General features: G+C 66.9%; 55 protein-coding genes and 2 riboswitches (1 of these 57 only partly in view). Of the genes, 21 read left to right on the top strand and 34 right to left on the bottom strand.

The window, feature by feature from the left end:
- The 3 genes from KZZ07_RS18520 to KZZ07_RS18510 all read right to left on the bottom strand — a co-directional run.
- Positions 1-2,278: the 5' portion of a sarcosine oxidase subunit alpha family protein gene (locus KZZ07_RS18520; protein ID WP_219516351.1), read on the bottom strand. It extends 743 nt beyond the left edge of the window; only the first 2,278 of its 3,021 coding nucleotides appear in the window; the start codon lies at positions 2,276-2,278; its stop codon lies off the left edge, out of view.
- A gap of 62 nt (positions 2,279-2,340) precedes the next feature.
- Positions 2,341-2,670 (bottom strand): sarcosine oxidase subunit delta, encoded by a 330-nt coding sequence (locus KZZ07_RS18515; RefSeq protein ID WP_219516349.1) that lies wholly within the window; start codon positions 2,668-2,670, stop codon positions 2,341-2,343.
- A 364-nt stretch (positions 2,671-3,034) separates the two neighbouring features.
- On the bottom strand, positions 3,035-4,279 hold the full coding sequence (locus KZZ07_RS18510) for a sarcosine oxidase subunit beta family protein (RefSeq protein ID WP_219516348.1): 1,245 nt from the start codon (positions 4,277-4,279) through the stop codon (positions 3,035-3,037).
- Between the two features lie 170 nt (positions 4,280-4,449).
- Between KZZ07_RS18510 and ccmI the strand changes: the two genes are divergently transcribed.
- From ccmI to KZZ07_RS18495, 3 genes are all read left to right on the top strand, one after another.
- Positions 4,450-5,685 carry a c-type cytochrome biogenesis protein CcmI gene (ccmI, locus tag KZZ07_RS18505; protein ID WP_219516347.1) on the top strand — a complete coding sequence of 412 codons (1,236 nt, stop codon included), beginning with the start codon at positions 4,450-4,452 and terminating at the stop codon, positions 5,683-5,685.
- A 200-nt stretch (positions 5,686-5,885) separates the two neighbouring features.
- Positions 5,886-6,383 (top strand): Holliday junction resolvase RuvX, encoded by a 498-nt coding sequence (ruvX, locus tag KZZ07_RS18500; RefSeq protein WP_219516346.1) that lies wholly within the window; start codon positions 5,886-5,888, stop codon positions 6,381-6,383.
- A gap of 16 nt (positions 6,384-6,399) precedes the next feature.
- Positions 6,400-6,636, top strand: coding sequence for a DUF1289 domain-containing protein (locus tag KZZ07_RS18495; RefSeq protein ID WP_219516345.1), 237 nt, complete (start codon positions 6,400-6,402; stop codon positions 6,634-6,636).
- A 121-nt stretch (positions 6,637-6,757) separates the two neighbouring features.
- On the opposite strand, the gene KZZ07_RS18490 is transcribed toward KZZ07_RS18495, so the two are convergent.
- Genes KZZ07_RS18490 through dusA form a run of 3 tightly spaced genes read right to left on the bottom strand, consistent with a single transcriptional unit; the run spans position 6,758 to position 9,341 of the window.
- Positions 6,758-7,528, bottom strand: coding sequence for a hypothetical protein (locus KZZ07_RS18490; RefSeq protein WP_219516411.1), 771 nt, complete (start codon positions 7,526-7,528; stop codon positions 6,758-6,760).
- Positions 7,525-8,340 carry a sulfite exporter TauE/SafE family protein gene (locus tag KZZ07_RS18485; protein ID WP_219516344.1) on the bottom strand — a complete coding sequence of 272 codons (816 nt, stop codon included), beginning with the start codon at positions 8,338-8,340 and terminating at the stop codon, positions 7,525-7,527. Before KZZ07_RS18485 ends, KZZ07_RS18490 begins: the two co-directional genes overlap by 4 nt.
- Positions 8,341-8,345: 5 nt before the next feature.
- Positions 8,346-9,341, bottom strand: a complete 996-nt coding sequence (gene dusA, locus KZZ07_RS18480; protein ID WP_255564443.1) for a tRNA dihydrouridine(20/20a) synthase DusA — start codon at positions 9,339-9,341, stop codon at positions 8,346-8,348.
- 217 nt (positions 9,342-9,558) lie between these two features.
- Here dusA and KZZ07_RS18475 point away from each other — a divergent pair, with 217 nt between their 5' ends.
- Both KZZ07_RS18475 and hemN read left to right on the top strand, forming a co-directional pair.
- Positions 9,559-9,732: a hypothetical protein gene (locus KZZ07_RS18475; RefSeq protein WP_219516341.1), complete on the top strand. Its 174-nt coding sequence runs from the start codon at positions 9,559-9,561 to the stop codon at positions 9,730-9,732.
- 51 nt (positions 9,733-9,783) lie between these two features.
- Positions 9,784-11,139: an oxygen-independent coproporphyrinogen III oxidase gene (gene hemN, locus KZZ07_RS18470; RefSeq protein WP_219516340.1), complete on the top strand. Its 1,356-nt coding sequence runs from the start codon at positions 9,784-9,786 to the stop codon at positions 11,137-11,139.
- A 221-nt stretch (positions 11,140-11,360) separates the two neighbouring features.
- Here the strand turns inward: hemN and KZZ07_RS18465 are convergent, their stop codons facing one another.
- From KZZ07_RS18465 to KZZ07_RS18455, 3 genes are all read right to left on the bottom strand, one after another.
- Entirely contained in the window at positions 11,361-12,056 is a 696-nt protein-coding gene (locus KZZ07_RS18465; protein WP_219516339.1) for a fumarylacetoacetate hydrolase family protein, read from the bottom strand.
- Positions 12,057-12,088: 32 nt separating this feature from the next.
- Complete coding sequence (locus KZZ07_RS18460; RefSeq protein ID WP_219516338.1) at positions 12,089-13,093, bottom strand: aldo/keto reductase; 1,005 nt, start codon at positions 13,091-13,093, stop codon at positions 12,089-12,091.
- A gap of 63 nt (positions 13,094-13,156) precedes the next feature.
- Positions 13,157-13,846, bottom strand: a complete 690-nt coding sequence (locus tag KZZ07_RS18455) for a D-lyxose/D-mannose family sugar isomerase (RefSeq protein ID WP_219516337.1) — start codon at positions 13,844-13,846, stop codon at positions 13,157-13,159.
- Between the two features lie 130 nt (positions 13,847-13,976).
- Positions 13,977-14,179, top strand: a riboswitch (cobalamin riboswitch).
- Positions 14,180-14,352: 173 nt separating this feature from the next.
- Between KZZ07_RS18455 and KZZ07_RS18450 the strand changes: the two genes are divergently transcribed.
- The 5 genes from KZZ07_RS18450 to KZZ07_RS18430 are packed head-to-tail and all read left to right on the top strand — an operon-like array spanning position 14,353 to position 17,730.
- Complete coding sequence (locus tag KZZ07_RS18450) at positions 14,353-15,105, top strand: DUF4198 domain-containing protein (RefSeq protein ID WP_219516410.1); 753 nt, start codon at positions 14,353-14,355, stop codon at positions 15,103-15,105.
- Positions 15,106-15,111: 6 nt separating this feature from the next.
- Positions 15,112-15,729 (top strand): cobalt transporter CbiM, encoded by a 618-nt coding sequence (cbiM, locus tag KZZ07_RS18445; protein ID WP_219516336.1) that lies wholly within the window; start codon positions 15,112-15,114, stop codon positions 15,727-15,729.
- Positions 15,726-16,304 carry a NikL family nickel/cobalt ECF transporter subunit gene (locus KZZ07_RS18440; protein ID WP_219516335.1) on the top strand — a complete coding sequence of 193 codons (579 nt, stop codon included), beginning with the start codon at positions 15,726-15,728 and terminating at the stop codon, positions 16,302-16,304. Before cbiM ends, KZZ07_RS18440 begins: the two co-directional genes overlap by 4 nt.
- Positions 16,301-17,089, top strand: a complete 789-nt coding sequence (cbiQ, locus tag KZZ07_RS18435; protein WP_370631204.1) for a cobalt ECF transporter T component CbiQ — start codon at positions 16,301-16,303, stop codon at positions 17,087-17,089. The genes KZZ07_RS18440 and cbiQ overlap by 4 nt, the downstream gene beginning before the upstream one ends.
- On the top strand, positions 17,086-17,730 hold the full coding sequence (locus tag KZZ07_RS18430) for an energy-coupling factor ABC transporter ATP-binding protein (RefSeq protein ID WP_219516334.1): 645 nt from the start codon (positions 17,086-17,088) through the stop codon (positions 17,728-17,730). The genes cbiQ and KZZ07_RS18430 overlap by 4 nt, the downstream gene beginning before the upstream one ends.
- Positions 17,731-17,754: 24 nt before the next feature.
- On the opposite strand, the gene KZZ07_RS18425 is transcribed toward KZZ07_RS18430, so the two are convergent.
- From KZZ07_RS18425 to cbiE, 7 genes are all read right to left on the bottom strand, one after another.
- Complete coding sequence (locus KZZ07_RS18425; RefSeq protein WP_219516332.1) at positions 17,755-19,746, bottom strand: trypsin-like peptidase domain-containing protein; 1,992 nt, start codon at positions 19,744-19,746, stop codon at positions 17,755-17,757.
- A 186-nt stretch (positions 19,747-19,932) separates the two neighbouring features.
- Positions 19,933-20,670, bottom strand: coding sequence for a precorrin-6A synthase (deacetylating) (gene cobF, locus KZZ07_RS18420; protein ID WP_219516331.1), 738 nt, complete (start codon positions 20,668-20,670; stop codon positions 19,933-19,935).
- Positions 20,663-21,397 carry a uroporphyrinogen-III C-methyltransferase gene (gene cobA / locus KZZ07_RS18415; protein WP_219516330.1) on the bottom strand — a complete coding sequence of 245 codons (735 nt, stop codon included), beginning with the start codon at positions 21,395-21,397 and terminating at the stop codon, positions 20,663-20,665. The genes cobF and cobA overlap by 8 nt, the downstream gene beginning before the upstream one ends.
- Positions 21,394-22,752, bottom strand: coding sequence for a cobyrinic acid a,c-diamide synthase CobB (locus tag KZZ07_RS18410; protein WP_219516329.1), 1,359 nt, complete (start codon positions 22,750-22,752; stop codon positions 21,394-21,396). Before KZZ07_RS18410 ends, cobA begins: the two co-directional genes overlap by 4 nt.
- Positions 22,745-23,539: a precorrin-4 C(11)-methyltransferase gene (gene cobM / locus KZZ07_RS18405; protein WP_219516328.1), complete on the bottom strand. Its 795-nt coding sequence runs from the start codon at positions 23,537-23,539 to the stop codon at positions 22,745-22,747. Before cobM ends, KZZ07_RS18410 begins: the two co-directional genes overlap by 8 nt.
- Entirely contained in the window at positions 23,536-23,904 is a 369-nt protein-coding gene (locus tag KZZ07_RS18400; RefSeq protein ID WP_219516408.1) for a cobalamin biosynthesis protein, read from the bottom strand. The genes cobM and KZZ07_RS18400 overlap by 4 nt, the downstream gene beginning before the upstream one ends.
- Positions 23,901-25,100, bottom strand: coding sequence for a precorrin-6y C5,15-methyltransferase (decarboxylating) subunit CbiE (gene cbiE / locus KZZ07_RS18395; protein ID WP_219516326.1), 1,200 nt, complete (start codon positions 25,098-25,100; stop codon positions 23,901-23,903). Before cbiE ends, KZZ07_RS18400 begins: the two co-directional genes overlap by 4 nt.
- On the opposite strand from cbiE, the gene KZZ07_RS18390 reads away from it, so the two are divergent.
- Positions 25,099-25,854 (top strand): cobalt-precorrin-6A reductase, encoded by a 756-nt coding sequence (locus KZZ07_RS18390; RefSeq protein ID WP_219516324.1) that lies wholly within the window; start codon positions 25,099-25,101, stop codon positions 25,852-25,854. The two genes, cbiE and KZZ07_RS18390, sit on opposite strands and share 2 nt — an antisense overlap.
- On the opposite strand, the gene cobJ is transcribed toward KZZ07_RS18390, so the two are convergent.
- The 7 genes from cobJ to KZZ07_RS18355 are packed head-to-tail and all read right to left on the bottom strand — an operon-like array spanning position 25,827 to position 33,948.
- Positions 25,827-26,582, bottom strand: a complete 756-nt coding sequence (gene cobJ / locus KZZ07_RS18385; RefSeq protein WP_219516322.1) for a precorrin-3B C(17)-methyltransferase — start codon at positions 26,580-26,582, stop codon at positions 25,827-25,829. The genes KZZ07_RS18390 and cobJ overlap by 28 nt on opposite strands.
- Positions 26,579-27,307, bottom strand: a complete 729-nt coding sequence (locus KZZ07_RS18380) for a precorrin-2 C(20)-methyltransferase (protein ID WP_219516320.1) — start codon at positions 27,305-27,307, stop codon at positions 26,579-26,581. The genes cobJ and KZZ07_RS18380 overlap by 4 nt, the downstream gene beginning before the upstream one ends.
- Positions 27,304-27,933: a precorrin-8X methylmutase gene (locus tag KZZ07_RS18375; protein ID WP_219516318.1), complete on the bottom strand. Its 630-nt coding sequence runs from the start codon at positions 27,931-27,933 to the stop codon at positions 27,304-27,306. The genes KZZ07_RS18380 and KZZ07_RS18375 overlap by 4 nt, the downstream gene beginning before the upstream one ends.
- A 5-nt stretch (positions 27,934-27,938) precedes the next feature.
- Positions 27,939-29,084, bottom strand: a complete 1,146-nt coding sequence (cobG, locus tag KZZ07_RS18370) for a precorrin-3B synthase (protein WP_219516317.1) — start codon at positions 29,082-29,084, stop codon at positions 27,939-27,941.
- A complete protein-coding gene (gene cobN, locus KZZ07_RS18365; protein WP_219516316.1) occupies positions 29,081-32,443 on the bottom strand; it encodes a cobaltochelatase subunit CobN in 3,363 nt (1,120 codons plus the stop codon). Before cobN ends, cobG begins: the two co-directional genes overlap by 4 nt.
- A gap of 33 nt (positions 32,444-32,476) precedes the next feature.
- Positions 32,477-33,532: a cobalamin biosynthesis protein CobW gene (cobW, locus tag KZZ07_RS18360; RefSeq protein ID WP_219516315.1), complete on the bottom strand. Its 1,056-nt coding sequence runs from the start codon at positions 33,530-33,532 to the stop codon at positions 32,477-32,479.
- Positions 33,529-33,948: a DUF1636 family protein gene (locus KZZ07_RS18355; RefSeq protein ID WP_219516314.1), complete on the bottom strand. Its 420-nt coding sequence runs from the start codon at positions 33,946-33,948 to the stop codon at positions 33,529-33,531. Before KZZ07_RS18355 ends, cobW begins: the two co-directional genes overlap by 4 nt.
- 35 nt (positions 33,949-33,983) lie before the next feature.
- Positions 33,984-34,175: riboswitch (cobalamin riboswitch) on the bottom strand.
- Between the two features lie 91 nt (positions 34,176-34,266).
- On the opposite strand from KZZ07_RS18355, the gene cobO reads away from it, so the two are divergent.
- From cobO to KZZ07_RS18335, 4 genes are read left to right on the top strand one after another with little or no spacing between them, the layout of a single operon-like run.
- A complete protein-coding gene (gene cobO / locus KZZ07_RS18350) occupies positions 34,267-34,875 on the top strand; it encodes a cob(I)yrinic acid a,c-diamide adenosyltransferase (protein WP_219516313.1) in 609 nt (202 codons plus the stop codon).
- A 4-nt stretch (positions 34,876-34,879) separates the two neighbouring features.
- Positions 34,880-35,767 carry a DUF1289 domain-containing protein gene (locus KZZ07_RS28115; RefSeq protein ID WP_219516312.1) on the top strand — a complete coding sequence of 296 codons (888 nt, stop codon included), beginning with the start codon at positions 34,880-34,882 and terminating at the stop codon, positions 35,765-35,767.
- Complete coding sequence (locus KZZ07_RS18340) at positions 35,764-36,372, top strand: HAD family hydrolase (protein WP_219516311.1); 609 nt, start codon at positions 35,764-35,766, stop codon at positions 36,370-36,372. Before KZZ07_RS28115 ends, KZZ07_RS18340 begins: the two co-directional genes overlap by 4 nt.
- Positions 36,369-37,814, top strand: coding sequence for a cobyric acid synthase (locus KZZ07_RS18335; RefSeq protein WP_219516310.1), 1,446 nt, complete (start codon positions 36,369-36,371; stop codon positions 37,812-37,814). The genes KZZ07_RS18340 and KZZ07_RS18335 overlap by 4 nt, the downstream gene beginning before the upstream one ends.
- Positions 37,815-37,820: 6 nt before the next feature.
- On the opposite strand, the gene cobD is transcribed toward KZZ07_RS18335, so the two are convergent.
- The 4 genes from cobD to KZZ07_RS18315 are packed head-to-tail and all read right to left on the bottom strand — an operon-like array spanning position 37,821 to position 41,116.
- Entirely contained in the window at positions 37,821-38,798 is a 978-nt protein-coding gene (gene cobD, locus KZZ07_RS18330) for a threonine-phosphate decarboxylase CobD (RefSeq protein WP_219516309.1), read from the bottom strand.
- Between the two features lie 8 nt (positions 38,799-38,806).
- Positions 38,807-39,742 carry an adenosylcobinamide-phosphate synthase CbiB gene (gene cbiB / locus KZZ07_RS18325; protein WP_219516308.1) on the bottom strand — a complete coding sequence of 312 codons (936 nt, stop codon included), beginning with the start codon at positions 39,740-39,742 and terminating at the stop codon, positions 38,807-38,809.
- Positions 39,739-40,527: a propanediol utilization protein gene (locus tag KZZ07_RS18320; protein ID WP_219516307.1), complete on the bottom strand. Its 789-nt coding sequence runs from the start codon at positions 40,525-40,527 to the stop codon at positions 39,739-39,741. Before KZZ07_RS18320 ends, cbiB begins: the two co-directional genes overlap by 4 nt.
- A 4-nt stretch (positions 40,528-40,531) precedes the next feature.
- Complete coding sequence (locus tag KZZ07_RS18315; protein WP_219516305.1) at positions 40,532-41,116, bottom strand: histidine phosphatase family protein; 585 nt, start codon at positions 41,114-41,116, stop codon at positions 40,532-40,534.
- Positions 41,117-41,161: 45 nt separating this feature from the next.
- Between KZZ07_RS18315 and cobU the strand changes: the two genes are divergently transcribed.
- The 5 genes from cobU (at position 41,162) to KZZ07_RS18290 (ending at position 44,972) form a co-directional block, all read left to right on the top strand.
- Positions 41,162-41,674 carry a bifunctional adenosylcobinamide kinase/adenosylcobinamide-phosphate guanylyltransferase gene (gene cobU / locus KZZ07_RS18310; protein WP_219516407.1) on the top strand — a complete coding sequence of 171 codons (513 nt, stop codon included), beginning with the start codon at positions 41,162-41,164 and terminating at the stop codon, positions 41,672-41,674.
- Positions 41,671-42,678, top strand: a complete 1,008-nt coding sequence (gene cobT, locus KZZ07_RS18305) for a nicotinate-nucleotide--dimethylbenzimidazole phosphoribosyltransferase (protein WP_219516302.1) — start codon at positions 41,671-41,673, stop codon at positions 42,676-42,678. The genes cobU and cobT overlap by 4 nt, the downstream gene beginning before the upstream one ends.
- Positions 42,675-43,427, top strand: coding sequence for an adenosylcobinamide-GDP ribazoletransferase (locus tag KZZ07_RS18300; protein WP_219516300.1), 753 nt, complete (start codon positions 42,675-42,677; stop codon positions 43,425-43,427). Before cobT ends, KZZ07_RS18300 begins: the two co-directional genes overlap by 4 nt.
- A 91-nt stretch (positions 43,428-43,518) precedes the next feature.
- Positions 43,519-43,980, top strand: coding sequence for a MarR family winged helix-turn-helix transcriptional regulator (locus KZZ07_RS18295; RefSeq protein WP_219516298.1), 462 nt, complete (start codon positions 43,519-43,521; stop codon positions 43,978-43,980).
- Positions 43,981-44,282: 302 nt separating this feature from the next.
- Complete coding sequence (locus tag KZZ07_RS18290) at positions 44,283-44,972, top strand: Hint domain-containing protein (RefSeq protein ID WP_219516295.1); 690 nt, start codon at positions 44,283-44,285, stop codon at positions 44,970-44,972.
- Between the two features lie 111 nt (positions 44,973-45,083).
- Here KZZ07_RS18290 and arsJ read toward each other — a convergent pair whose 3' ends face one another.
- The 4 genes from arsJ to KZZ07_RS18270 are packed head-to-tail and all read right to left on the bottom strand — an operon-like array spanning position 45,084 to position 48,944.
- Complete coding sequence (gene arsJ, locus KZZ07_RS18285) at positions 45,084-46,343, bottom strand: organoarsenical effux MFS transporter ArsJ (RefSeq protein WP_219516293.1); 1,260 nt, start codon at positions 46,341-46,343, stop codon at positions 45,084-45,086.
- A gap of 4 nt (positions 46,344-46,347) precedes the next feature.
- Complete coding sequence (locus KZZ07_RS18280) at positions 46,348-47,103, bottom strand: hypothetical protein (protein ID WP_219516291.1); 756 nt, start codon at positions 47,101-47,103, stop codon at positions 46,348-46,350.
- An 18-nt stretch (positions 47,104-47,121) separates the two neighbouring features.
- Positions 47,122-48,120, bottom strand: a complete 999-nt coding sequence (locus KZZ07_RS18275) for an ArsJ-associated glyceraldehyde-3-phosphate dehydrogenase (RefSeq protein WP_219516290.1) — start codon at positions 48,118-48,120, stop codon at positions 47,122-47,124.
- Positions 48,117-48,944, bottom strand: a complete 828-nt coding sequence (locus tag KZZ07_RS18270; RefSeq protein ID WP_219516289.1) for an arsenate reductase/protein-tyrosine-phosphatase family protein — start codon at positions 48,942-48,944, stop codon at positions 48,117-48,119. Before KZZ07_RS18270 ends, KZZ07_RS18275 begins: the two co-directional genes overlap by 4 nt.
- A 156-nt stretch (positions 48,945-49,100) precedes the next feature.
- Here KZZ07_RS18270 and KZZ07_RS18265 point away from each other — a divergent pair, with 156 nt between their 5' ends.
- Positions 49,101-50,300, top strand: a complete 1,200-nt coding sequence (locus tag KZZ07_RS18265) for an aminotransferase-like domain-containing protein (protein ID WP_219516288.1) — start codon at positions 49,101-49,103, stop codon at positions 50,298-50,300.
- Positions 50,301-50,361: 61 nt separating this feature from the next.
- Here the strand turns inward: KZZ07_RS18265 and KZZ07_RS18260 are convergent, their stop codons facing one another.
- From KZZ07_RS18260 to KZZ07_RS18250, 3 genes are all read right to left on the bottom strand, one after another.
- Positions 50,362-51,765: a TRAP transporter large permease gene (locus KZZ07_RS18260; protein WP_219516287.1), complete on the bottom strand. Its 1,404-nt coding sequence runs from the start codon at positions 51,763-51,765 to the stop codon at positions 50,362-50,364.
- Complete coding sequence (locus KZZ07_RS18255) at positions 51,762-52,394, bottom strand: TRAP transporter small permease subunit (protein WP_219516286.1); 633 nt, start codon at positions 52,392-52,394, stop codon at positions 51,762-51,764. The genes KZZ07_RS18260 and KZZ07_RS18255 overlap by 4 nt, the downstream gene beginning before the upstream one ends.
- Positions 52,395-52,510: 116 nt before the next feature.
- Positions 52,511-53,527 (bottom strand): C4-dicarboxylate TRAP transporter substrate-binding protein, encoded by a 1,017-nt coding sequence (locus KZZ07_RS18250; RefSeq protein ID WP_219516285.1) that lies wholly within the window; start codon positions 53,525-53,527, stop codon positions 52,511-52,513.
- Between the last annotated feature and the right edge of the window lie 572 nt (positions 53,528-54,099).

Genomic DNA, 54,099 nt, shown 5'->3' with positions numbered 1-54,099 from the left:
AGACCTTCCAGTCCCACCATTCGGTTTGCAGCCATTCCTCCATATGGGCATGGATGCGGTCCGCGCCGCCGGTGGTGGTGTGGCAGAGGAACGTGTCCTCGTCGATCCGCGCCACCACACCGTCGTCGGTCAGAAAGCCGTTTTCCGTGCACATCAGGCCATAGCGGCAGCGCCCCGGTTTCAGCGTGCTCATCATGTTGGTGTAGAGCATGTCGAGGAAACGGCCCGCATCCGGTCCCTTGACGATGATCTTGCCAAGGGTGGAGGCGTCGAGCAGGCCAAGGCTATTGCGGGTGGCCAACACCTCGCGGTGGACCGCGTCGTGCTTGCTCTCCCCCTGTTGCGGATAGCAGTAGGGACGGCGCCAGTGGCCGACCGGCTCCCAGGCGGCGCCGTGTTTTTCGTGCCAGGCGTGGATCGGTGTCTTGCGGATCGGCTGGAATATCTCGCCCCGCGCCTCGCCGGCAATGGCCCCCATGCTGATCGGTGTGTAGGGCGGGCGAAAGGTGGTGGTGCCCACCTGCGGGATCTCTTCACCCAGTGACGCAGCAAGGGTCGCCAGACCGTTGATGTTGCTGAGTTTTCCCTGATCCGTGGCCATGCCCAGCGTGGTATAGCGCTTGGTATGTTCGACGCTTTCATAGCCTTCGCGCGCGGCCAGTTGCACGTCCGAAACCTTGACGTCGTTCTGGTAGTCCAGCCAGGCCTTCATGCGCAGATCGTCCCAGGCGTTTTCCGGCATCAGCCAGACCGGACGCAGCGGCACTTCCTCTACGCTCTCACCCTTGGGCGGGGCAAAGCGGCGGGGTTTTCCACCGGCGGCCTTTCTGGAGGATTTCCCAGCCTTGTCAGCATCTTCCAGAACGCTCTTGAGGTCCATTTCGCCATTGGCACTGCCCGTCACGGTGACAAAAGGCAGACCGTCGTGGCTGGTCGGCGCGCGTTCGGGATCGGGGCGGAAAAAGGCGTGGTCCTCGTCCCAGGTCAGCTTGCCACCGCAATGGGACCAGAGGTGCACCACCGGCGACCAGCCACCCGACATGGCCACGGCATCGCACTTGATCTCTTCCAGCATGGCACCGCCGCCGGCCATCGCGCAGATCGCCACGCCGGTGACACGCTTGCCGCCCTTGACCTTGGCGATGGCCCGGCCGGTCTCGACACGGATGCCCAGCGATTTCGCCTCTTCCATCAGAGCGCCGCCGCCCATCTGGCGCGCGTCGATCACTGCCGGCACCTGCAGCCCCGCCTGTTTCAGGGCGATGGCCGTGCGGTAAGCGTCGTCGTTGTTGGTCACGACCACCGTCCGCTGACCCGCGATAACTCCATAGTTCACCAGGTAATCGCGCACGGCAGAGGCCAGCATGACGCCGGGAATGTCGTTGCCCGCAAAACTCAGGGGTCGTTCGATTGCGCCGGTGGCGGTCACGATCTGCCTGGCACGGATGCGCCACAGCCTGTGACGCGGTCCTTTCAGGAAAGGCGCGTGATCGGTCAGACGCTCATAGCCCAGCACATAGCCGTGGTCATAGACCCCCGCCCCCATGCTGCGGGTCCGCAGCGCGACATTCTCCATTCCTTCAAGGGCTTCGACGGTCTTGTTCACCCAGCCCCCGGGCGCCATGCCGTCGATCGTGCCGCCGTCCACCGGCGCCCGGCCGCCCCAATGGGCGGTCTGTTCCATGACCAGCACCTTGGCACCGGAGTCCGCCGCCGCCTTGGCCGCCTGCAGCCCCGCCACGCCGCCGCCGATCACCACGACATCGACGAAAGCATAGAAATGCTCGTAGGTGTCGGGATCGCGCGTCTCCGGGTCCGGCGCACGGCCCAGCCCCGCCGACTGGCGGATGAAAGGTTCGTAGATGTGTTTCCAGAAGGGACGCGGGTGGATGAAGGTCTTGTAGTAGAAGCCCGCCGTCAGGAAACGCCCGAACAGCCAGTTCAGCGCGCCGATGTCATAGTCGAGCGACGGCCAGTGGTTCTGCGAGGTCGCCTGCAACCCGTTGAACAGCTCCGTCGTGGTGGCGCGCTGGTTCGGCTCATGCGTGGTGTCGCGCCCGAGGTTCACCAGCGCGTTGGGTTCCTCGGCGCCAGAGGCGACCACACCACGCGGACGGTGGTACTTGAAGCTGCGGCCCACCAGCATCTGGTCATTGGCCAGGAGCGCCGAGGCCAGCGTATCGCCCTCGTGGCCACGAAAGCTCTTGCCGTTGAAGGTGAACCGGATGTCGCTGCTGCGGTCGACCAGGCGGCCGCCTGTGGCGAGACGGGTGCTCATGTCTCAGGCCTCCCCGCTGTGTTGGCGGTTGGAAAGGTGAGTATTTTCAGAGAGAAGAAACATCAGGACAGCTCTCTCCACGTCCAGCCGGGGCGCTTGGCGGTGATCGCGTCGCGGATCTTTTTCGGCGGTTCGGCGGTCTGGGCGGGATAGGTGCCGAAGACCTCCAGCGTCATGGTGCAGCGCGCGGCGTGGAACCACTTGCCGCAGCCGTTGACGTGGCGCCAGCGTTCGAAATGCACGCCCTTGGGGTTTTCGCGCATGAAGAGGTAGGCCTCGAAGTCCGCGTCCGAGGAACCGGGGCCGAAGCGCGTCAGATGCGCCTCGCCGCCCGCGTGCAGTTCGGTTTCATCGGCCTGGACGCCGCAATAGGGGCATTCGAGGGTCAGCATTTCCATTCACCACAATGTAGAATCTTGTTCGACAGTAGATCGCCCCAACCCCATTGAAGAGTACCTACAATTGCTACCAAAGCATCCAACCGGAAAATTCGCTTCAACCTGCGTTTATGATATGGCGTATTTTCCGAGTTATTGTGACCACCGAAAGGTGTCCGCTGACCTCTTTCCATGAGATGCGTCGTAACTGTTCCAAAAGACAGCAAAGAACAAATTACCACAATACTTCCGGACCGGGCGAACGGTGATACTTGTTGAAACCAAAGTTCAGCAAAGAACGGTACGACTGTAAAAAGGAACAATATGCCAACTGCAAACCAAATAGGTGCGCGTAGCAATATCGGGGCATCTTCATTCATCAATGCGCCACCCCCGCCGCCACTGACTCATCAATGAATTTCCCCTCACCGAAGCGCCACATGGAGAACTCTTCGCACAAAGACGACTCTCCCCGCGCCATCAGTTCCGCAAAGCCCCAGCCGGAACCGGGGATCGCCTTGAACCCGCCCGTGCCCCAGCCGGCATTGATGAAACAGCCCTCCAGCGGGGTTTTCGACAGGATCGGAGAGCGGTCGCCGGTGACATCCACGATCCCGCCCCACTGCCGCAGCATCTTGAGCCGCGAGACCATCGGAAAAGTCTCGACCAGGGCGCGCACGGTTTCCTCGATGTGGTGGAAACTGCCGCGCTGGGTATAGGCGTTGTGCCCGTCGGTGCCGCCGCCGATCACCATCTCGCCCTTGTCGGACTGGCTCATGTAGCCATGCACGGTGTTGGCCATGACGACGCAATCCATGACCGGCTTGATCGGCTCTGACACCAGCGCCTGCAGCGGCACGGATTCGATCGGCAGGCGAAAGCCCGCCTTGGCGGCGAAGTCGCCTGAATGCCCGGCCACGACGATTCCCAGCTTCTCGCAGGAGATGTCGCCCTTGGTGGTCTGCACGCCACTGACGCGGCCCGCCTCCTGCAGAACGCCGGTGACCTCGCATTTCTGGATGATATCCATGCCCATCGCCGAACAGGCGCGGGCATAGCCCCAGGCCACGGCGTCGTGGCGCGCGGTGCCGGCGCGTTCCTGCCAGAGCGCGCCCAGCACGGGATAGCGCGGCCCGTCGAGGTTGATGATCGGCACGATCTCCTTGACCTCGCGCGGGGTGATAAAGCGCGTCTCGACCCCCTGCAGGGCATTGGCATGGGCGGTGCGCAAATAGCCGCGCACCTCGTGCTCGGTCTGGGCCAGCATCATGACGCCGCGCGGGCTGAACATGACGTTATAGTTCAACTCCTGGCTCAGCGTCTCGTAGAGGCTGCGCGCCTTTTCATAGATCGCGGCGGACGGATCCTGCAGGTAGTTCGAGCGGATGATCGTGGTGTTGCGCCCGGTGTTGCCGCCGCCCAGCCAGCCCTTCTCGATCACCGCGACATTGGTGATGCCAAAGTTCTTGCCCAGGTAATAGGCCGTCGCCAACCCGTGCCCGCCGGCGCCCACGATAACCACGTCATAGTGGCTTTTGGGCTGCGCATTGCGCCAGGCCCGCTCCCAGGTCTTGTGTCCGGACAGGGCTTCTCGGGCAATGGCAAAGGCGGAATAACGTTTCATGGGCTCGAATCCGGTTGGTCCGTTTCGGGTATGATGCACACAGACGTCATAGCTCAGGCGCAAGCAACCGTCACTAGGCCCCGTGGTTGCGACATCGCGCGCCACAGCGGGTTTTTGCCCTTTTTTCCGGCCCGGCAGCGCCTTAAGTGAGACAGGAGAAAGGGAGGCCGATGACCGTATTCTGGATAGTGACCGCCGCCTTGGCCCTGCTCTGCGCAGGGGCTTTGGTTCTGGCCCTCTTGCGCGGACGGCGCGCCACCGGCCCGGCAGAGGCCTATGATCTTGAGGTCTACCGCGACCAGCTGAAAGAGATCGAGGCGGACGCCGCCCGTGGCAAGATCCCCGCCGAGGAGGCCGAGCGCCTGCGGGTCGAGATCTCGCGCCGCTTGCTGTCGGCGGACGCCAAGCTGCAGGCGCCCGGCAGCGGCAGCGACCAGCCTCGGGTTCTGGGGTTCGCCCTGGCGGCGGTCATCGCGCTTTTGGTGGTGGGCGGTGGCTTTGGTCTCTATACGCAGATGGGGGCTCCGGGCTATGGCGACGTGCCGCTCAAGGCGCGGCTGGCCCGCGCCGAGGAAGCGCTGAAAAGCCGCCCCTCTCAGGCCACGATCGAGGCCCGCATTCCGCCGCAGGCCGCGCCCGATGCCACGCCGCAGTACCAGGCGCTGGTCGAACGGCTGCGCAAGGCGGTGGAAACCCGCCCCGACGATATCCAGGGCCATGTCCTGCTGACCCGGTCCGAGGCGGCACTGGGGAACTTCTCGGCGGCCTACAAGGCCCAGAGCCAGGTCATCCGGCTCAAGGGGGACGCGGCCACGGCCAAGGATTTCACCGATCTCGCCGACATGATGATCCTCGCCGCCGGCGGCTATGTCTCGCCCGAGGCCCAGGCGGTGCTGGAACAGGCCCTCTCGCGCGATCCCGACAACGGCGTGGCGCGGTATTACGGCGGGTTGATGATGGCCCAGGTGGGCCGCCCCGACGTCGGTTTCCGCATGTGGAACAAGCTGTTGCGCGAAAGCAGCGCGCAGGACCCTTGGGTTCAGCCGATCAGCGACCAGATCCAGGACTTGGCCTTCATGGCCGGGGTGCAGAACTTCCAGATGCCGCAACTTGCCGGTGGCACGGCACGCGGACCCAGCGCCGCCGACATCGACGCGGCGCGGGACATGACCCCCGAGGAACGCCAGCAGATGATCCGCGGCATGGTGGGCCAGCTTTCCAGCCGCCTCGCCGAAGAAGGCGGCCCGGTCGAAGACTGGGCGCGGCTGATCTCGTCTCTGGGCGTCCTGGGTGAGACGGACCGCGCCAGCGCGATCTACGCAGAGGCACAGACCGTCTTTGCCGAAAGCCCCGAGGCACTGGACATGCTCAGGGGCGCCGCCGAACGCGCCGGGGTTGCTGATTGACCTCCATGCCGGATGCAGCCTCTCCCTTGCCTTCTTTGGGCAGACAAATACCTCCGGGGGAGTCGCGCCATGCGCGACGGGGGCAGCGCCCCCCACCCCGAGCCGGAGGCCACAGGCCGCAGGCGAGACACCCAGCGCGCCGCAAGGCGCTCATCCGGATCGCGGGTCCGGATCGCGGGCTGCCGCAAGGAGCGCACTGAATGATCCACAACAGCATCGACACCTTCACAGCCGAGCTGCCGCCGATGGTCGCCCTGGCCGGACTGGACCTGGGGACGCGGACCATCGGGGTTGCGGTCAGCGACAGTTTCCGATCGGTCGCGACACCGCTGGAAACCGTCAAACGCAAGAAATTCGGTGTCGACGCGGCAGCGCTGGTCAAGATCCTGCAGGCCCGCGGCATCGGCGGGCTGGTGCTTGGCCTGCCGCGCAACATGGACGGCAGCGAGGGGCCGCGCTGCCAGTCGACCCGCGCTTTCGCCCGTAATTTCGCCGCCCTATGGGAGGGGCCGATCACCTTCTGGGACGAGCGCCTGTCGACCGTGGCGGCGGAAAAGGCCCTGCTGGAGGCGGATACGACCCGAAAACGTCGCTCCGAGGTCATCGACCACGTCGCCGCCGCCTATATCCTGCAAGGAGCACTGGACCGGATGCGGTATCTGAACGCACAGCCCGGCGCAGCGGACGCGCCAGAGTAGGCCGGAGTAGATGGGTATGAAAGACGACATCTGGTCCCGCAACGAGGTCCAAAGCCCCTGCATCAAGGTCTGCGTGATCCATCCGCAAGAAAGGCTCTGCACTGGCTGCCTGCGCACCGCGCGCGAAATCACCATGTGGTCCAGCATGAGCCAGGACGAACGCCGCGAGGTGCTCGAGGAATTGCCCGATCGCGCCGGCCGGCTGCGCAAGCGGCGCGGCGGGCGCGCGGCGCGGGTGAAGTCCCGGGACTGAGCGTGCCAGCGGCCCGCCGTCGGTTGGTTTCGGAAAAAAGGGGGCGCTGCCCCCATCTCCCTGCGGTCGATCCCCCCGGAGTATTTTTGCAGAGAAGAAGCCCGGGGGCTTGGCGCGGAACTCACCCGGCGAGCCAGGCTTCCGCGCCGCCCGTGACCTGGGGGCGGAAATAGGCCACCATGCGGCCTTCCGGTGGCGCCTTGGCGCCCTCGGCCCAGGGGGCAATTCCGTGCAAGGTCAGCCGGTGCAGCAAGAGCGCCTCGCCCGGCGCGGCGGGCAGTTCGACCCGGCGGCAGGTTTCGAAACAGCGGCGACGCGCGGCCTGATAGGCATCCGTGATATCCACCTCGCCCCAGGTCTCCGGCGGATGACCTGCCAGCGCCGCGCGCAGGGCGGTGCGCATGATCTGGTGGCTGCCCTCCCAGGCAACCAGCGGACTGGCCCCCGCCTCCGCCTCTGTCAGCGGCAGGCCGAGGATCCAGGCATGGGGCTCGCGGATGCGGCGGCGGCGGGCCTCGCCTTCGGCCAGCACCCCGTCCACATGGGCCGCGTCGCGCTTCAGGCGATAGCGAAACCCGGCCTCGCTTTCGCCCGAGCGGGGGCGCGGATAGCCGGGAAAGGTGATCGACAGCTGCGCCGGGTGCAGATCCGGCAGCGGCGCCAGCGCCGCGGGCGCGGGTCCGGCAAGGGGCACGCCCCCGATGCTGCCGTCAGGCGCCGTGGGCAGGGCATCGACGCCCACGAACCAGGTCCCCTCGCATTGCAGCCAGGTCTCGCGCTGTACCGGATCGGCCAGCGCGGCGCAGCCCGCCTCATGCGCCGCCGCCGCCCAGTCCAGCGTTGCGCAATCTGCGGCAAAGCGGGTCCAGCCGCGCGTTTCCAGCGCGCTCAGCCCCACAGCGCCTCGCGCATCATGTTGGCCGCGACGAGCAGGATAAAGACCGCAAAGATGCGCCGCAGCACCATCGCGTCCAGCGCATGCGCCAGCTTTGCCCCCAGCGGGGCCGTCAGGACGGTCATGCAGATGGTGATCAGGAAGGCCGGCCCGTTGACCGCGCCCAGCGTCCAGGGCGGCGCGCCATCGACCTGCACGAAGATGAAACCCAGCACCGAGGGCACCGCGATCAAGAGACCAAAGCCCGCCGCCGTCGCCACCGCGCGGTGCATGGGCACGCTGTAGAGGGTCATCAGCGGCACGCCGAAACTGCCGCCGCCGATCCCCATCAGGACCGACAGGAACCCCAGCACCGGCGACAGGATCGAGCGGGTCACCGTGCCCGGCATCTGCGGCGCGATGCGCCAGTCCTTGCGCCCGAAGGCCAGGTAGATCCCCACGATCGTCGCCAGCACCGCAAAGATGACCGCCAGCGCGTCCGACCGCAGCCCGGCGGCGATCAGCACGCCCACAACCGCACCCAGCGCAATCCCCGGCGCCCAGGATTTCAGGATTCCCCAGTCCACCGCGCCACGCTTGTTATGCGCCATCACCGAGCGGGTCGAGGTCACGATGATCGAGGCCAGCGAGGTCGCCAGGCAGATCTGCATCAGCTGCGGCCCGTCAAACCCCGTTGCCGAGAAAACGTAGAAATAGGCCGGGACCAGGATGATCCCGCCCCCCACGCCAAAAAGTCCCGCCAGGATACCGGCGAAACCCGCCGCCACCACGAGAATGCCCACGAGGGGCAGAAGTACCGAAAGATCCATGTTGTTCAGGCCGCCTTTGCTGGTCCGATATGTGAAAGCGCCGCTTCGACCAGTTCCGGCCCCGCGCCCTCGCGCGTGGCCCCGGTCGAGAGTATCTGCCGCCAGCGCCGCGCGCCCGGACGACCGGAAAAGAGGCCAAGCATGTGCCGTGTGACCTGGTGCAGCTTGCCGCCCGCGGCCAGATGCGCCTCGATGTAGGGCAGCATGGCGCGGGCCACGTCCTCGGCGCTCTGGTCCCGGGCGTCGCCCCAGATCCGCGCATCCGCCTCGCCCAGGATGTCCCAGGGCTGGTGATAGGCGGCGCGGCCCACCATGACCCCGTCCAGCCCGTTTTCAAGAAAGGCCGCGGCCTGGTCGAGATCGGTGATGCCGCCGTTGACCGAAAGATGCAGATGCGGGAACAGGCCCCGCATGCGCTGCACCAGGTCATAGTCCAGCGGGGGAATGTCGCGGTTTTCCTTGGGGCTCAGCCCCTGCAGCCAGGCCTTGCGCGCGTGAATGATGATGCGCGAACAGCCCACGGCGCCCAGCCGGGCAAGAAACTCGGGCAGGACCTCTTCGGGGTCCTGATCGTCGACGCCGATACGGCATTTCACCGTCACCTCGACATCCACCGCGTCCTGCATGGCGCTGACACAGTCGACCACGGTCTGCGGGTGTTTCATCAGCACCGCGCCGAAGGTGCCCGATTGCACCCGGTCGGACGGGCAGCCGCAGTTCAGGTTGATCTCGTCATAGCCCGCCGCCTGCCCCAGCTTTGCCGCCTGCGCCAGTTCCTGCGGGTCCGACCCGCCCAGTTGCAGCGCCACGGGATGTTCCGAGGCGTCGAAGTCCAGAAGATGCAGCGCCCCGCCGCGCACCAGCGCGGGCGCTGTCACCATCTCTGTGTACAGCAGCGCGCGGCCGGAGATCAGCCTGTGGAAATAACGGCAATGCCGGTCGGTCCAGTCCATCATCGGCGCCACGGACAGGCGGGCGGCCGAAACAACCTCTGCTCTCATCTCTCCACCTGCTCCTCTGGCCCTGTGCATCCTTGTGCCCCGCGCGGCTCATCCGCGATGACCGCTTTTCCCTAGCAGCTTCCGAAAGGGTTTTCAGCCCCATCCCGCCACGCGAATCCGCGGCCCGCACGGGGTATCCTGTCGCGCCCGCCCGGGCCAGATCCGAACGGCAAGGCCGCGCCTGGGGTTGGCCTTCCGTCGCCTCAGGTCATAGGCCGTGGCACCTGTCGCGGCCACCGCGATTCTCTCACCCGCCCCGCTGCTGCGCCGCGACTGGCTGCGCGCCAATGGCCGCCGCATGGGCCTGCGGGCGCCGGTCGGACTGGCGCTCTGGCTGGGCAGCCTGCACTTGCACAGCCTCTTGAGCGGCGTCTCGCCCTTTCCTGCCTGAACCTTGATCTTGCGCAAAGTGCGCGGGCCGCAAAAGGCGCAAGGGAAAGGCATGATACAGATCGACCGCCTCAGATCCCTCGGCCTCTTCGACGCCCGGGTGCCCCGCTACACTTCCTATCCCACCGCCCCGGTCTTTACGCCGCAGGTCGGCGCTTTGGACCAGGCGCAGGCGCTGGCCGCGCTGGATCCTGCCGTGCCGGTCTCTGTCTACATCCACATCCCCTTTTGCGAGCGGCTGTGCTGGTTCTGTGCCTGCCGCACGCAGGGCACGCAGACGCTGGCCCCGGTCGAAAGCTACATCGGCACGCTGGAACAGGAACTGGCGCTGGTGCGGGACACCCTGCCCAAGGGCCTGCGCATGGGCCGCATGCACTGGGGCGGCGGCACGCCCACCATCCTGCCCCCGGCCCTGATTCACAGGCTGGCGCAGGCGGTCAAGGCGGTGATCCCGCCCACCGAGGATTGCGAATTCTCGGTCGAGATCGACCCGACGATGGTGGACCGCGCCAAGATCGCCGCGCTGGCCGCCGAAGGCATGAATCGCGCCAGCATCGGCATCCAGGACTTTGACCCCGTGGTACAAGAGGCCATCGGGCGGCTGCAACCCTTCGACGTGACCCGCGCCTGTGTCGACGATCTGCGCGCGGCGGGCATCCGGTCCCTGAACGCCGACCTGGTCTATGGCCTGCCCCACCAGGACGCGGCTCGGCTGAACGACACCGTGGCCAAGGTGCTGGATCTGGCGCCGGATCGCATCGCGCTGTTCGGCTATGCCCATGTCCCCTGGATGTCCAAGCGGCAAAAGCTGATCGACGAGGCCACGCTGCCGCATGAGGTGGAACGCTTCCAGCTGGCGGAACTGGCCGCGCGCCGCTTTGCCGAGGCAGGCTTCGACAGCATCGGCATCGACCATTTCGCCCGCCCGGATGACGGGCTGGCCGTCGCCGCGCGCACCGGCCACCTGCGGCGCAATTTCCAAGGCTATGTCGACGACAGCTGTGCCACGCTGATCGGCCTCGGCGCCTCGTCTATCTCGCGCCTGCCCACGGGCTATGTCCAGAACGCCCCCGCCACGCCCGCCTATGTCCAGCGGATCGAGGCCGGAGAACTCGCAGGCGCGCGCGGCCACGTCATGACGGGCGACGACCTGCTGCGCGCCCGCGCGATCGAGATGGTCATGTGCGATTTCCGGCTGGACCTGGACGCGCTACGAGCCGAGTTCGGCCCCGATGCCGACAGCCTGCGGACCGAAATGATCCTGGCCGCCGAGCGGTTCGGCGATCTCGTCGAGCTTGGCGACACCGCCCTTGCCATCCACCCCGAGGGCCGCGCCCTGACCCGGATGGTGGCCCGGCTCTTCGACGGCTACACGCCCGAGGGCGCCCGCTACAGCCAGGCGTCCTGACCCCGGCGCCCGGTGGCCCGTCACGGGCCGCCGGGACCCGGCACATCTTTCGACTGCGCTTGAAACCCGTGGCGGACAGCCTTCTCCGGGACGGTCCCGCTGTTTCCGGGAGAGGCCATGCGCCTTCTGGACCGGCCAGCCAACAGGGCAGATCCCCTGGTCGGCTCTTTGGCGCGCGGTGTCGTCACGTCACCCTGAGAGTCCTGAAACCGGGCCTCTCACTAGCCGCGCGGGCCGATCACCGTCTCGATCCGGCCCAACCCCTCGATCTCGACCGCGCAGGTATCGCCGGGCACCAGCGCGCCCACGCCCGCCGGCGTGCCCGTCATGATCAGGTCGCCCGGTTCCAGCTTCATCGAATGGGACAGGATCGAGATCACCTCTGGCACGGTCCAGATCATCTCGGCCAGGTCACCGTTCTGGCGCGTCTCACCATTGACCGACAGCCGGATGAAACCCTTGTCCGGATGGCCGACCGAGGCCAGGGGATGCACCGGGCCGACAACGGCCGACGCGTCGAAATCCTTGGCCCAGTCCCAGGGGCGCCCGTGTTCCTTGGCCTCGGCCTGCAGGTCGCGCCGGGTCAGATCGTTACCGACGGCATATCCCCAGACATGGGACAGCGCGTCCTTCACGGCGATGTCGCGCCCGCCCGTGCCGATGGCCACAACCAGCTCCGCTTCGTGGTGCAAGTCCTGCGTCTCGGGCGGATAGGCCACCTCTGCCCCGGCGGCGACCACCGCACCTGCGTGTTTGGTGAAGAAGAAGGGCGGATCGCGATCCGGGTCCTTGCCCATCTCGCGCGCATGGGCGGCATAGTTGCGCCCGACGCAAAAGATCCGGCGCACCGGGAACCGCGCCGCGCTGCCTTCGACGGCGGTGCTGGCCTGCGGTGCGGGCGGGAAAACGTAATCCATGTCAACTGTCCTTGTGATTGTGTGGGCCGGGCTCAACCGTAGGATTCCGGGCCGATCCACTGGTCCGCCGAATAGCGCGACCCATGCGCCCAGCCAAGCGGCAGGCGGCGCTCGATCTCGGCCTTGAGCTCGTCGCCCAGCATCATCGAGGCGCCGCGCACCAGTTCATGCAGGTGCCCCGGGCTGCGGGTGCCGGGAATCGCGTGCACGGTGCGGCCCTGCGACAGCACCCAGGCGATCGCCAGCGTCGCCGTGGCATAGCCCGCCTCGGCGGCAAGATCGCGGAACGGCTGGCTGGCGGCGATGTTACGTTCCAGGTTGCCGCCGATAAAGCGCGGATTGACCTTGAGAAACGCCGCCGCCGCGACCCGTTCCGGCGTTGGCGGCGTGTCGGACAGCAGCGCCCGCCCCACCGGCGAAAAGGCGACCAGCGCGGTGCCCAGCTCCTCGCAGGCCTGCACCAGCCCCAGTTCCGGCAGGCGCGTCTGTAACGAGTATTCCGACTGCACGGCGGCCACCGGATGCACGGCGGCGGCGCGCCGCAGGCTGGTGGGGGCGATCTCGGAGTAGCCGAAAGAGGCGATCTTGCCCTTGCGGATCAGCGCCGCCAGCGAGTCCGTCACCTCCTCGATCTCGATCCGGGGATCGCGGCGGTGGACATAGAACAGGTCGACCTGTTCCAGCCCCAGCCGTTTCAGGCTCTTGTCCAGCTCTGCCTCCAGGTGGGCGGCGGAATTGTCGAAACAGCGCGCGCCCGTGTCCGGGTCACGGGTGATCCCGGCCTTGGTGGCGATGCGAAAGGGGCTGCCCCCCTTGCCCGCGTAGCGTTTCAGAAAGGCGCCGATGATCTCTTCGGAGGTGCCCATGCCGTAGACGTTGGAGGTGTCGATGTGATCGACCCCGGCGTCCAGTGCCGTGTCCAGGACCGCATGGCTCTCTTCCTTGCTCACCGCGCCGTAAAAGCCCGCAAAGGACATCGCCCCGATGCCCAGCGCCGACACCTCCGGCCCGCCCGGTCCAAGTGCACGTCTCAGCATGTCCTGCTCCCCTCGACTGACAGGCGGAGAGTGGCGTCCGCCTTGCGCCTTGGCAAGCCCTGCTCAGGCCTCCAGCCAGGCCGTGTAGTCGCTGACCAGCAGGTGCAGCGGCGCCTCGTCCTCCTCGACCTCGGAAAACCGCCCGATCGGCTCGCGAAAGATGTTGTCGGTCTCGTCGTCGTTCACCGTGCTGACCTCGCCGATCAGAACGTCGCCGCCCTCGCCCCAGAAGGCGTGCCAGTCGCCCGGCCGCAGGGTGACGCTCTCGCCCGGCGCCAGTTGCAGCTTTTCGCCCGGGGCATAGTCATGCACGATCCCGTCGCACATGACGCGCCCGCCGCGATCCTCGGCGAAATTGCCCTGGTCGTCAGACCCGTAAAGCTCCACCACCAGCGTTGCACCGCCCCGGTTGATGATGTCCTCGGCCTTGATGACATGGGTGTGCATGGGCGACAGCTGATCCTGTTTCGAGATCAACAGCTTTTCCGCGTAACACATCCCCCGCCCCGAGGTCAGGTCATCCAGCAGCCCGTTGCGCAGGGTGAACAGGAACAGCCCCATCTCGTCATAGCGCCCGGCGCCGTAGTCGGTGATGTCCCAGCCACAGCGCGAGTCGATCACATGCCGCGCCGCACCCGCCTGGGCGACAAAGGCCTCTGGCGACCACTGCGCAAAGGGTGGCAGGGTGAACCCGTGACGGCGGATCATCTCGTCCGCCTCCGTCATGATGGCGTTGATGCGCGAGCGTTTCATGCCCTGCCCTCCGTTAGCGATAGCGGTGTTGCTACAGCTATCCGCCTCCCGCCCGGCCCCGTCAACCGTCAAACCGAGCCAGCCCGCGCCCCGATCACATTGCCCATTGCCCCCTCCCCGTGCATCTGTCACACACGTTCCCGTGACCGGTCCCGGACAGGCGACTGTCCGGGGGAAAGAGGGAATGCCGTGCGGCGCATCCGCGCCAATCCGGCAACTGCCCCCGCAACTGTAAGCGGAGAGCCGGGCCAATACGCCACTGGAGCAATCCGGGAAGGCAGGCCCAGGCACCGACCCGCGAGTCAGGAGACCTGCCGGACACCCGTGGCCCAGAAGGCCGCGGTTCCACCGGACGTCGGGGTGAGCGTCTGGCCTGTGTCCTGTCCGGACCCCGGCCACCTTGTCCCACGTTTCCACCGCATTGCGCCGGGGATGGCGCAAACTGGACAAGGACGTTGACAGTGACTCTTTTTACCCTTGGAAAACAGGTCCTTGCTGCGGCCATCATGGCGCTGCCCACGGCGGCGCCCGCGCATTTCCTGCTGGAATACACCACCGACACGCTGATCCAGCGCCCGGGGGACGTGCCGGTCAAGCTGATCTTCTGGCACCCCTTCGATAACGGCCATGTCATGGACATGCAGCGCCCGCTGGAATTCTTCATGATCCACCGCGGCGAAAAGACCGATCTGATCGACAGGCTGGAGCCGATCACCTTTACCGGCGCAAGCAACTCCGCCGCCGCCTTCCTGGGCTCGGTCCCGGTGAAACGCTCGGGCGATTACGTGCTGGTGACGGTGCCCACGCCCTACTACGAGGAATCCGAGGACATCTACATCCAGCAGATCACCAAGACCTTCCTCAACCGCAGCACGCTGCCGACAGACTGGGACAAACCCGTGGGCCTGCCGGTGGAGATCCTGCCGCTGAACAAGCCCTACAACATCATCGCCGGCTCCACCTTCACCGGGCAGGTGCTGGCCAACGGTGAACCCGTTGCCGGTGCCGAGATCGAGATCGAGTACATGGCCGCCGAGCCCGACATGGACAGCGCCCGTGCCACCGATCCCGTCACCACCCCGCCCCCCGGCGGCGCCGTCGTGGCGATTTCCGACGCAAACGGCTATTTCACCTTCGGCGTGCCCAAGGCGGGGTACTGGGGCTTTGCCGCCCTTGGCGCCGGCCCCGTCACCGAACATGAGGGCAAGGAACTGAGCCAGGACGCGGTGATCTGGATCCGCGCCTGGGACCTGGAGTAAGCCAAGATGCACATCGTCGACGGAGCGCTTTCGAACCCGGTCGTCATCGGCGGCGCCGTGGCGGCGGTGGGGGGCATTGCCCTCGGCCTGCGCGCCCTGCCGCTGGACCGCATCCCGGCGGCCGGCGTGCTCTCGGCCAGTTTCTTCGTGACCTCGCTGATCCATGTGCCCGTGGGGCCGTCGTCGGTGCACCTTATCCTCAACGGTCTGGCCGGGTTGATCCTCGGCTGGGCCGCCTTTCCGGCGCTCTTTGTCGGGCTGGTGCTGCAGGCGGTCTTCTTCGGTTTTGGCGGGCTGACCGTGCTGGGCGTGAACACCGTCAACATCGCCCTTGCGGCGGTGATCGTCGGGCTGGTCTTCCGTCCGCTGATCCTGCGCGGCGGCCCGGTCTGGGCGGGGATCTGGGGCGGCATCGGCGGGGCCTGCGCAACCGCGTTGACGACGCTTTTCGTCGCCCTGTCGCTGATGTTCTCCGGCGACGAATTCCTTGCCGTCGCGCATCTGGTCTTTGTCGCCCATCTGCCGATCATGGTGATCGAGGGCCTGCTGACGGGTTTTGCCGTGCTGCTGGCGCGCAAGGTCAAACCCGATCTCTTCCTCTCGATGAAGGAGGTCGAGGCATGATCCGGCTTGCTCTTGTCCTGACCCTGCTGGCCCTGCCCGTCCCGGCGCTGGCACACAAGGTTATCGCCGCCGTCTTCCCCTCGGGCAGCGCCATCGAGGGCGAAGTCGGCTTTTCCAACGGCGACATGGCCACCGACCAGCCGGTCCAGGTCTTCGGCCCCGACGGCGCGCTACTGGGCGAGACCGTGACCGACGAAGACGGCTTCTTTCTTTTCGAGCCGACCGAACCCGTCGCCCATACCTTCCGCGCCGACCTGGGCGCGGGCCATGTGGCCGATGTCACCATGTCCGCCGCCGACGTGGCCAGGATCCTGGGCGTCGCTGCGCCCGAACCCGTCGCCCCGGCTGCCACCACTGCCGCCGCTCCGGGTGTCGCGCTGTCCGACGCCGACCGCGCCGAGATCGCCCGCATCGTCCGCGACGAGATGCGCCCCCTGCGCCGTGAAATCGCCGCCTACCGCGAAAAGAACGACCTGCAGACGATCCTGGGCGGCATGGGGTATATCCTCGGGCTCTTCGGGCTGGGCTTCTACATCGCGGCCCGCCGCCAGCTGAAGACGCAGGGCAGCGCGTGACGCATATCCTGTCGAACACCACCGCCGCCCTGCCCGGCGACGGCACCCGGCGCGGCCCCGGCCCCATCGCCGCACTGGACCCGCGCGTGCGCGTCGTGTCCTCCGTGGCCTACGGCATCTTCGTCGTGGCGCTCGACAACCTTGTCGCGCTGACCGCCGCGCTGGCACTCTCGCTCACGCTCCTGGCCCTGTCGCGCCTGCCCCCGGGCAGGACGCTGAAACGTGTCGCGATGGTCGACGGTTTCATCCTCTTCATGCTGGCGCTCTTGCCCTTCACCGTGCCCGGCGACCCGATCTTCACCCTCTGGGGCTATCCCGCCTCCTGGCAGGGCCTGGCCCGCGCGGTGCAGATCGGCCTGACCGCCAATGCGGTGGTCCTCGCGCTCATCACCCTTGTCGGCACGATGGAGCCGGTGACGCTGGGCCATGCGCTTTACCGCCTGCGCACCCCCGAGACCCTGGTGCACCTGCTGATGTTCACCATCCGCTACGTCGAGGTGCTGCGGCAGGAATACCTGCGCCTGCGCGCCGCCATGAAGGTGCGCGGCTTTCGCCCCTCGACCTCCTGGCACAGCTACCGCAGCTTCGGCTACCTGGTCGGCATGATGATGGTGCGCGCCATCGAACGCTCCGAACGCCTGCTGGGCGCCATGAAATGCCGTGGATTCTCGGGCCGGATCGTGCTTTTGCAGGACTTCCGGACCACCCGGGCCGACGCGCTCTTTGCGCTTGTCCTCACTGGCGCCTTCGCGGCGCTGCTGACATTGGAACTGATGCTGCGATGATCGAACTGGACGATCTGCACTTTGCCTATCCCGGCCAGCCCCCGGTGCTTGCGGGCGCCTCGATGCGCCTCGGCCCCGGAGAGCGCCTGTCCCTCACCGGCCCCAACGGCGCGGGCAAGTCGACGCTTCTGCGGATGATCCTCGGGCTGCAACGGCCTACCTCGGGCACCGTGACCATCTTTGATCAGGCCCGCAGCCGCGAAAAGGATTTCCACGAGGTCCGCCGCCGCATCGGCCTTGTCTTCCAGGACCCCGACGACCAGCTTTTCTGCCCCACGGTGGCCGAGGACGTGGCCTTTGGCCCGCTGAACCTCGGCAAGACCCGGGACGAGGCGCTGGCCGTGGTCGAACAGACGCTGATGGTGCTCGACCTGCTGCACCTGCGCGACCGCGTCACGCATAAACTGTCGGGCGGCGAAAAGCGCCTGGTGACGCTGGCCACGGTCCTTGCCATGTCGCCCGAGGTGCTGCTGCTGGACGAGCCGACCAATGCGCTCGACCCCAAAAATGCCGCCCGCCTGACAGAGATCATCGACGCCCTGCCCCTGCCGATCCTGCTGGTCAGCCACGATCCGGCGTTCCGCGAAAAGATCGCGCCCTGTGCGCTGGAACTGACGGAAGGCAGGCTGGTGCCGGTCTAGGACATTCCACGGCCGCCGGACCCGTCACTTCAGACGCTGCATCCAGATATGAACACGAAAGGCGGGATCATACATGCCGCCCTCGAAGGTGACCGCCCGGTTGACCGTCCAGCGTTCAGGCAAGTCCGCACTGACCGAAACTTGCCGCGTCCGCGATTTTCGGAACAGGTAATTGACAGTGGTTTGCACGCTGAAATCACCGTCATCCGACAACGATAGCCGGATGTCCTCGTACGCGTCGTTGCGCGTCAGAAGTGTCTGGTCGGTCACTCTCAGGACGGTCAATCGGCCATTCTCACGCTTGACGAGCAGCTTGGCCAAGGTCTCTGTCCGGCCCGGAGAATAATCGCGAGCAGGATTTTTGGTGAACCAATCGTCGTCCCACCTGCGCTTGAAATAGATCATGTATTCCCCGTCCAGGTCGGCTGGCGCCGCCTCGTGTCGCTCGGCGATCAAGGCCACGAGACCGGCGTTCAAATAGCCGGTTTCTTCTAGACCCCGGTCCTTTTGAAAGGCGCGCGTCGCGCGCCTTGAGGCGGGACCAAAAACGCCGTCCGGGGTACCAAGGCCAAAACCCAAGGCGTCAAGTTGGCGCTGGATTTCCAGGTAGTCGTCCGCGCCCAGGTCAAGCCCCGCCTCGGCCTCTGCGTCCGACAGTGGTTTCACCTCGGGGGCCGGTACCGCCAAAGCGGCCAAGCGCGTCGCACCTGCAGGGTCTGCTGTCACGGTTTTTGGCGCTCCGGGCGTCGGGGCCGGAGGGTCAAGGCTGGACAGTCGCGCCAAGGCCAGGTCCGCAGCTTGTGCCGCCATCGTCGCAGCGTGGTCCTTGGTCACGGCCAGCAAGGCCTCCCGTCGCGCGGCCACCTCCATCACTTTCAAGGCCGCCAAAAGCGCCGAGTTCGCCTTGCGCTCCCGTTCGGCAGATGTCCGTTCCTGATCTTTCAGCGTCTGTCGGGCTGCCGCCTCCTTGACCAGCCTTTCGCGTTCCGCTTCGGCCTCCGCCAGTTTCCGTTTCTCCTCCTCGGCCGCAACACGCGCCAGCCGTTCCGCCTCTGCTTTGCCCAAGGCAAGCCGCTCGGCCTCCTCGGCCAACCGCTTGCGTTCTGCCTCTGCCTTCGCCCGCTCCGCCTTGCGCTCGGCCCGCAGTCGCGCCAGTTCCGCCTGCAGCGCTGACAGGTCGGCATCCCCGCCCCCGACACTGGCCTTCAACACCTTGCTCTGCGCCAGAATCTCCGCCATGGGCACCGCGTAATTCACCTCGCCCGCCCGGCTCCCCGCATGGTGCAGCCCGATCACCTTCTGGCTGCCCGCGTCGATCACCGGCGAGCCCGAGTTGCCCGGCAAGGTATCGCAGGTGTGCCGCAGCCTGTGCGAGGCCACCGCCGGGCTGTCGGCCTGGCATTTCTCGCGGCTGATGCGCTGCGCCTCGCCCATCGGGTGGCCGATCACCCAGAACGGATCGCGGTCGTTGGGCAGTGCCGCTGTCAACTCCAGCGCGCCGAACTCGGCATTGGCGTCGCCCAGAACCTGAAGCACCGTGTAGTCCAGAGCCTCGCTGGTCTCCAAGGGCACCGGGTTGACGTGAAAGCTCTTGACCCCTTCGGTCAGACCATCGCGCAGGAACCCGGCATGGAACTGCACCGCCGCGATGCTGGTCGCGCCTTTCTCCTTCATGCGCGGGTGGTCGAGGATGCCCGGAACGCAGTGGTGGTTGGTCACCAGCATGTTGCCATCGACAAGAAAGCCGGTGCAGGGCGCGTGGCCGACATTGGTCAGGATCTGCAGCATCCCCACGGCGCGCCCCGTGCGGGCAAAGATCGACCTGTCGCCGTAGTTGGACACGAACTCGTTGTTGTAAGCCCCCACCTGCGCCTCGAGCTGCACGTCCAGCATCGACTCGTTCCGGGGCGCGACGACCTGGCCAAAGGTTTCGGGCGGGAAAAGCATCAGGTCCTGCGCGTGAAGCGGGCCAGCAAAAGCAAGGATAGAGGCGGCGGTCAAACGGGCAATGGACATTTGAAATCGGGTTCCGGGCAACAGGATTCGCGTGCCAGTCTAGCAACGAAACTGCGTTCGCCGAGTCCGGATTTCCTGCCCGTTCCCCGGCCAGCCGGAGAAAAAGGTTAACGATCCCTTGTCGCTTTGTACAAAATGCTGATTTCGACGTACGTTTTGTACAAAACGTCCAAGGGGCCGCGCCGCCTATACGCCCTCTTTGCGCATCAGGTAGGTGTCCATGATCCAGCCATGCCGGGCGCGCGCCTCGGCCCGCGTGGCCACGATCCGGGGGCCGGTTTCGTCCAGCGGCCCGGCCTCCAGCACCTGTTCCGGCATCCCGAGGAACCCGCCCCACCAGATCGAAACCCCTTTTGGATCAAGGGATTGGAACGAGCATTCCCCGTCCAGCATGACGATGATCGTCTCTGCCCCTGCGGGCCAGCCGTGATCGCGCAGCCGCCGCCCGGTGGTGACAACCACGGCGCCATTCACCGTGTTGAACGGGATGGCATGTGCGGCCGTCAGCGCCTGAAGCGCCGTAACCCCCGGAAAAACCATGATTTTTTTCTCACCGTCCAGCCGCTCCGCGATCCGCAACGTGCTGTCGTACAGCCCCGGATCGCCCCAGACCAACAACGCCACGGGGCCCTCTGCCGCGCCCTCCAGCGCCGCAAGCCAGCGGTCGGCAATGGCATCGTGCCAGCGCGCCACCCGCTCCTGGTAGGGCAGGCTCTCGTCCCTGACCGGCATTTCAAAGGGCACAACCTGTGCCTCTGCGCCCGCCCGCCGCAAGATCTCGTGGCGGACCTCGGCCAGATCCTCTTTCGCCGCGCCCTTTCTCGGGATCAGAACCGTTGCCGCCTCGCGCAGCGCACGCTGGCCCTGCAGGGTCAGATGGTCCGGGTTGCCGGTCCCGATCCCGACCAGCCAGAGCTCAGTCAAATCCCACCCCCAATTCGGCCATCGGCCCATACAGGATCAGCGCGGGCTTGGTCCCGACCTCGCCCGCCAGCCGCGCCGACAGCCCCGCCACCGTGTCCCGGTGCAGGCTCTGCTCGGCGGTACAGACCGCCTCGGCCAGAATGGCCGGGGTCGTCCCGGGCAGCCCTGCGCCGATCAGCGCCTCGGCCAGTTTCGGAAAAGTCCGCTTGCCCATGAAGACCACGGTCATCGCGCCAGGATCGGCCAGCGCCCGCAGGTCCAGGTCCGGCGGCAACTCGCCGCTGGCATCATGCCCCGTGACGAACTGCACCCGCCGCGCCGTCAGCCGCCGGGTCAGGGGAATGCCACAGGCCGCCGCCGCCGCCACGGCAGAGGGAATACCGGGGATGATCTCATAGTCGATCCCCGCCGCGCGCAGCGCCACCTGTTCCTCCTCCAGCCGCCCGAACAACCCGGAATCCCCTGATTTCAAACGGACAATCCATCCGCCCTCCTGCGCGTAGTCGACCAGCAACTGGCTGACGTGGTTCTGCTTGGGTGAGGGCCGCCCGGCGCGTTTTCCCACGCCGATCAGATCGGCACCGGGGCGCACATGGCTCAGGATCGGCCCCGAGGACAGATCGTCGAACAGCACCGCGTCGGCGCGCTTGAGCCGGTCCACGGCCTTGAGCGTCAGAAGCTCGGGATCGCCTGGGCCGCTGCCCACGAAACTGACGAAACCGCTCATGCCGGGGCCTCCGCCGTGATGAGGTGAAAGAAGGTGCCGGTGACATGCCCCTTGCAAGAGCCGGTCTCGGGCACCGGGTTGCCATCCGCATCCGCCACCGCCGCCAGCGGCGCGTCGGGCTGGTCGAGGATGGTGGAATAGTGGAATTCATGCCCACGCAGCGCAGTCCCCGGTGCCATTGCCGGCATCCCCGCCTTCAGCACCGCGCGGCGGTACCCAAGGTGAAACTTGCGCTTCTCGTAGGAGGTCACCAGCCCAAGAAGGCCCGCCATCTGATGCGAAACGCCCTCCTTGTCCACCAATGCCGCGCCAAGCGCCATGTACCCGCCGCATTCACCATGCACCGGCCGCGTCTCGGCAAAGGCGCGCAGGCCGGCCCGGAAACGGTCCGCCGCGGCCAGCCGCCCCGCGTGCAACTCGGGATAGCCTCCGGGCAGCCAGACAAGATCCGCGCTGTCGTCCGGGGCCTCGTCCGCAAGCGGCGAAAACGGCAGAATCTCCGCCCCTGCCGCCCGCCAGCCTTCCAGAAGATGCGGATAGGTAAAGGAAAACGCGGCGTCGCGCGCCAGCGCAATGCGCTGCGCCGGGGGACGGGGCAGATCGGATGTGGCAGGCGGGCGGGCCGCCGACGGGCGCAGCCCGGTGGCCGGGGCGTCCGACAGCCCATCCGCCACCGCGCGGATCGCCGCAAGGTCCACGTGGTTGCGCAGGAAATCAGCATAGCCGGCGATTGCCGCCTCCAGGTCCGGGTGCTCGACCGCCTGGATCAGGCCCAGGTGGCGTTCCGGCAGGGTCAGGTCGCCGCGCCGGGGCAGCACGCCCAGCACCTCGATCCCCGCCTTCTCCATGCCCAGCCGCGTCAGCCGCTCGTGCCGGGGAGAGGCGCAGCGGTTCAGGATCACCCCCGCAAAGGGCAGATCGGGCATGTAATCACGGAACCCCATCGCCGTGGCCGCCGCCGATTGCGCCTGTCCGCCCACGTCCACCACCAGCACCACGGGCCAGCCCATGCGCCGCGCGGTCTCTGCCGAGGATCCGAACCCGCTCTGCCCGCGCGTCGCCACCCCGTCATAAAGGCCCATCGAGCCTTCGCCGATACAGATGTCCGCGCCGCAGGCCTGCGTCGCGACCGCGTCCAGCAAGCCGCCGTCCATCGCCCAGGTGTCAAGGTTGAAAGAGGCGCGCCCACTGGCCGCGAGGTGAAAGGCCGGGTCGATGTAATCGGGGCCGGACTTGAAGGGTTGCACCGTCAGCCCCTCGTCGCGCAGCGCCCGCAAAAGGCCCAGCATGACCGTGGTCTTGCCGGTCCCCGAGGCGGGGGCCGAGATCATCAGGCCGGAGGGAAGTTCAGTCATCGCCATGGTGCCACTCCGCCCAGGGGCTTTCGGCGCTCTGGGGTCGGTAGCGCCTGTCATAATCCGCCGCGTAGAGCCGGCTTTCGGCGCGCGGCCCCTCGCCCAATGCCGGGCCGACAAGGATCAGCGCGGTGCGCGCGATGCCCTCGTCCACCGCCTCTGTCAATGTTCCCAGGGAGCAACGGATCACCCGTTGATCGGGCCAGCTCGCCCGGTAGACGATGGCCACGGGGCAGTCGGCACCATAGCCGGGCAGCAGCTCGGCCTGCACCTTTTCCAGTTGCCCCACCGACAGATGCAGCGCCAGCGTCGCGCCCGTGCGGGCGAAATTCGCCAGGCTCTCACCCTCGGGCATGGGCGAGGCGCGCCCTTGCGTGCGGGTCAGCACCACGGATTGCGCCAGTTCCGGAACCGTCAGTTCCACCGCCAGCGCGGCAGCAGCGGCTGAGAACGAAGGCACGCCCGGCGTCACGTCATAGGGAATGCACAGCGCGTCCAGCCGCCGCAATTGCTCGCCCATGGCCGACCAGACCGACAGGTCGCCGGAGTGCAGCCGCGCCACGTCCTGTCCTGCCTCATGGGCCAAGGCGATTTCCGCGATGATCGCATCGAGATCCATCGGCGCCGTGTTCACGATCTTCGCCCCCGGCGGGCAATGCGCCAGAACCGCCTCGGGCACCAGAGACCCGGCATAAAGGCAGACCGGGCAGGCAGCGATCAGGTCGCGCCCGCGCAGGGTAAGCAGGTCGGCCGCGCCCGGCCCCGCCCCGATGAAATGAACTGTCATGCGCCCTCTCCTTCTGCCAGCGCGCAGGTGGCCATACGGTCGGACGAGACCACCCGGGGCACGATCAGCCGCGCCCCACGCCCCGCCGCCGCCAGCGCCGCCGCCTCTGCCACGCTGCCGGTCTGGCGCGCCGCCGCGCTGGCCTCCGATTGCGTTTGCACCTCCTGCGCCGAGAGCGTGGCGGCGTCAATCCCGATCACCGGCAGCCCCAGCTGGCGCGCAAAGGCGGCAAATGCGGGCCTGTCCGCCTTGTCCGCCGCAGTGGCAAGCGCCGAGACGGTTTGCCCCGATCCCGCCACCTCCAGCGCGTCGGCAAGGCTCTGAACCGAAACCGCGTCCCGAAATCCGAACCCCGCGACAATCACAGAACGACGCTCCATTGCACAACCGGGTAGGCAGCTTTCCACCCCCGGCGCGGTCCCAGCGGCGCCGCCTGTGCCAGTTCGATCCGCAAGAGGTCGCCGCCCCGTGCCGCATGTGCGGCGATCAGCTGCGCCTCGCTTTCCAGCGTCACCGCGTTGGCCACCAACCGCGTTCCGCCGGGCAGATGCGAAAACAGCCAGTCCAGCAGCTCCGCGACCAGCCCTCCGCCGACAAAGACCACATCCGGCGCGTCCAGCCCCGCCAGGGCCTCCGGCGCCCGGCCTTCGACCACCTGCAACCGGTCGACACCCAGCGCCGCTGCATTTGCACGGATCAGCGCGATCCGGTCCGCGCGCGGCTCGATGGCAAGGGCTTCGGTCGTCGGATGGCTCAACAGCCACTCGATCCCGATGCTGCCCGACCCGCCGCCAATGTCCCAAAGGCGCTCCCCCGGTTTCGGCGCCAAGGCCGACAGCGTCAGCGCCCGAACCGGGCGCTTTGTCATCACGCCGTCACTGTCGAAAAACGCGTCTTCGATGCCAGAGGCACAGGGCAACGCGGCACCCTCGCCCACGACCTCGACAGCCACGACAACCGGATGCGAAAACGTCCCGGACACCGCCCTGGCCTGTACCTCGGTCACCCGTTCGCGCGGACCGCCCAGCGCCTCCATCACCCAGAACGTCGAGGCGCCGAAACCAAGCCCGGCAAGATACCCGCCAAGGTCCGCCACGGCCCCGCCATCGCGCAGGGTGAGGATCATGCGGACACCGCGCGCCAAGTAAGGACGCAACCGCGTCAAAGGCGCCGCGTGCTGTCCAAGGCACAGCGTCCTGTCCAGGGCCCAGCCCAGCCGCGCCGCCGCCAGCGAGAAACAGGAGACACCCGGCAGCGCCCGCCATTCACCGGGCGCAAAGCGCCGCGCAATCACGCTGCCCGCGCCGAACCAGAACGGATCGCCCGAGGCCAGCACCGCCACCTGCCGCCCGCGAAAGCCCTGCAAAAGGTCCAGCCCGTCGGCAAAAGGCACCGGCCAGTCCACCCGCTCAGCATCCAGATCCGGCAGCAAGGCCAGGTGACGCGGTGGCCCCATGACGATTTCGGCCCGCTCCAGCGCGGCACGGCTTGCAGGGGACAGCCCCCCCGGTCCATCTTCGCCCAGACCAATGATCGCCAACCAGGGAGCGCCCTCAGACATGACCCCGAACCTTCTGATCCTGGGCGGCACGACAGAGGCCACGGCGCTGGCCAACCTGATGGCGGACCGCGGGCTGCAGGGCACCGTCAGCTTTGCCGGACGGGTCGAGCGGCCCCGCCGCCAGCCGCTGCCGCAGCGCGTCGGGGGGTTCGGCGGCATCGAGGGGCTGGCACGGTACATCCGCGACACCGGCGTCACGCATCTGGTCGACGCCACCCATCCCTTTGCCGCGCAGATGAGCGCCAACGCGGTGCACGCGGCCCGTGAGGCAGGCATTCCCATGCTGGCCCTGACGCGGCCCGCGTGGCATGCGCAGGCCGGGGATCGCTGGCGCCATGTTCCGGACATTGCCGGGGCGGTCGCCGCGCTGGACACGGCGCCCCGCCGCGTCATGCTGGCCGTGGGCCGGATGCACCTGGACGAATTTGCCCCCAACCCGCAGCATTTCTACCTGCTGCGGCTGGTCGATCCGCCGAAAACCCCGCCGCCCTTTGCCGAATATCACGTCGTGGTGGACCGTGGCCCGTTCACCCCCGACGGGGATCGTGCGTTGATGCAGGATCACGGCATCGACCTGGTGGTGTCTAAGAACGCGGGCGGCAGCGGCGCCTCGGCCAAGCTCGACGCCGCGCGGACGCTGAACATCCCAGTGCTGATGATCGACCGTCCGGCCCTGCCCGACAGGCGCGAGGTCGCCACCCCGGCGGAGGTGCTCGACTGGCTGGCTCATGCCGGGACGGACCTGGGGGTGTAGACCCAAGGCGCGCCGCCGTCGCGTTCGATCACCCGTGTCAGGGACGAGCCGACAAGGACAACGGTGCGCATGTCCGCCATCTGGGGCGTGGCATCGCACAGGCGGACCACGCGCAAGTCTTCCTCGGGCGTGGACACGGCGCGGGCAAAGATCATCACCCGTTCCGGCTCACAGGCCTCGCGCAGGACCTCCAGCGCGCGACCAAACCCCTCGGGCCGGGATTTCGAGCGGGGATTGTAGAAGCCCATGGCAAAATCCGCCTCTCCCGCCAGCCGCAGGCGCTTTTCGATCAGCGCCCAGGGTTTGAGGTTGTCGCTCAGGTTGATGGCGCAGAAATCATGGCCCAATGGCGCGCCGGCCTTTGCCGCCGCCGCCAGCATCGCGGTGATGCCGGGCAGCACGCGGATCTCCAGCGACCGCCATGCGGGCGGCCCCGCCTCCACCGCCTCGAACACCGCAGAGGCCATTGCGAACACGCCGGGATCGCCCGACGAAACCACGACCACCCGCCGTCCCTCTGCCGCCATGTCCAGCGCATGGCGGGAACGGTCCAGCTCCACACGGTTGTCGCTTTCGTGCAGGCGCAGCCCCTCACGCGGCGCGATGCGGCGCACATAGGGAATATAGCCGACGATATCGGTCGCTTCCTGTACGACGGCCGTCACCTCGGGCGTTACCAGCGCCTCGTCCCCCGGGCCAAGCCCGGCAATCACGACCCAGCCGCTCATGGCCGCCGCCCCTGCCCGTGCACGATGACGATGGAGAAATAGGGCGACACGCGGTCCGATGCCTCGGCCAGCGGCATGACGGTCTGGCCCTCCATGCTGGCGTATTCCACCAGCCAGGCGCGATCCATCTTGCCCGCCGCCAGCAGCGCCTCGCGGATCTTGGGCAGGTTGCGCCCGATCTTCATCACCACCAGCGCATCGGCATCCAGCGCCCCGCGCGTCAGTTCCGCCAGCGGCAGCGTGCCCATCAGGACCGAGAGGATGTCATCCCCCCAGGTGACCGGCGCGCCTGTCGCCGTCCAGGCCGCCGACATGCCGGTGATCGCGGGCACCACATGCACCGGCACGTCGTCCTTGAGCCGGGTATAGAGATGCATGAAGGAGCCGTAGAAAAACGGGTCCCCCTCGCAGAGTACCACCACATCCTCGCCCGCCGCCACCAGCGCCTTCAGATGCGCGACACAATCGGCGTAGAAGGCCGAGAGGATCTGGTTGTAGCGCGGGTCCGAGAGCGGAATTTCGGTCGTGACCGGGTATTCCATCGCGAATTCCACCGCGCCCTCGCGCAGCATCCCGTCCACGATCCCGCGTGCGCGGCCCGACCGACCCGCCTTGCGGAAAAAGGCAACATGCCGCGCATTGCGCACCAGCCGGTCGGCGCGCACGCTCATCAACTCGGGGTCGCCGGGGCCCAGCCCGACGCCAAAAACCGTCCCGCCCCTCATTCCGCGCGGCTCGCGATGGCGTTGATGGCCGCGACGGTGATGGCGCTGCCGCCCAGCCGTCCTGCGACGATCAGCGACGGCACGGGCCGCGCCTCCCACAGGGCGTCCTTGCTTTCACGCGCGCCGACGAAACCGACCGGGCAGCCGATGATCGCCGCCGGGCGCGGGCACTCCGGGTCTTCCAGCATTTCCAGCAGGTGGAACAGCGCCGTGGGTGCGTTGCCGATGGCCACCAGCGCGCCCTCCAGCCGGGGCCGCCACAGCTCCAGCGCCGCCGCGGAACGCGTCGTACCCAGTTTCGCGGCCAGTTCCGGCACCTGCGGATCGCGCAGGGTGCAGATGACGTCGTTCGCCGCCGGCAGGCGTTTGCGCGTCACCCCTTCGGAGACCATGAAGGCATCGCAAAAGATCGGCGCGCCCGCCTCCAGCGCCGCGCGCGCCGCCGAGACCATCCCCGGAGAGACCTTCACATCGCGTTCCAGCCCCACCAGTCCGGCGGCATGGATCATGCGCACCACCACCTGTTCCTCGTCGCGGGCAAAGCGGGCCAGCTCTGCCTCGGCGCGGATGGTGGCAAAGCTCTCCTTGTAGATGGCCGCGCCGTCTTTTTCGTATGTATAGGGCATTGAGTTCAGGGCCTGATGAGTTCGTTGATGTCCGAAGGGGTCAGCCCGCGGCGGTGCGGCTCATCCCACGGCGCCCCCGGCATGACAAGGTCGAATGCGCCGTCGCGCCCCACCAGGGTGCGGTCAGCGGCGCGTGGAAAGGCACAGCCCTTGGCGCAACCCGAGACATGCCAGCGCTGGCCGTCGGGCACATGCGGGGCAAGGCTGCGGGCCAGGTCGCGGGTGGCAACGCTGGCCTGCGGGCAGCCGGGCGCGCCGGTGCAGGCCTCGACCCGGCGGATCGGATCGCGCGGGTCGGTGACGAGGTCGGCCTGCGGGTCCAGTGCCGCGACACCGGGCAGGTAGAGCATCCGGAAGGGCGTCACGCGGAGGTCCGGGGCGGTTTCGGCGAGGTGGCGCAGGGCCTGCGCGGTGAAGAGGCCAAAGGGAGCGGCCACGCAGAGCCCGCCGGTGAGAGGTCCCGGCTCGGGGGCCGGGACTGCGGCGCACGGGATGGCATCGCCGCAGAAATGGTCGGGCAGGTCCGCGCCCGCCGCGATGTGCCGCGCCATACGCCCGCGTCCGTCATGCCCGACGCCGCCGCTGTCAAGGAACCAGGCCGCCAGGTCCAGCGCCAGCGGCACGGCCTCGGCTTCGTCCACGGGTCGCCCGGTTGCGCAGCCGTCGGCCCGGAGGATCAAACCACCCTCCGCCGGTTCGATCCGGATATCCCCGCTGATCCCCTCCAGCCGCCGCGCAGATCCGGGATCGACCACAAAGCCGAATTTCCCCGGCAAAGCCGCAAAGCGCGCCGCCTCCAGCCCCTGATACAGCGCCTCGGTCAGTCGTTCGGCCCGGTCCTCGTCAAAGGGGTCAAGGATCACGTTGCGCCGCGCCTCACTCTCGGCATTGCCGGGCAAGAGTCCCAGCGCGTCCAACCGTGCGATAACTTGGGGGAAGCCTTCGTCCGTAACCCCGCGCAGTTGCAGGTTGGCCCGCGCGGTCACCTCGATCACCCCACTGCCCAGCCGTTCGGCAATATCGGCCAGCCCGCGCGCCTGATCCGCGTCCAGCCGCGCCAGATGCGGGCGCACCCGCACCACAAGCCCATCACCGGAGCGCATCGGGCGATATGCGCCGGGACACCATCCCTTGATCTCGGGCGCGCTCATTCCGCCGCCTCCAGTGCCGCGAGGATCGAATTGCGCCGCGTCTGCCAGAGGCCCGCCGCGTGCAGTGCCGCGAACCGAGCTCGCATGGCGGCCAGCGCCTCGGGGTTCGCTTGCTCAAGGAAGTCTGTCACCGCCTCATCGCCCAGCGTCGCGTCGTAGTAGAGGTCAAAGAGATGCCCCGGCACCACGTCCGCCAGTTGCGCAAAGGCAGCCATGTTCTCCAGCGTTGCGGCGATTTCTGCCGCGCCCCGGAACCCGTGCCGCTGCATCCCCGCCAGCCAGGCCGGATTGGCCGCCCGCGCCTGGACCACGCGGGCGATTTCCTCGGTCAGCCCGCGCGCGCGCGGCCGCGACGGATCGGTATTGTCCATGTGATAAAGCGCGGCCTTGCCGCCGGTCACGCCCTGGGCTGCGGAAAAGCCTGCCTCGTGGCTGGCATAATCCTCTGCCAGCAAGAGATCCGTTTCCGGCAGGTCCTGAAGATGCACGAATGCCTCTGCCGCGCGCACCCTTTCGCGCAGGCCCGCTGCATCCTTTTCACCCGCGCCGCTGTCATAGGCCCAGGCCGAGGCCGAGAGCCAGGCCTCTCCCGCCGCCTGCCTCGACCCTTGGGAATAATCGCCGATCTGCGCCCCGATCCCCAGGCCAAAAGACCCCGGAGCCGGGCCAAAGACACGTGCGCCCGCCTGCCCGACGAAGGGATTCCAGTCGCGCGCTTCGTCGCGTTCGGAAAGCGCCTTGACCGCTTGCCCAAACAGCACCGAAAGCGTCGGAAAGACATCGCGGAACAGGCCCGAGACCCGCAGCGTGACGTCGATCCGGGGCCGGTCAAGTTCGGTGATCGGGATCACCTCGATCCCGCTCACCCGCTCGCTGCCCGCGTCCCAGACCGGGCGCACCCCCAACAGATGCAACGCCATGGCGAATTCCTCGCCCGCCGTCCGCATGGTGGCCGAGCCCCAAAGATCCACGATCACCCCACGCGGCCAGTCGCCCTCGTCCTGCAGGTGCCGGCGGACCAGTTCCTCACCCAGCTTGACGCCCTGGGCATAGGCGCTGCGCGTCGGCACGGACCGCGGGTCGGTGGTAAACAGGTTGCGCCCCGTGGGCAGAACGTCCGTCCGGCCCCGGTAGGGCGATCCCGACGGCCCCGCCGCGATCCGCTTGCCATTCAGCGCGTCGATCAGTGCACGGCGTTCCGCCGCCACCGAGTCCGCCGCATCGAACCCGCCCGCCGCCGCAGGCGCCCGTCCCCAGACATGCAGACCATCGCCGAACTGACTTTCCTTCACGTCGCAGACGAACCGGTCGATCCGGGTGATCGCCTCGGCGGTGCTGGCGCTGGTCTCAAGGCCAAGATCCCCTTCGACACCAACCGCCTGCGCCTCTGCCCGGATGTCCTGCATCAGCCGGTCGCGGCGCTTCGGGTCCAACCCGTCGGCATTGGAAAACTCGTCCAGCAGGGTTTCCAAGCGTGCCAGCCGGTCCGGCACAGCGGCTTCGCGCAGCGGAGGCGGCACATGGCCCAGCGTCACCGCCCCGATGCGCCGCTTGGCCTGCGCCGCCTCACCGGGATCGTTGACGATAAAGGGATAAATCACCGGCATCCCGCCGGTCAAAGCCTCGGGCCAGCAGGCCCGGGACAGCGCAACCGATTTGCCCGGCAGCCATTCCAGCGTGCCATGCGCCCCGATGTGGATCAGCGCATCGGTGCGGCCCTGAAGCCAGAGGTAGAAAGCCACATAGGCATGGCGCGGCACACGGGCGAGATCGTGATACTCGTCGTCGCGCGTCTCGGGTGTGCCACGTTCCGGCTGCAGGGCAACCAGCGCCCCGCCCCGGTCCAGGACGCGGAAGGAAAAGCCGCCGTCGGCAAAATCCGGGTCCGCTTCCGGCGCGCCCCAGGCCGTCGCCAGATCCTTTTGCAACACCTCGGGAAGACACGCCAGCGCGGCCTTGTAGTCCTCCAGCGGCCAGAACAGCCGCGCCGCCCCAAGATCGTCGGCGGAGACCCCCGCCTCAACGATATGTCCCACCGCGCACAGGTCCTCCAGGATGGCCTGCGCCGAGGCCAGCGCATCCAACCCCACCGCATGGGCCAGGTTCCAGTCGCGCCCCGGATAGGTCGACAGCACCAATGCCATCCGCCGCTCCGCCGCAGGCATCGCCGCCAGACCGGTCCAGCGCGCGACACGGTCGGCCACGGCCGCCACCTGCGCCGCATCCGCGGCATGCGCCATGCGGGCGAACTGCAGGTCCGGATCGCGCGCCTGCGGCTCCTTGAAGGACACGGCCCCGGCAAACAGCCGCCCGTCCACCTCCGGAAGGACCACATGCATGGCCAGGTCGGCGGGGGACAATCCCCGTTCCGCCTCGGCCCAGGCCGCCCGGGTCGAGGTGGCCAGCGCCACCTGGAAAACCGGCACGCCGCTCGCATCCAGCGGCGAGGCGCCCTCGGCTCCGCGTCCGGAAAAGGCCGTCGCATTGACGATGGCCACGGGCGCCAGATGCGCCACCTGCCGCGCCAGCCAGCCCGAGGCTCCCGGCGCCTTCAGCGAAGGTGCGAACAGCCCCATCACCTCGAACCCACGCGCCCGCAACGCGGCACAAAGCGCCTCCATCGGCGCCATATCCGCCGACACCAGGTAAGAGCGGTAGAAGACCAGGCAGACCAGCGGTCGCGGCTTCTTCTCTGCAAAAATACTCTCGGGGGGGCTTGCCGCAGGCAAGCGGGGGGCCGACAGCCCCCCTCCGGCCTCGCCATTCCGCACCGCCGCCAGGACCGGGCAACAGACCCCGTGTTCCGGCAGCCAGCCGCCCACCGGGGGCAGCCCCTTGGCGCCCCGCACCGGCCCGGCGTAGAGCCCGGCCGCCAAGGCCATCTGCGCCAGCGCCGCCTGGGCCGCCACCGCACCGCCGGCGTCACAGAGATGCGCCAGCCGCCGCAGGGTCGAGACCGGCAGGGTCGAGACCTCGTCGAGCCGCCTGTCCTCCCGCCCGTCGGCAGGCAGCACCGCCAGCGCAATCCCCTTTGCCTGTGCCAGCGCCCGGATCTGCTGGATGCCGTAGGACCAGTAGGGCACACCGCCGATCAGACGGATCAGGATGCCCTTTGCCCCCTCCAGCGTCTGTTCGACATAGGTGTCGACCGACAGCGGGTGTTTCAGCGCTGCGATATTGGCCAGCCGCAAAGAGGGCAGCCGTCCTTCGCGCCCGCCGCCCCGCTCCCATCCCGCGGCAAAGGCGCCAAGATCGGAATCCGAGAAGGACAGCACGACAAGATCCGCCGGGCTTTGCGCCAGGTCGGTCGGGGTCTCGCTTTCTTCGAGTCCGTGGCTTTCGCGAAAGATGACGTGCATGGCACCGCTCCGGCGCGGCGGGGGACCCCCGCCCTACTCTGCCGCCTCCGTGGCCACACCCAGCACGGCCTGGATCGCCTCGGGGCGAACGTCGTCATGCTCGGCGATCACGACCAGCCGGCCCCGACGGGTCTCACCCGCCTTCCACGGACGGTCGTACTGATGCCGCACCCGTGCGCCCACCGCCTGCACCAGCAGGCGCATCGGTTTGCCGGTGACACTGGCATAGCCCTTGACCCGCAGGATGTTCTGGCTGTTGGCCAGTTCCTCGATCCGCGCCACCAGCTCGCCCGGCTCCGCGACCTCGGGGATCTCCACCACGATGGATTCGAAATCGTCGTGCTCGTGGTCGTCGTGGCCGTCGTGGTGGCTGGGCCGGGCGTCCATGTCGTCCTCTGCCGCGGCTTCCAGCCCCAGGATCACGCGCGGGTCCACCGCGCCCTCGGCCACCTCGATCACCGGCAGCGGGCGCGGCGCCTCGGCGGCGATGATCTCCTTGGCCTTGGCCACACCCTCGGGGCCTGCAAGATCCGGCTTGGTCAGCAGGATGATGTCCGCGCAAGAGATCTGATCCTCGAAAACCTCTGACAGGGGCGTTTCGTGATCGAGCGAATCGTCCGCCAGGCGCTGCGCATCGACCTTGGCCACGTCGGGCGCAAATCGCCCCGAGGCCACGGCCTCGGCATCGGCCAGGGCGATCACGCCATCGACGGTGATCTTCGAGCGGATATCGGGCCAGTCAAAGGCCTTGAGCAGCGGTTTCGGCAGGGCAAGCCCGCTGGTTTCGATCAGGATGTGATCGGGGCGCGGCTCCAGCGCCATCAGCGCCTCGATCGTCGGGATGAAGTCATCGGCCACGGTGCAGCAGATACAGCCATTGGCCAGTTCCATGATGTTTTCCGCCGGGCAATCGGGGATGGCACAGCCCTTGAGGATCTCGCCATCGACACCTACGTCGCCGAATTCGTTGACGACGACCGCCAGACGCTTGCCGCCGGGGTTCTGCATCAGGTGGGTGATCAGTGTCGTCTTGCCCGAGCCGAGGAAGCCGGTGATGACGGTGACGGGAAGCTTGGCGAGATCGGTCATGTCTTGTCCTTTTCCGGCGCTCTGGTCTGTTCGGGCGGGATGCGCGCGATGCAATTGCGTTTGAAATGTTCGGGCCGCGCCCGCCACGGGATCACCCCGTCCTGGGCGGCATGATAAAGCGCCATGCCCTCGGCCAGCAGGTCCGGATGCGACGCTTCGTGAAGGTTTCCGTAGACATAGGTCCAGCGTTCCGGCCCACCGCGCATGGCGACGGAACAGCCGAAATCGCAATTCTGCAGGCAGTCCACCGGCGTCAGCGTGACCCCCTCGGGCATCTCGCGCGCGGCCAGCGCATCGTGCAGGCGCTGTCCGGGGCGTACGCCGCCCTCAGGCACCTCTTCGCCGCGCCGGCACTTGACGCAAACCAGCAGCTCAACCGGCGCGCGGGCCGCTCTCTGCTGTGTATCTTGATCCATTCCTGACCTCCTCCGGGGCACCCCGCCCGGGTTCAAAAGTTGCACGTGGGATGGCAGGTCTCCTGGCTCGCGGGTCGCGGCACCCCCGCGCCTTCCCGGCCTTTGGGGCCAGTGGCACGTTGCGAGGGCGCTCACCGCTTACAGTTGCGGGGGCAGCCGCGGGGTTTCACCGCGTTCCCTGTTGTCCTCCCCGGATGTCCCGGGGAACCATCGTGACGGTGGTGGTGCGACAGACGGGCGGACATGTCAATCGCGAAGCACGTTGACGGGGCGCGACACGGATGCAATTCCTGCCTGAATCGATCAACGGAGCGCGCAATGGACGAGATCACCACCCGCCACAATGAAAAGATGCGCCGCATCAAGGCCGCCCGCGACGAAATGATGAAGACCAAGACCGAAGAAAAAGGTCTCATCATGGTCCACACCGGCAAGGGCAAGGGCAAGAGCTCGGCGGGATTCGGCATGATCATGCGCTGCATCGCACATGGGATGCCCTGCGCCGTGGTGCAGTTCATCAAGGGCAACTGGGACACCGGCGAAAAGACTTTTCTGCGCGAACGCTTTGCCGATGAGTGCCGCTTTTTCGTGTCGGGTGAGGGCTTTACCTGGGAAACGCAGGACCGCGACCGCGACATCGCCGCCGCTCAGAACGGCTGGAAGATCGCCAAGGAACAGATCCTTGACCCCGAGATCCAGTTCGTCCTCCTGGACGAGATCAACATCGCGCTCCGCTATGACTACATCGACATCGACGAGGTGGTGGACTTCCTGCTGCACCAGAAGCCGGCCATGACCCATGTCTGCCTGACGGGGCGCAATGCCAAGCCCGAGTTGATCGAGGCCGCCGACCTGGTGACAGAGATGGAGCTGCTCAAACACCCCTTCCGCGACGGCGTGAAGGCGCAGAAAGGCGTGGAGTTCTAGGCCCATGAGCCGCATGACCCGCCTGCCCCCGGCCAGCCCCTGCGTGGCCCGCTGCGTGATCGACGAGAGCTCGGACCTGTGCACCGGCTGCGCCCGCAGCCTGGACGAGATCGCAAGCTGGGGCAGCGCCTCGGACGAATTCCGCGCCGGCGTCTGGGCCGCCTTGCCCGCCCGTGCCGCCAGCATGGGGCTAAAGACGCGGCGCCTGTCCTGGCAGGGCGACACCCTCCTGGCAGAGACCGCCCGCCGCATCGGCGACGAGGGCGCGCGACTTGTGGCAGGCATCTGGGGCGCCTCGGGCGAGGTGTCGCGCCTGCCGGGGACAGAATGCACGGCACAGATCGGCGACGGCGTGCTGAGCCTGCGGCTGGAAAACGCCGCGCTGCGGCTGGAGGCCACGCGCTATCTCACCGCCTTCGAAATCGACCGCCCCGAGGCACCGACACTGATCGCCCTTGCGGTGCCCGTCGGTCGTGCCCTGCGCGCCCCTGCCCGGTCCTTGACCCTGCTGGGTCCGGACGGTGACGCGCTCTTGCCGCGCAATGCCGCTGGCGCCCGCTTCGACCTGGGCCTGGGCAGCCGCGCCGCGCGGTTCACCGTGCGATGTGACAAGGCGCTGGCCGCGCGGCTGGCCCGCAGCCAGGGCGCAGCCTGGCCGGATCACCTGTCGCGCAGCGGCCTCGCCCTGCGGGACGCCGCCCCGGTTCGGGTGATCGAAACACCCTGCCTGCGGCTGGACATCGACGCCGAGATCCCGCCGCCCGATGGCGCCTCTCCCGAGGGGCCGCATACGCACCTCCTGCCGGATCACGTGGCGCAGGGGCTGGAAACCCCACCGACGGTGCCCTTGCCGGCGGGCTATGTCGCCACCGCCCTGATCTACCCACAATGACCGCCGAGCTTGTCGTCTGGGATTTCGACGGTGTCCTGAACGCCGAACCGCCCGGCCACCCCTTCGGATGGGTTGCCGACCTGGACAGGACACTGGGTCTGTCGCCGCGCGCCTTTCGCAGCTTTCTGAACCAGCCCGGACAGGCCGCACGCGTGTTGCGCGGCGCCCTGCCTCTGGAACAGGCGCTGGCCGACTGGCTGGCCACGCAGGACACGGATGTCAGCGCAGAGGCCCTGCTGGACCATTGGCTGCAGGCCGAAGACCGGCCCGACGCTGAGGTAATCGACTGGCTGGCGCGCAGTCCCGCGCGCGCCGTGATCGGCACCAACAACCCGGCCCCTCGCGCGGATTACATCATGTATGTCATGGGGTTGTCGGTGCATGTTGAGACGATATTCGCCTCCGGGACGATGGGTGTGGCCAAGCCGGATCCGGGTTTCTTCGGACAGATCGAACGCTGGTCGGGGCTGATGCCGCAAAACCTGCTTTTGATCGACGACAACCGGGAAAACCTGGCCTCTGCCGCCCGACGTGGATGGCAGACCTTTCTTTTCGACGCGCGCAGCCGCAGGGACCTGCCTGACCGGCTGGGGATCGCGCCATGAGCCGCGCGGTGATGATCCAGGGCACCGGGTCCAACGTGGGCAAGTCCATGCTGGTGGCGGGCCTTTGCCGCGCGGCGCTGCGGCGCGGTCTGTCCGTGGCCCCGTTCAAGCCGCAGAACATGTCCAACAATGCCGCCGTGACCTCTGACGGGGGCGAGATCGGGCGGGCACAGGCGCTGCAGGCCCTGGCCTGCGGTCTGCCCCTGCACACGGACATGAACCCGGTCCTGTTGAAGCCGGAAACGGATGTGGGCGCGCAGGTCGTCGTGCAGGGCAAGCGGCTGACCACCGCCAAGGCCCGGGATTACGCGAAGTTAAAGCCGCAACTCCTTGGTTCCGTTATTGAAAGTTTCAACCGCCTCAAGGCCGCGCATGACCTGGTGATCGTCGAGGGCGCAGGCAGTCCGGCAGAGGTGAACCTGCGCAAGGGCGACATTGCCAACATGGGCTTTTCACAGGCGGCGGATGTGCCGGTGATCCTCGCCGGCGACATCGACCGGGGCGGCGTGATCGCCCAGATCGTCGGGACCCAGGCAATCCTACCGAGCGATGATGCCGGTCGCATTTCCGGGTTTCTTATCAACAAGTTTCGGGGCGATCCTCGTCTTTTCGACGACGGTTACAAGCTGATCGAAGAGCGCACCGGCTGGCGTGGGCTTGGTGTCGCCCCCTGGTTCCCCGAAGCTTGGCGCCTGCCTGCCGAGGACGCGCTGGACATCGGCACGCCCCAACGCACCGAGGGGCTGCACGTTGTCTGTCTGTGCCTGTCGCGCATGGCGAATTTCGACGATCTCGACCCGCTGGCCCAGGAACCGGGCGTGCGGCTGACCATGCTGCGACGCGGCGAAGCGATCCCGGGGGATGCCGATCTGGTGATCCTGCCCGGCAGCAAGTCCACCCGGGGCGACCTTGCCTTTCTGCGTGAACAGGGCTGGGATATCGACCTGATGGCGCATCATCGGCGTGGCGGGCGGGTGCTGGGGATCTGTGGCGGCTACCAGATGCTGGGCCGTGTGGTCGATGACCCCCAGGGCATTGAGGGGCCGGCGGGGCGCGATCCCGGTCTTGGCCTGCTAAACATCGACACGGTCATGACCCCGGACAAGTCCCTGACCGAGGTCACTGCCCGCCATGCCGCCACAGACACGGCGTTCCACGGTTACGAAATCCACATCGGGCGCAGCGACGGCGCGGACCGCGCCCGCCCTTTCGCCTTTGTCGGGGACAGTCCCGAAGGTGCGATCAGCACCGATGGCCGGGTCATGGGCAGCTACCTGCACGGCATGTTCCGAGACGACGGCTTTCGCGCCGCCTGGCTGGATGGCTTTGGTGTCGAGGCAAGCGCGTCCTATGATGCGACAGTCGAAACGACGCTGGAGGCTCTGGCCGATCACCTGGAGGCACATCTGGACGTCGACGGCATCCTTGCCGCCGCGCGCTGAGGGCCATCAGCCCTTCAGCGCTGCCTCCAGATGCGTCCAATCCGCCTCTGTTCCCGGCAGTCCCAGCCGCAGCCAGCCCGTCGAATAGGGAAAGACGCGGGTCCATATCAGCGCCCGTGCCAACCGCTCCTGCGCGGCAAGGGCATCGCCCGTTTCATAGGTCCGGAACAAGACCGTGCCCCCGACGGGGGACCAGCCCGCCGCCTCGGCCAGCGCATCCATGCGCACCGCGTCGCGGGACAGACGCGCAATGGTCTCTGCCTGCCAGTCGCCATCCGCCAGCGCCGTGCACCCGGTGGCGATCGCCGGCCCGTTGACCGCCCAGGGGCCCGCCAGCCGCCGCATTTCCCCAACCAATGCCGTCGGGCCAAGGGCAAACCCCAGCCGCATCCCGGCGAGCCCGTAGAATTTTCCGAATGACCGCAACACGAGGATCAGCGCCCCCTCGGGCGCACTGTCGAGAAAGGGGAGGATCGAGTATTCCGGCGCCGGGTCGGCAAAGCTTTCGTCCACCACCAACAGGCCGACGTCCTGCGCCAGGTCCGTCAGCTCTTCGGGTGTCCAGAACCGCCCGTCCGGGTTGTTCGGATTGACCACGACGCCAAGCTGGGCGCCCTTCAGGCCGTCCACATCCGCGACCTGGGTCACGGACCAGCCCTGCGCCGTCAGCGCGCCCGCATGTTCGTTGTAGGTGGGTCCAACCACCCGTGCCTCGCGCCCGGTGCCCAGCCGTGGCACCAGCTGGATCGCCGCCTGCGCGCCCGCGAGGGCGACACAATCCGTGTCGCCACCGGCCCGGTAGCTGGTCCGCGCCACTGCCTCCAAAGCCGCGATTTCCGCCCGCGTGGGCAGGGCAGTCCAGGCATGTGGCGGCAGTTCTGGCAGGGGATAGGGCACCGCATTGATCCCCGTCGACAGGTCCAGCCAGTCGCCTTCGCCAAAGCGGGCCTTGGCCCGGTCCAGATCGCCGCCGTGATCGCGCATCTCGTCCCCTAGAGTATTGCCAGCCCGACAAGGACCGCGCCGCAGAGAAACATCGCCCTGACATAAAGCGCAAGGCCCCGGGAGATGTCGCGCGCCTCCGGGTCGGCGGCGCCTTCGTTGACCCAGGGTTCCTGCGCGACGCGGTCACCGTAGATGCGCGGCCCGGACAGGCGCACACCCAGCCCGCCCGCCAGCGCAGCTTCGGGCCAGCCCGCATTGGGCGACCGGTGGCGCGCCGCGTCTTGAAAGACGACTTGAAAAGAACGCCGCAACACACCGGATGCCAAGGCAAAAATCAATGACGTCAGACGCGCGGGCACAAGGTTCACCAGGTCGTCCAGACGGGCGGCGGCCTTTCCGAAATGCTCGTAGCGATCGTTACGGTGGCCGATCATGGAATCCATCGTGTTGATCGCCTTGTAGGCCACGATCCCCGGCAACCCCGCCACCACGCCCCAGACCAGCGGCGCGACGATCCCGTCCGAGGTGTTCTCGGCCAGGCTTTCCAGGGCTGCGCGGCTGATCCCGGCGCCGTCGAGCGTACTGGGGTCACGGCCCACGATCATCGACAGGGCATGGCGTGCGCCGCGCAGGTCCCCGGCAGCCAGCGGATCACGGACGGCGGCCACGTGGTCGTACATCGAACGCACCGCGATCAGCGGCCAGGCCAGGACGCCCAGCACCAGAAGCGCGGCCCAGCCCTTGCCCAGAACAAGCGTCACCAGAACGGCAGGAAGCACCGATACCAGCAGGACCAGAGCAACGGTCAGGGTGCCCGTGGCCAGGCGCCACCGTGCCCCCCCCTTGTTCAGCCGCACCTCAAGCGCCGAGATCAAGGCGCCGATCCAGACCACCGGATGCGACAGGCGCCGAAACAGCGCCGAGGGCCAGCCCATTGCCACATCCAGCAGCAGGCCGATCAGCATGACCTGCGCAAAGATCATTCCGCCTCTCCCGTCATGAACCGAAAAACCCCGGCATAGCCCGCCGCCTGCAGGCGGGCCTCGGCCTCGTCCGGCAGGGTTCCGGGGGCAAAGATCAAGGCGCGGGCGGGGCCGGTATGGGCACGGGCATGGCCCAGCGCGCCCAGATCCTTTGCCAATGCCTCGGTCGGGTCGTCCGAGGGACCGCGCAGCGCCGTACAGCGACGGGCGGACTCGCTTGCCAGCGCGGCCCTGGCCGCCAAACCGGCGCCCGACCAGTCGGTGACCAGATCGGAGATGTCGGGAAACCGCATGTCGGCGGGATCGGTCCGTTCCGGGGCGCCCCGGAACCCGCCAAGTATCTCGCATGGGGGCACCGGACCGACATGGTCCAGCACCTCTGCCCGTCGCGAGGCCCAGAGCAGGCGGTCAGCCCCCGGCCACATCAGGGGGTCGCTGGCTCCCTCGACCTGCAGGCAGGCCCGTGCAACAGGTTCCCCCTCGATCCCGGCAAGGCGGGCCAGCGCAACCAGGGACGCGGTCGACATACCCGCGCCGCCCCCGGGCGGGAAATCGGGTGTGATCGTGACCTCGCCCGCGAGCGTCGCGCCAAGCGTTGCCAAGAACCCTTGTACCATCTCCGGCGCCAGCACTTCAGGCGTGCCGGAAACGCGCAAGGCCCCAGCGCCCCGCCGCACCACCCGGACACCCCAGTCCGGGCAGGCCAGCGTCACCAGGGCAACAGGCCCGTCAGGCCCCAGCCGCCCCTGCAGCCACTCGCCGAAATGCCCCGCGACAAAGACCATAGGGCTAGATCGGACGCCAGTTGGTGGAGATCACCAAAAGCCCGCCGGGATAGGCGCGCAGGCGTGTCACAGACCAGGGCGCCACCTCGAACCCCAGTGCCGGCGGCACCACGCCCAGCGCCAGCGCAAGGCCCGCGCGCACCGTCCCGGCATGGGCCACGACGGCAACCGGCCCGCCCTGCCTCGCTCTTTCCGCTAGGTCCTCCAGGGCGGGCCGCACGCGTGCCACCATGTCGGCAAAGCTTTCGCCGCCCGGCGGGCGGTGTTCGGCCAACTCTGCGGCCGACAGCGCGCCTATGTCCGGGATCTCGTCGAACCGAAGCCCGTCATGCGCGCCGAAATCCTGTTCCCACAGGCGTGGATCCTGTTCCAGTTCCGCCCCGGGCCAAAGTGCCTGCGCCGTCTGGCGGCAGCGCAGCGCGGGGCTGACCACCCTGTGATCGACCCCCGACACCAGGACCTGCAGAGGTTCCCACACCGCCGCCTCACCCAGCTCTGCCGGCACATCCATGCGCCCGCACAAACGCCCGTCATGCAGCGCGGGCGCATGTCGAATCAACAGCAGTTCAGAGGCGTCGGGCAGCGTCATTTCGGGGCTTTTCAACCAGATCGGAACATGCTTTGTCACGACCGCATGGGAAAGTCGATCCTCATCACGGGTGGCGCACGCTCTGGCAAGAGCAGCCTTGCAGAGCGCATGACGCTGGATCTCGGGCGGCCCGCGATCTACATCGCCACTGCTCAGGCCCATGATGGCGAAATGGCGGATCGCATCGCGCTTCACCAGGCTCGCCGCGATGCGGACTGGCGGACCGTCGAAGCCCCGCGCGACCTGCTGGGCGCCCTTCGGGACACCGATGGCACGGCGCCCCGGCTGGTCGACTGTCTGACGCTCTGGCTGACGAACCTGATGCTGGCCGATGAGGACTGGCAAGCGGCGGTCGAGGCGCTGGCCGAGGCCCTGCCCGCGCAATCCGCGCCAGTGATCTTCGTCACCAACGAAGTCGGTGCCGGGATCGTCCCCGAAAACACCCTGGCCCGCGCCTTTCGCGACGCGGCGGGGCTGGTCAATCAACGCATAGCACATGCCTGCGACGAGCTTTGGTTCTGCGTCGCGGGCCATCCACTGAAAGTCAAACCTGCATGAGCACCCTGCCCCTTGCGTCGCTGGACGCGGTGACCTCTCTTGATCTTCCCGGTTTCGACAATGCCGCGTCCGAGGCCGCGATGGCACGCCAGATGCAGTTGACGAAACCGCCGGGCTCGCTGGGCCGTCTGGAAGACCTGGCCGGTTTCATGGCCGGTTGGCGCGGCACCGATCACCCGGAAATCACGCGCGCGCAGGCCCTGGTCTTTGCGGGCAACCACGGGGTCTGCGCGCAGGGCGTGAACCCCTTTCCGCAGGAAGTGACGGCGCAGATGGTGGCGAACTTTGCCGCCGGTGGCGCGGCGATCAACCAGCTGTGCAAGACCACGGGCGCCGAACTGGACGTGATCGCGCTGGACCTCGACCGGCCGACGCGGGATTTCACGACCGATATGGCGATGGACGAGGAAGAATGCCTTGATGCGCTGCAGAGGGGCGCGGCGGCGGTAGACACCGGCGCCGATATCCTGCTGCTGGGCGAAATGGGCATCGGCAACTCGACAATTGCCGCGGCGCTGGCCCTTGCGGCCTTTGGCGGCAGCGCACCGGACTGGGTCGGCCCGGGCACTGGATCGGACGCGGACGGCATGAGCCTCAAGGCGCGCGTCGTGACAACAGCGGTCGAGAAACACGGCGCGCTGGCGCCCATGATGCGCCTTGCCGCCCTTGGCGGACGCGAACAGGCGGCGCTTTGCGGGGCGGTTCTGGCGGCGCGCATGGCGCGCATCCCCGTGCTGTTGGACGGGTTCATCTGCACCGCTGCGGTTTCGCCGCTCTACGCCACTTCGCCCGACCTTCTGGCGCACTGCCTGATCGCCCATATGAGCCGGGAACCGGGCCATCGGCGCCTTGCCGATGCGATGGAGAAACCGCCGCTGCTGGACCTTGGCATGGCACTTGGCGAAGGCTCTGGCGCGGCGCTGGCGCTTGGGATCGTCAAGGGCGCTCTGGCTTGCCACAACGGCATGGCAACCTTTGCCGAAGCGGGTGTCTCGGACGCATGAGCCTGCGCCGCCGCATCGACGAGCTGCGGCTGGGGATGATGATGCTGACCCGTCTGCCGATGGGTCGGCTGGCCGATCCCGCTCCGACACTGGCGCAGGCGCGGTGGAGCTTTCCGCTGGTGGGTTTGCCGCTGGGGTTTGTGGCCTGGGCGGTGCTGGCTGGCGCACAGGCGCTGGAGCTTCCGCCTTTGGCCGCCGGTTTCGCCGCGCTGGCCGTTCTGGCAAGTCTGACGGGCGGGCTGCACCATGACGGGTTCGCCGATTTCGCGGACGGCATGGGCGGGCGCGACCGGGCGCATCGGCTGGAGATCATGCGGGACAGCCGTGTCGGCAGCTATGGCGTGATCGCGCTGATCCTTGCCGCCGGGCTGGGGGCTTCGGCGCTGAGCGCACTGCCTGTGACCGCCTGGGGCGCATTGCTGCTGGTCAGCCTGACCAGCCGCCTCGCGATGCTGGTCCTGCTGGATCTCATGCCGCCAGCCCGGCGCGACGGGCTGGGGCAGATGGCCGCCACCGCAAGGGACACCCTGCCCTGGCGGGCATGGCTGCCGGGCGGTCTGCTGGCGCTATGTGCCGCACTGGTCGTCGGCATGGCCGCCCTGCCGGTGCTGGCCGCGATGGCACTGGCTGCGGCCTGGGTTGCCTGGCGGGCGCGCAGGCTGCTGGGTGGGCAGACCGGCGACGTGCTGGGGGCCGCGCAGCTTGCCAGTGAGACGGCGGGCTGGCTGGCCCTGGCCGCTGTACTCTAGTCCCGCAGACCGGCCAGCCGGGCAAGCGCCCTCATTGCACCTGCAACGAGGACGAGGCTACACTGCGCCCAGACTGATACGGGACCCCGCGATGACCACCCCCTTGCCAGAGTTCGACCTAGCAGGTTTTACCCCCTACCGCCTGGCGGTTGCAGCCGAAAAGACTTCAGAGGCACTGGCCCGCCAGTATCGCGAACGCTTTGGCATCTCGATCCCGGAATGGCGGGTACTGGTCCACCTGGCCCAGCCGCTGGACGGACGCAGCACCGTCTCTGTCCGCGACATCGAGGCCCGCGTGGCGATGGAGAAAAGCAAAGTCAGCCGCGCGGCCAGCCGGCTGGAGGCCGCAGGCTATATCGAAAAGGCTGCCGATGCGGGCGACAGGCGGTTGGTGCGTCTTGCCCTGACCGACAAGGGCCACGCGCTGATGGCAGAGCTGTTGCCGCTGGCCAAGGCCTATCAGGAGGAACTGGAACGGCGCCTGGGCGATGCGCTGGCCGATTTCGAGGCTGGGCTGGATCGCCTCCTGGACACCCTGCCGCCCAAGTCATGATGCCGCCCCGGCCATTCGGTTGCGGCTGCGGCTGCGGCGAGGGCTGTTACACCGTCAAACACAATTTCCAAAAAATTGCATCATAACCCCCTTAATTCATTGGGGTAAATTCCTATGCCAGATTTCTTTCCTGACCTAACCTGTCCCTGAGCAAAAAGGGACTAAAAAAAATCAGTCCCTGAACGAAAGGGACCGAAAATGGCAGACCTTGCAGCAGACGGCGTCTTGACCTTTACCGCAACCGATACGGGCACGACCCTGTCCCCGTTGACAGGCTTTGTCTACACCCCTCTGTGACCACCGTGAACGACGCGAACAATGACGACAACATTGACTCGCTCGACTACTACGGGCTGATCACGACGGGGTATTCCGGCTACACGATCAACATCGGTGGCAACTACTATGCGATCTTCACCAACGGGTTGGGGGAATATTATATTCCTTTCGATTCCGCGCAGGAGGATCTGTCGGCATTGACCCTGTCCGCCGTGACGCAGGCCATTACCCAGACCGGCGACAACGCCAATGTCTACAACTGTTTCCTGACCGGAACCCGCATCGCCACGCCCGACGGCCCCCGCCGGATCGAGACGCTGGCGCATGGCGACCTGATCCTTGCCTCCGATGGGCGCGCCCTGCCGCTGCGCTGGCTGGCCCGGATGGAGGTCCGCCCACAGGCGGTGAACAAACCCATCGGGCGGCTGCCCATCCGCATTACAGCCGGCGCCCTTGGCGGCGGCTTGCCGGACCGCGATCTTTATGTCTCGCCGGATCATGGGCTGGTGCTGGACGGGAGGCTGGTCAATGCCTCGGCCCTGATCGATCATTCTGCCATCAGGATGATGCGCACCTCCGAGGCGCCGCCACATTTCACCTATTGGCACATCGAGCTGGACGCACATGAGGTCATCCTAGCCAACGGGGTCCCGACAGAGAGCTTTGTCGACTATGCGCAGCGTTCGACAACTACGACGAATACCTGGCGCTGAACGGCTGTGACCGGCTGATCCGTGAGATGCCCCTGCCCCGGATCTCGTCGCGGCGGCAGTTGTCACCTTTGCGGGTCGCCTGACCCACCTGACCGACAAGCGCCTGCAGGATCATTCGGCGCGCAGCCGGGCCGCGCCCAGTGCGCTGAGCGCCACCATGACCGCCGCCGTCCCAAGACACAGAGGCAGGCCACCGGCCTGGTAACTGAGCCCCGACAAGAGCGTGCCCAGCAGGCGACCTGTCGCATTGGCCATGTAGTAAAAACCCACGTCCATCGTCACCCGCTCGCCCTTGGAAAAGGCCAGGATCAGGTAGGAATGCAGCGAACTGTTGACCGCGAAAAGCGCGCCGAACACCAGGAGCCCGGCAATGATCGTTGCCGTCAGCCAGGGCGCCGGGTCACCAGTTGCCAGCACCAGGACCGCCAGCACAGCAGGAACCACCGTCAGCGACAAGGCCCAGCCGCGTGCCGCGCCCACCATCTCTGCCGCCGGGCGCGAGGCGGCGCGCAGGGCCTTGGGCGCATAGGCCTGCACCGCGCCGTAAAGGATCGTCCAGACCGCCATGAAGCTGCCGATGGTGAAAAAGGCGATGCGGTTGCCCGCTTCGCTGCCGTCCGACAGTACCGCGTAGAAATAGACCGGGATGCCGACAACGAACCAGACATCGCGCGCGCCGAACAGGAAAACACGGGCAGCGGACAGCCAGTTCACGTTGCGATCCTTGGAAAAGACCTCTTTGAACTTGGCGCCTTTCTTGCCGGTGGGCAGGCCCGGGGGCATTCGCAACGCCACCGCCAGCAGAACCGCGCCCAAGACTGCCGCCATGCCCAGCACCGCCGGGACAAAGCCGAACACCGCCAAGAGCGCCGCGCCGGTCAGAAAGCCCAACCCCTTGATCGCGTTCTTGGATCCGGTCAGAACGGCCACCCAACGGAACAGCCCGCCCTGCCCGCTTGGCGCCAGCAGCTTGACCGCCGATTTGGCCGACATCTTGGACAGGTCCTTGGCCACGCCGGACAGGCCCTGCACCGCCATGACGAAGACGACCGAGGCCGTCAGGCTCCACCCCGGGTCCAGCTGGGCCAGCGCCAAGAGTGCAATGACTTGCAGCGACAGGCCCGCATAAAGTGTCGAGGTCAGGCCAAAGCGCGCCGCGATCCATCCCGCCGAGAGGTTGGTGACAATACCCGCGATCTCGTAGAGCAGGAACAGGTAGGCCAGCTGCACCGGCGAAAAGCCCAGCGTGTGGAAATGCAGCAGCACCAGCATCCGCAACGCCCCGTCGGTCAGCATGAAGGCCCAATAGGCCGCGGTTACGGCAACATAAGCGGCAAGTCCCTGTTGTCGGCTGTCGGTGGTGTCGGTCATGTGGTCAGCGTTTCTCGTAAATGACGTCTGTTCCGTCTCCGGCTCGGCGAAGACGCAAGCGGTCAGAGGTTTGATCAAGGATCACCCAGCACAGCTGATCGCCATCGTCGAAAACGACGCTCAGATGCGGTCCGGGAAGGTCCTGGCATTCGGAAAGGATGTCAAAGCTACCCTTTCGGACCGGAACGCCCTGAAGGATTTCAGCAAGCTGCGTATCGTCGAATTGCAACCCGGACCCAGGCCGCGAAACATCGGTCCAGGTGCCATGCAGCACCTCCACCAGCCGCGTGTATTCGTCCGGCGCACGCACCTCCAAGTCCAGCAGGTTCGCCTTGGCCGTCACCCCGACTTCGTCCAGCACATCGACGGTTGCCGTGACGGAGGTCCATTCAGGCTGCATGACCAGTTGCATCAACAGGTCCGGATCGCTGGTGTCGTCATCGGCCACAAGATAGCGGGTACCAGCCGCCAGGATGCTGCAGACCAATACATTCCGCTCGGGATCGATTCCGCAGGTTTCGACCATCCCGGAAATCGGTCGCGGGCCAAGGGCACCGTCCGCAGTTGCCTGTGCCTCGTAGAGGGAACCGCCCCGGGGCATGGCCCCTGTCCATCCGGCTTGTCCGAGAAAGCCCCTGCCGCCGGAATTCACGCCTCCGGCGGGGACAAAGACGGCGGGACCGATGTTTTCATCGGCTCCCTGTTCCGCCACGGCCGGTGCGCCAAGAACGGGCAAAAGGGCGAAGGCTATAAGGCGCATCTGCGGCCCCCTCCGTTGCTAGAGCGACGCGCCAACCATATGGGCCACGTCCACCAGCCGATGCGCATAGCCCCATTCATTATCATACCAGGCGTAGATCTTAACCTGCGTGCCGTTGACCACCATTGTCGAGGGCGCATCCACGATCGAGCTGCGCGGGTCATTGGTATAGTCGGTCGAGACCAATGGGCGCTCCTCGTAGCCAAGGATGTCCTTCAGCTCGCCTTCGGCGGCGGCCTTGAAGAGGGCATTGACCTCTTCGACCGTCGTTTCGCGCTCCACCTCGAAGACGCAGTCGGTCAGCGAGGCGTTCAGCAGCGGCACCCGCACCGCGTGACCGTTCAACCGGCCCTTGAGTTCGGGATAGATCAGCGTGATCGCCGTGGCACTGCCGGTTGTCGTGGGGATCAGCGAATTGAGCGCCGAGCGCGCGCGGCGCAGGTCCTTGGCGGGTCGGTCCACGATGGTCTGGGTGTTGGTCACGTCGTGGATCGTGGTGATCGAGCCATGCTTGATCCCCAGGTTTTCGTGGATGACCTTGACCACCGGCGCAAGACAATTGGTGGTGCAGGAGGCCGCCGTGACGATCCTGTGCCTGGCCGCGTCGTAGATGCCGTCATTGACGCCGTAGACGATGTTCACCGCACCGCCGTCCTTGACCGGGGCCGATACGACAACCTTTTTCACACCCCGTTCGAAATAAGGCGCAATCCGCTCGGCGGTCTTGAAATAGCCTGTGCAGTCGATGACCACATCGACGCCGTCCAGCGGCAGGTCCGCCAAGTCGCGCGTGCCGAAAACCGGGATGCGCGTGCCGTCGATGGTGATGCTGTCCGCATCCGCGCTGAATTCGGCATTCCAGCGGCCATGCACCGTGTCGAATTCCAGCAGGTGCGCATGCATCGCCGGGTCGCCCACCGCGTCGTTGAGAAAGGCGATGCTGTCGCCGGCCTCCAACATGGGTTTCACGATCAGCTTGCCGATGCGGCCCAGCCCGTTGATGGCGTAAGTGGTCATGCGAAGTCTTCCGTTCTTGCGATGTCGTCGATCCGGATCTGCAGGCTCTCGCGGTCGAGCGTGGCGATGGGCAGTGCCGTGAAGGACTGGATGCGGTTTTTCAGGGCGCCATAGACCTGTTGAAAGGCCAACTGTCTTTCGGCCTCGGTGCCTGTCGCCTTGACCGGGTCCGGCTGGCCCCAGTGGCCGGTCATCGGTTGGCCCGGCCAGGGCGGACAATCCTCGTTCGCCGCCCGGTCACAGACGGTAAAGACGAAATCCATTTGCGGCGCGTCGGCGCCCTGGAATTCCGACACGTTCTTGGCCCGCAGGTCGGACACGTCATGCCCCTTGTCCCGCAACACCTGCAGCGCCTGGGGGTTCAGCTCGCTATAGGGATTGGTCCCCGCCGAGAAGGCCCGGAACCGATCCCCGGCAAAGTCGCGCAACAGGGTTTCGGCAAAGATCGACCGGGCGGAGTTGCCGGTACAGATGAACAGGACGTTGTAGGTGCGATCAGCCATGTCGCTCTCCGTCAGGAATGTTGGCAGGCAAAGATCCGGGCGGCCACGGCAGCAATCCGCCCAGAGAAAGGTCAAGAGCCGCCCCGCGCCCTCGGTATCGGCGGCGTATAGCAGTGAGGTCCCGTGCCGGGACTGGGTTACAAGCCCCGCACTACGCAAGTGTGACAGCGCCGCCGAAAGCGTCGATGGCGCAAGCGCCAGCGCCAAAGCGATCTCCCCGGCGGGAACGGCATCCGGGAAACGCCGCATCAACAGGCGAAACACGTCCAGACGACGGCTATGGGCAAGAGCGGCAAGGGCGTTGAGCGATTCCGTTTTCATATTTCCGGAAATACGGAAATATAGATCGTCCAGCAAGCTGTATTTCCGATTTTCCGGAAATAGGCGATCGCCCCTGATCGACAGACGGTTGGCGCCCGTTAACCAAAGCATGTTAGGGGACCGCGTAATTGCTCTTTGTCTGACCGGAGAAAGCCCATGCCCGGACGCGCGCCCTTTGCCCGCTGGCTGAACGACACGAACGACGTGACCCAGACCTTTCTGGCCGCCGGACAGATTCCCGACCTCGTGAACCTGGCGGGCGGGCTGCCGGATCCATCGACCTGGCCGGTCTCGGATCTGTCGGATTTCGCGGGCCGCGTCGTGACCGAGCACACCTCCGAGGTCCTGGGGTATTCGCCCATCGACGGGCTGCCCGACCTGCGGGATCGCATCGCGGCAGAGTTCAGCCACGGCGCGCTCCGGCTGACCCGGGACAACGTGCTGATCACAACCGGCGGGATGCAGGGGCTGGACCTGCTGGGCAAGGCCTTTCTCGACCCCGGACAGACCATCGCGGCGCAGTCCCCGGCCTACCTCGGCGCCATCGACGCCTGGAAGCCGCGCGCGCCGCAGTATCGCCCTATGGTGATGGAGGCCAACGACTTCGACGCGGGGGCCGCCATGACCGGCGCACAGTTCGCCTATACCGTCCCGAATTTCTCGAACCCGTCCGGGCGGCTGGTGCCAGAGGATCAGCGCCACGCGCTGGTGGCGGCGGCCGAGACCACAGGCTGTTGGCTGGTCGAGGACGATCCCTACGGCCACCTCTACTACGACGGCGCGCCCCTGCCCCGGATGCTGGAGCTTTCGGCCAATGGCGCCGAGGTCTACGACGGGCCGGTGATCTACCTTGGCACCTTCTCGAAACAGCTGGCCCCGGGGCTGCGGGTCGGCTGGGTCATCGCCGCGCCAGAGGTGATCGCCGCCATGACCACCGCCAAACAGGGCTCTGACATGTTCACCAGCGGGCTGTGCCAGCGCGTGGCTCTGGAAGCGATGGAACGCGGTCTGCCGGAACAGTTGCTCCCGGGCATTCTCGATCTCTACCGTGCCCGGCGCGACGCGCTATGTGCGGCGATGCAGGCGGATCTGTCGGACCTTTTCACCTGGCAGGTTCCCGAGGGCGGGATGTTTGTCTGGGCGGTGGCGCGCGATCCGGCTTTGGACACCGACCGCTTGATGAAGACCGGGCTGGATCACGGTGTCTGCGTCTCGCCCTCCAGCGTCTTTGACCCGATGGGTCAGGACCGCCGCGCGATCCGGCTGAACTTTACCCTGAACCCGCCAGAGATGCTTGCCGAAGGGATCCGCCGGCTGGCGCGGGCGACGCGGGCGGAACTGAAAAAGGCCGCGTGAGCCGCGCGGCATACAGTAGAAAGGCCGCGCCAGTGGCGCGGCCTTTCCATGTCGATCGCCGTCATCCGGCCAAAGATGGCAGCCAGAGCACGATCCCCGGAAAGGCGACCAGCAAGGCGATGGTGATCGCATCGGCCACGAAGAAGGGCGTCACTCCGCGGAACACGTCCTGCACCGACAGTTCCGGACGCACGCCCGCCACCACGAAACAGTTGAGCCCGATGGGCGGCGTGATCAGGCAGAACTCGGCCATCTTGACCACCAGGATACCGAACCAGATTGCGCACATCGGCCCCGACATGCCGAATGTCGCCTCTTCGGCACTGACAAACGGCCCGCCGTTCAGCGCCATGACCGCCGGATAGACCACCGGCAACGTCAAGAGCAGCATCCCGATGGCGTCCATGAACATCCCCAGCACCGCGTAGGCCAGAAGGATGCAGATCAGGATCAGCATCGGCGAATAGGGCAAGGCGGTCAGCCAGTCGGAAAAGGCCGAGGGCAGGTCCGCGAAGCCCAGGAAACGGACGTAGATCAGCACCCCCCAGATGATCGTGAAGATCATGATCGAGAGCTTGGCGGTCTCGACCAGCGCGTCCTTCAGCTCGCGCAGGCGCATGCCGCGCCAGAGCGCCATCAGGAAGACGATGAAAGCGCCGATGGCCCCGCCCTCGGTCGGCGTCCCCCAGCTGTCTCCGCCGAAGGGGTTGTAGACGAAGAAGATGATGATCACGACCACGGCCACGATGGGCAGGGCCGGCGGCAGGCTGACCAGCCGCTCACGCCAGGTGAAGCCTCTGACCGGGGGGCCAAAGCCCTTGATGGTCAGCGCCAGCCCGATGATCAACAGCGCATAGACCAGTGCCGAGAACATGCCCGGGATGAACCCCGCCAGCAGCAGTTTGCCCACGTCCTGTTCGACGATGATCGCGTAGATGACCAGGATCGCCGAAGGCGGGATCAGAGAGGCCAGCGTGCCGCCTGCCGCCACGACCCCCGCCGCAAAACGTTTGTCATAGCCCACCTTCAGCATCTCGGGGATGGCGATGCGGGCAAAGACCGCCGCCGTCGCCACGGATGCCCCGGACACGGCGGCAAAGCCGGCCGTGGCAAAGACGGTCGAGACGGCCAGCCCGCCCGGGACCCAGGCGATCCAGCGTTTCGCGGCCTCGAACAGGGCCCGTGTCAGCCCGGCGTAATAGGCGAGATAGCCGATCAGGATGAAGGTGGGGATCAGGCTCAGCGCCTGTGACGCCACCTTGCCGTGCGGCACCTGGCCCGCGGTCTTGACCGCCACTGTCAGGGCCCAGCCAAATTCGTCCGCGTCGTAGCCCTTTTTCGACCAGAATATCCAGATCAGCCCAACCAGCCCGGCAAACGCGGCGGCAAAGGCCACGCGCATCCCCAGGACCACCATGACCAGCAGCCCGCCGGTGACCCAGAGGCCAATTTCTATCGACGTCATGTATCGTGCCCCTGTACCTGGTCGGCCTCGGCCGCCGCCTGTTCCGCCGCGGACATTACCAGCGGCACCGCCACGGGTTCGCTCAGCCCCAGGACGATGGCCCGCCCGTAGGCCACCAGTTGCAGCACCAGCCGCAGCGAGATCACCGCAAAGGCCACCGGCACCACCAGTTTTGCAGGCCAGATTGGCAACCCGATATCGATCGAGCTGTCACGGCTCCAGTTCGGGGCGCCGAAATCGAAACTGCGGTTGAAATGCGACCAGGTGCCCCAGACCAGTAGCACCATCAGCACGAGGATCAGCAAGGTCGTGATGAACTCGGCAATCCAGAGCATCCGCCCCTTCAAGGCGCCCACCACGATGTCCATGCGGATATGGCCGCCAGCCCGCTGCACGTAGGAAATGCCGAAGATCGCGATGAAAGGCATCGCCGCTTCGATCCAGTCCACGTAACCGCGCAGTGGCTCGTTGAAGAAGTTTCGCCCCGAGACGGAAATCACCGCCAGGCACATCAGCGCAAAGGCTCCGACGCCGGAGACCAGCGCCATACCCCATTCGACCCGCGCCAGCACGCGGTCCAGTTGCGACAGCAGGCTGTCGTCTTCGAGGACGGAGGCTTGTCCCGCCATCGCTCACCTCTCTTGTCCGGAGAAACGCAAGCCCCGGCCCCGCATCGGAACCTCATACCGGATCACCCGGATCCGGCCAGAGGCCCCGGCGCAATGGCCGGGGCGATGGATCTGCCTCAGTTGGAGGCGCGCGCCTCTTCGAGGGTCGAGAACACCAGGTCATAAAGCTCTTGCGCCGGCAGACCCTGCGCGCTCATGTCCTTGATCCAGGCGTCATGGATCGGCTTGGCTGCCACCTCGCGGAACTTGGCCAGCTCGTCGTCCGAGATCATCACCTTCTCGACATTCTTTTCGGTCAGCACCTCGTCCCAGCGTTTCAACAGCTTGCCGTAGTTTTCGAGGTAATAGGCAATCGCCTCGTCCACGGAGTCGTCCAGTGCCTGCCGCTGGTCATCGGGCAGCGCCTCGTAGGCGTCGATATTGACGACGATGGGACAGTTGACGGTGCCAGGGTTCAGGTTGGCCGTCCACCAGTCCGCCTTGTTGATGGTGCCAAAGGACAGGTGGGCGTGCTGGGCAAAGGCCACGGTATCGACAACACCGGAGTCCATTGCCTGGTAGGCCTCCGACGAGGTCACGCTGGTCGGTACGCCGCCCACGGCAGAAAAGGCCTTGCCCAGACCGCCCGTGGCGCGCACCCGCATGCCATCGAATTCCGACAGCTCGTCGCGCGGCTCGCCGGTGCCGACAAGGTTGTATTGCGGCATCGGCGAGGTCATCAGCATCTTGGCGTTCCACTGCGCCATTTCCTTGGCCACGGCCGGGTGGGCATAGATCGCGTGGCTGACGGCCACTTCCTCTTCCAGCGTGGACACGCCGAGGAAAGGCAGCTCCAGCACGGTGATCGCGCGGTTCTTGTCCGGATGGTAGCCGGCGCAGAACTGCGCCATCTCGAAGGCCCCGATAGAAATGCCGTCGAGGTTCTCGCGGTTTTTCGACAGCCCCCCGTAGGAGATGTTCATGGTGAACTCGCCGTCGGTCTTTTCCGAAACCAGCTCGGCGATCTTGTGCAGATGCTCGGTGAAGGCGCGGCGCGACCCCCAGGTCGAGACATTCCATTCCGTCGCGGCGGCCTGTGTGGCCAGGGTCGCGGCAATGGTCGTCGCCAGCAGTTTTGCAGTGATGTTGGACATATCATCCTCCCCTTTGTGTCCAGCGGTATTCTCCGCCTCGCGGGGAGGTTAGACGAATGCCTCGACTGTTCAAGGGGCTTGGCGGAAAGGGATTCGCGGCGGCGAGCGCTAACAGCCCGTATACAGCGGCATACCGCATCCTTTTGTCACACCCGCCCCCGCCAGGCCCAACAACCACAAGATGCACAGTTTGCGCGCAGAACCCCTTACAAGGTGCTGACCCAGGCATCATTAAAACAAGGGGCTTAGCGGCTTACGGGCAAATTTGTTTACGCTTTTCAGAACTTCCATGAAAACACTTTACAGCTAAATCACTCATAATGCTAACATAATTTATTTCTTTTCCGTTTCAGGTATTGTCCGGCTTGAACGCGGTGACGCCAGGGAATGGCGTGCCGCCGGATCAAACGGAGAGGGAGCTCCTTCATGACCGAACAGACCACACCTGAGACAGCCACCCCCGTCTATCCGCCCTCGGCGGAACTGGCGGCCAAGGCCCACGTCGACGCGTCGCGGTATGACGAGATGTACGCGGCCTCGGTGTCGGACCCGGAGGGGTTCTGGGCGGAGCA

The organism is Mameliella sp. CS4, from assembly GCF_019392335.1.
GTDB lineage: Bacteria > Pseudomonadota > Alphaproteobacteria > Rhodobacterales > Rhodobacteraceae > Antarctobacter.
This window is presented reverse-complemented; position numbering and strand designations above follow the sequence as displayed.

Bases quoted from the DNA above. Each gene is read 5' to 3' on its own strand.
- KZZ07_RS18515 (WP_219516349.1), bottom strand. From the start codon at position 2,670: ATGCTGACCCTCGAATGCCCCTATTGCGGCGTCCAGGCCGATGAAACC.
- KZZ07_RS18510 (WP_219516348.1), bottom strand. From the start codon at position 4,279: ATGAAACGTTATTCCGCCTTTGCCATTGCCCGAGAAGCCCTGTCCGGA.
- ccmI (WP_219516347.1), top strand. From the start codon at position 4,450: ATGACCGTATTCTGGATAGTGACCGCCGCCTTGGCCCTGCTCTGCGCA.
- ruvX (WP_219516346.1), top strand. From the start codon at position 5,886: ATGATCCACAACAGCATCGACACCTTCACAGCCGAGCTGCCGCCGATG.
- KZZ07_RS18495 (WP_219516345.1), top strand. From the start codon at position 6,400: ATGAAAGACGACATCTGGTCCCGCAACGAGGTCCAAAGCCCCTGCATC.
- KZZ07_RS18485 (WP_219516344.1), bottom strand. From the start codon at position 8,340: ATGGATCTTTCGGTACTTCTGCCCCTCGTGGGCATTCTCGTGGTGGCG.
- dusA (WP_255564443.1), bottom strand. From the start codon at position 9,341: ATGAGAGCAGAGGTTGTTTCGGCCGCCCGCCTGTCCGTGGCGCCGATG.
- hemN (WP_219516340.1), top strand. From the start codon at position 9,784: ATGATACAGATCGACCGCCTCAGATCCCTCGGCCTCTTCGACGCCCGG.
- KZZ07_RS18465 (WP_219516339.1), bottom strand. From the start codon at position 12,056: ATGGATTACGTTTTCCCGCCCGCACCGCAGGCCAGCACCGCCGTCGAA.
- KZZ07_RS18460 (WP_219516338.1), bottom strand. From the start codon at position 13,093: ATGCTGAGACGTGCACTTGGACCGGGCGGGCCGGAGGTGTCGGCGCTG.
- KZZ07_RS18455 (WP_219516337.1), bottom strand. From the start codon at position 13,846: ATGAAACGCTCGCGCATCAACGCCATCATGACGGAGGCGGACGAGATG.
- KZZ07_RS18450 (WP_219516410.1), top strand. From the start codon at position 14,353: ATGGCGCTGCCCACGGCGGCGCCCGCGCATTTCCTGCTGGAATACACC.
- cbiM (WP_219516336.1), top strand. From the start codon at position 15,112: ATGCACATCGTCGACGGAGCGCTTTCGAACCCGGTCGTCATCGGCGGC.
- KZZ07_RS18440 (WP_219516335.1), top strand. From the start codon at position 15,726: ATGATCCGGCTTGCTCTTGTCCTGACCCTGCTGGCCCTGCCCGTCCCG.
- KZZ07_RS18430 (WP_219516334.1), top strand. From the start codon at position 17,086: ATGATCGAACTGGACGATCTGCACTTTGCCTATCCCGGCCAGCCCCCG.
- KZZ07_RS18425 (WP_219516332.1), bottom strand. From the start codon at position 19,746: ATGTCCATTGCCCGTTTGACCGCCGCCTCTATCCTTGCTTTTGCTGGC.
- cobA (WP_219516330.1), bottom strand. From the start codon at position 21,397: ATGAGCGGTTTCGTCAGTTTCGTGGGCAGCGGCCCAGGCGATCCCGAG.
- KZZ07_RS18410 (WP_219516329.1), bottom strand. From the start codon at position 22,752: ATGACTGAACTTCCCTCCGGCCTGATGATCTCGGCCCCCGCCTCGGGG.
- cobM (WP_219516328.1), bottom strand. From the start codon at position 23,539: ATGACAGTTCATTTCATCGGGGCGGGGCCGGGCGCGGCCGACCTGCTT.
- KZZ07_RS18390 (WP_219516324.1), top strand. From the start codon at position 25,099: ATGACCCCGAACCTTCTGATCCTGGGCGGCACGACAGAGGCCACGGCG.
- cbiE (WP_219516326.1), bottom strand. From the start codon at position 25,100: ATGTCTGAGGGCGCTCCCTGGTTGGCGATCATTGGTCTGGGCGAAGAT.
- cobJ (WP_219516322.1), bottom strand. From the start codon at position 26,582: ATGAGCGGCTGGGTCGTGATTGCCGGGCTTGGCCCGGGGGACGAGGCG.
- KZZ07_RS18380 (WP_219516320.1), bottom strand. From the start codon at position 27,307: ATGAGGGGCGGGACGGTTTTTGGCGTCGGGCTGGGCCCCGGCGACCCC.
- KZZ07_RS18375 (WP_219516318.1), bottom strand. From the start codon at position 27,933: ATGCCCTATACATACGAAAAAGACGGCGCGGCCATCTACAAGGAGAGC.
- cobG (WP_219516317.1), bottom strand. From the start codon at position 29,084: ATGAGCGCGCCCGAGATCAAGGGATGGTGTCCCGGCGCATATCGCCCG.
- cobN (WP_219516316.1), bottom strand. From the start codon at position 32,443: ATGCACGTCATCTTTCGCGAAAGCCACGGACTCGAAGAAAGCGAGACC.
- cobW (WP_219516315.1), bottom strand. From the start codon at position 33,532: ATGACCGATCTCGCCAAGCTTCCCGTCACCGTCATCACCGGCTTCCTC.
- KZZ07_RS18355 (WP_219516314.1), bottom strand. From the start codon at position 33,948: ATGGATCAAGATACACAGCAGAGAGCGGCCCGCGCGCCGGTTGAGCTG.
- cobO (WP_219516313.1), top strand. From the start codon at position 34,267: ATGGACGAGATCACCACCCGCCACAATGAAAAGATGCGCCGCATCAAG.
- KZZ07_RS28115 (WP_219516312.1), top strand. From the start codon at position 34,880: ATGAGCCGCATGACCCGCCTGCCCCCGGCCAGCCCCTGCGTGGCCCGC.
- KZZ07_RS18340 (WP_219516311.1), top strand. From the start codon at position 35,764: ATGACCGCCGAGCTTGTCGTCTGGGATTTCGACGGTGTCCTGAACGCC.
- KZZ07_RS18335 (WP_219516310.1), top strand. From the start codon at position 36,369: ATGAGCCGCGCGGTGATGATCCAGGGCACCGGGTCCAACGTGGGCAAG.
- cobD (WP_219516309.1), bottom strand. From the start codon at position 38,798: ATGCGCGATCACGGCGGCGATCTGGACCGGGCCAAGGCCCGCTTTGGC.
- cbiB (WP_219516308.1), bottom strand. From the start codon at position 39,742: ATGATCTTTGCGCAGGTCATGCTGATCGGCCTGCTGCTGGATGTGGCA.
- KZZ07_RS18320 (WP_219516307.1), bottom strand. From the start codon at position 40,527: ATGGTCTTTGTCGCGGGGCATTTCGGCGAGTGGCTGCAGGGGCGGCTG.
- KZZ07_RS18315 (WP_219516305.1), bottom strand. From the start codon at position 41,116: ATGACGCTGCCCGACGCCTCTGAACTGCTGTTGATTCGACATGCGCCC.
- cobU (WP_219516407.1), top strand. From the start codon at position 41,162: ATGGGAAAGTCGATCCTCATCACGGGTGGCGCACGCTCTGGCAAGAGC.
- cobT (WP_219516302.1), top strand. From the start codon at position 41,671: ATGAGCACCCTGCCCCTTGCGTCGCTGGACGCGGTGACCTCTCTTGAT.
- KZZ07_RS18300 (WP_219516300.1), top strand. From the start codon at position 42,675: ATGAGCCTGCGCCGCCGCATCGACGAGCTGCGGCTGGGGATGATGATG.
- KZZ07_RS18295 (WP_219516298.1), top strand. From the start codon at position 43,519: ATGACCACCCCCTTGCCAGAGTTCGACCTAGCAGGTTTTACCCCCTAC.
- arsJ (WP_219516293.1), bottom strand. From the start codon at position 46,343: ATGACCGACACCACCGACAGCCGACAACAGGGACTTGCCGCTTATGTT.
- KZZ07_RS18280 (WP_219516291.1), bottom strand. From the start codon at position 47,103: ATGCGCCTTATAGCCTTCGCCCTTTTGCCCGTTCTTGGCGCACCGGCC.
- KZZ07_RS18275 (WP_219516290.1), bottom strand. From the start codon at position 48,120: ATGACCACTTACGCCATCAACGGGCTGGGCCGCATCGGCAAGCTGATC.
- KZZ07_RS18270 (WP_219516289.1), bottom strand. From the start codon at position 48,944: ATGAAAACGGAATCGCTCAACGCCCTTGCCGCTCTTGCCCATAGCCGT.
- KZZ07_RS18265 (WP_219516288.1), top strand. From the start codon at position 49,101: ATGCCCGGACGCGCGCCCTTTGCCCGCTGGCTGAACGACACGAACGAC.
- KZZ07_RS18260 (WP_219516287.1), bottom strand. From the start codon at position 51,765: ATGACGTCGATAGAAATTGGCCTCTGGGTCACCGGCGGGCTGCTGGTC.
- KZZ07_RS18255 (WP_219516286.1), bottom strand. From the start codon at position 52,394: ATGGCGGGACAAGCCTCCGTCCTCGAAGACGACAGCCTGCTGTCGCAA.
- KZZ07_RS18250 (WP_219516285.1), bottom strand. From the start codon at position 53,527: ATGTCCAACATCACTGCAAAACTGCTGGCGACGACCATTGCCGCGACC.